The organism is Deinococcus aquaedulcis, assembly GCF_019693445.1.
Classification (GTDB): domain Bacteria; phylum Deinococcota; class Deinococci; order Deinococcales; family Deinococcaceae; genus Deinococcus; species Deinococcus aquaedulcis.
Genome location: NZ_JAHRBL010000017.1, coordinates 1 through 57,671 on the forward strand (window position 1 = coordinate 1; position 57,671 = coordinate 57,671).

Genomic DNA, 57,671 nt, shown 5'->3' on the forward strand with positions numbered 1-57,671 from the left:
GGTGGCCGTGTCGAGAAACAGAGCGAGCGCAGCCCCGAGGCTGCGCTGCTGGTAGCAGGTGGTGGGGATGGCCAGAAATGCATCTGCCAGAATGCGAACGCGCTCCCCCGGAATCTGTGACATAGACACTCCCAGAGTCTCCCGGCTGGGAGCGCTCTCCTGCTGTTATGCAGGTGCAACTCCTGAGCATCAGGCTCCACCAGGAATGGCGCCTGGGAGGTGTGTTGTAAGTCCGTTACCTCGGCAGGAAGCAGGTCAAATTCTTACGACAGTGGGCCGCTTTCCTGTTACCATAGGTCTCTAAATTATGCAGATTATAGATGTGGTTTTCTGGATGATGATCGTTGGTATTCCGGGTTTTCTTCTTTATGCCGGCATAGAAAAGCTTATCAAAAAATCTAATTCAAAGACAACAAACATCATATTTATCTCCCTTGCCTCATTCATACTTGTGGGCCTTGTTCTCAACTTTGCCGTTCTTGGTTGGCAAAGAAAGCAAACTCACAAGAGAGGAGAAGCAAGAGCGGCGTTGGCAGCGCCAAAAACATTCTCTCAAACTTTGGATGTAACAGATAGACAAAAAACATGGAAGGTCAAGCTTTCCGCCACAGCACTTGAGACTTACGTGGATTCTAATGAATCTGATGAGCTTAACATCATTGATTCAAATCGTGCAATAAAGGTTTCCTTGTCTGCTGAAGATTCTTCCACGCGCGGCACCACTTCTATTAGCGGACGACTGCTTGAAGAAGAACAGGAAGGAAACTGGCAAATTCAAACGTACGCTGGGGCGGGATATTACATTTGGGCGACCAATGAAATGGACACTACACCACCTGTCACGGTGGAATGCTTTGCCTCTGTTCCCTCGAAAAAGTCTCTGGACGAGGCCCGCAGCGTGTGCCTGAGCGCGCAGGCAGACATCATTTCTCCCGCCCAGTGACGTCGCTGCGGGTTGTTGTGGATCTCCCGCCCGTACGCCCCCTCAACTCGCTTGATCAGCTGACCGCTCCCGCAGAGGAGCACCCCCCATGCACAACAAACGCAGCAACGGTGACGGCAGCATCTGATCAGACGTAGCCGACTTTGGAAAGCACCGTTTGGTGCCTGTTCGAAGTGTCGTTCGCTGTTGAGCAGCCTAGCTTCGATGAAGAGCACATCAAGACTCAATTGACAGACTAAAGTTGACGCTCCAGTAGTGGCAAGTGGCCAGGGAGACTGTGGGCCGGGTGATGCCGCTTTGGGTGTGCATCTCAAAGGGTTTCTGGGCACGCGGTTGCCGCCCGAGGCGAATGCCCAGAGCATGAGTGGCTTCAAGCGCCACGCGACCCAAACCCTTGACCAAGGGCCAAAGTCAACCGATCTCACGGGTGGGGACGCGAAGGGTTTTCTCATCCCACTTCCCGCTTCAGTCAAGGTTGCCAGACGCGAAAAGAGACCTGCGCGGCCCAGGCGTGCCTAAACTACTCCCCAGTTATGCCCCTGACCCCTGCCGCAGCGCCCTTTGATGTGCTGGTCCTGATCGCCTGTGCCGGCCAGGCGGAAGCGGCCAGGCGCGTGCTGGCCGGGCTGACCCAGGCGCAGCCGGTCGCGGTCCTGATCGCGTGCCCGGCGGGGGCGGCCCAGGCCGGCGCAGCCCTGGAGGCGTGGCGCCCCCTGTCGCCGCTTCCCCTGCGCGTGGCTGAACACGGCACGGTGCTGGCGCCGGGGGCTGTCTATCTGGCGCCGCCGCACGACATTCTGGAAGTGCAGCCGGGACTGCGCTGCGCCCTGACCCCGCAGGAGGCCCAGGCGCCCCGGCGCCCGCTGGACCAGTTGCTGGGTTCGCTGGCCCTCAGTGCTGGGGCGCGTGCGCTGGTGGCCATCCTGAACGGCGCGGGGGACGACGGGGTGGCCGGGACGCGCGCCCTGCGGGGGGTGGGGGGAACGGTACTGGTGCAGCGGCTGGAAGGCGCGGCGCTGACCGATCAGCCGCTGGCCCAGGCGGCCACGCTGACGCTGTCGCCCAGCACGCTGGGACAGGTTGTGGCTGACCTGCTGGCCAGCGGCACCAGCACACCAGCCGAGGCGACAGCCGACGTGCGCGCCAGTGAAGAGAAGTACCGCGCGCTGTTCACCCAGATGGACGAGGCCTACGCGGTCGTGGAGGTTATGAAGGACGACACGGGGCGCTGGACCGATTTCCTGTTTCTGGAGGTGAACCCGGCGTTCATGCCACACACCGGGATGCCCTACCCGGTGGGGCGCACGGGGGCCCAGCTCCTGGGCACCCCCAACCCCCGCTGGGCCGAGTTGTACGGGCAGGTGGCCGAGACCGGGGTGGCCCTGCGCGTGGAGGAGGGCGAGCTGACACTGGGGCGGGTCTTTGACCTCAACATCTTCCGGCTGGGCGGGCAGGGCAGCCGTCAGGTGGCGGTGCTGTTTACAGACATCACCGAGCGCAAACGCCGCGAAGCCACCCGCGAGCTACTGGTCGAGCTGTCCAGAGACCTCAGTCAGCCCGCCAGCGAGGAGGCGCTGCTTCACACGGTGGGGGCCAAGCTCGTGGCCCACCTGGGGCTGACGTGTTACCACTACGTGGACGTGGACGAGGACCGCGCGGAGGTCACCATCCGCCACTTCTGGCACGCGCTGGCCGTGCCGCCGGTCCTGGGTACCTACCCCATCGCCGGCTTCATGGCGCCCGAGGGGCTGCGCCGCCTGCGGGCCGGGGCGTCGTCGGTGATTTCGGATGTCCAGAGCGAGCTGCCCGGGGACTCGGCGGCCACAGCGGCGCTGAAGGCCGGGGCCGACGCCCAGAGAATCGGCGCCTACGTGGCGGTGCCCTACAGCCAGGACGGGCGCTGGAAAGCCTATTTCACCGTGGCGCACAGCGAGGCGCGGCCGTGGACAGAGGGCGAGATTGACCTGATTCAGGAGGTGGCGGCGCGGCTGTTTCCGCGCATCGAGCGCGTGCGCGCCGAGGAAGCCCTGCGCGCCTCCGAGGCGCGTTACCGGAGCCTGGCCGAGACGGTGCCCGCCATCGTGTGGGAGAGCAGCGACGAGGCGGTGGACTACTTCAACCCGCGCTGGTTTACCTACACCGGGCTGGACCCGGCGGCCGGGCTGGGCGACGCGTGGCACCGCGTGGTTCACCCCGACGACGCGGCCGAAGCGGTGCGCCGCTCGGCAGAGGCCGCGAGCACGGGCGCGGTCTACGAGATGGACTACCGCCTGCGCCGCGCCGACGGCGAGTACCGGCGCCACCTCGCGCGCGCCGTGCGGGACCCCGCCACGGGCCGCTGGACTGGCACAGCGGTGGACATCCACGACCTGTCCGAAGCGCAGGCGGCGCTGCAGGCCAGCGAGACGCGCTTTCGCCAGTTCGCCGAGCACTCGGGCGACGTGCTGTGGGTGTGGAATGCCGCTGGCCAGCGGGTCGAGTATGTCAGCCCGGCGGTGGCCCTGGTGTGGGGCATGACACCAGAGCAGGTGATGGCCGATGTGGGCGTGCTGTACGCGGTGGTACACCCCGAAGACCGGGACTGGGCCACGGCGGCCATGCCCCGGGTGCTGGCCGGTGAGACGGTGGCGCAGGAATACCGCATCGTGCGGCCGGACACGGGCGAGGTGCGCTGGCTGCACGACACCGCCTTTCCCATCCGGGACGCCTCGGGCCACGTTCACCGCGTGGGCGGCATCGCCCAGGACGTGACCGAGCAGAAGGCGGCCGAGGCCGCCCTGCGCGAGTCCGAGGAGCGGCAGGCGTTTTTGCTGCGGCTCAGCGACGCGCTGCGGCCACTCACCGAGGCCGGGGCCATCGAGAACACCGCTGCCCGGGTGCTGGGCGAGCACCTTGGGGCCACCCGCGTCATGTACGCCGACATCGAGGGCGAACCCGGAGCAGAGGTGGGCACGCTGCGGGGGCAGTACCACGCCCCCGGGGCCCCCGCTGCGGCACCTTTTCCAGCGCGCTACCGCTACGACACCTACGGCGAGCGCGTGATGGCGCTTCGCCGCAGCGGCGAAACGATGGTGGTCACCGACGTGACCACCGACGCCCGTTTTGGCCCAGCCGAGCGGGCAGCGTGGGCCGGGGGCGGGGTACACGCCGCCGTGACGGTGCCGCTGGTGCGGGGCGGCCGTTTCGTGGCCGACTTCGGTGTGCAAAGTGACAAGCCCCGCGACTGGTCCGCGACTGAGGTTGCGCTGGTAGAAGCGACCGCCGAGCGCACCTGGGCCGCCGTGGAACGGGCCCGGGCCGAGCACGCCCTGCGCGTTTCTGAAGAGAAGTACCGCACGCTGTTTGACACGATGGCCGAGGGCTTTACCGTCTGCAAGGTGGAGCGTGACGCGGCGGGGCAGGTGGCCGACCTCCGGTATCTGGAAGTGAACCGGGGGCTGGAACGGCAGACCGGCCTGGACCGCCAAACCCTTCTTGGCCGGCGGCTGTCCGAGGTGCTCCCGGACGCCGACCTGCAGCGGTGGATGGCCGTCTACACCGCCGTGATTAACAGCGGTGAGCCAGCGACCTTCGAGGAATACACCGAGCTGCTGGACCGTTGGTTCGCGGTCAGTGTGTACCCGCGCCCCGGGGATGAGCTGATCGTGTTCTCCCACGACGTCACCGAGCGCCGACGGGCCGAGGACGCGCTCCGGGCCAACGAGGAGCGGCAGGCGTTCCTGCTGAGGCTGAGTGACACGCTGCGGCCACTTGCAGACCCCACCGAGATCATTGGCGTCGCCACGCGGCTACTGGGGGAAGGATTGAGGGCCAGCCGGGCCTACTACGCGGAATGGCCGCCCGGGACGGACCGTGTCGAGATCCGGCGCGACTACGCTGCGCCGGGCCTGCCGAGCCTCGTCGGTCACTACCCGATCGAGTTCTTTCGCTCCATCAATGAACGCTTCCGCGAGGGGCAGACCTGGATTGTCGAGGACGCGGCAGACGGGACGATTCCCGCAGCGGAGCGGGACTATTGCCTCGCGCACGGTGTGGCGGCCTGGGTGGACGTGCCGCTGCTCAAGGGCGGGGAGCTGCAGGCGGCACTGTTCCTTATCCAGGACACACCGCGACGCTGGAATGCGGCGGAGATCGCGCTGGTGGAGGAGACGGCCGAGCGCACCTGGGCAGCGGTCGAGCGCGCCCAGGCCGAGGAGGCCCGCCACGCCTCGGAAAGCCGCTTCCGCGCTGTGGCCAACCTCGTGCCTGACCTGCTGTGGGAGAGCCAGCCGGACGGGGCCACCACCTGGCACAACCAGCGCTGGCTGGACTACACCGGCCAGACCCTGGCCCAGGCCACCGGGTGGGGCTGGACAGAGGCCATTCACCCCGAGGACCGTGGCGGCTCCCTGGAGCGCTACCGGCAGGCGGCGCAATCGGGCCAGCCGCTGCGGCATGAGCACCGCATCCGCCGCCACGACGGCGCGTACCGCTGGTTCGTGGTCAACGCCTTTGCCCTGCGCGACGACCACGGGGCGGTGGTCCGGGTGTACGGCGCGGCCACCGATATCCACCACCTGCGGGTCAAGTCCGCTGTTCTGGAAGCCCGCGTGGAAGAGCGCACGCGCCAGCTGTCGGAACTGAACACGGAACTGGCCTCCCGCACCCGGGCACTGGAGGCGTTTGCCGATCTGACCCGGAGCCTGAGCGCGCACCTGGACCCCTACGCCCTGATTCAGCGGGGGCAGGAGGTGGCCCTGTCGCTGCTGCCGGGCGCCTCGGCCACCTACGCCGAGCCAGAAGGGCGCTGGTGGCGTCTACGCAGCCAGGTGGGCGACCTGCGCAACCCCGAGCTTCAGGCGGCGCTGCTTGCAGGCCTGGAACGGGGCCGTACCCCCAGTCTTGACCAGCCCTGGGACAGCGGCGAGCCGCTCTTTCAGGGCCAGGACATACTTGGCACCGACGGGCCCGGCGCCGTAGACCACGCCACGCCGGCCACCGCGACGCTGCCGCTGCTGGTGGGGGGCCGTCCGCTGGGGGTCTTTGCTGTGACGCTCCACCAGCAGCGGGCGTGGTCGGGGGCAGACCGGGCTGTACTGAAGACGGTGGTGCGCAACCTGGGGCTGGCCCTGGAACGCGCCGAGGCGGTGCGCGCCCTGGCCGAGGAACGCGACGCGCTGGGCACCTTCGCCCACTTTGCCGAGCAAGCAGCCGAGATTCAGGAGGTGCCGACCCTGGCCCAGCACGCCACCGAGGTGCTGCAGCAGGTCCTGGCCCCGGACTGCGCGGCGTACCTTGAGCGGGAAGGCGAGGTCTGGCGGCTGCACCACCCGTCCGGCCCGTTGACGCCCGAGCTGGAGGTGGCCCTGCGCCAGGGCGTGCCCGCTGATCTACCGGAGTACGCCGTTCCGGGCGAGCGCCAAGAGCCTGTCTTTTTCGAGCACGGGGACGCCGGTGAGCCGCCCTCTGGGCGCCCAGCAGCGATCGCCGCCTACCCCCTGTTTCCCCAGGATCACCCGGCCGGCATGCTCAGCATGGTTGCGCGCGACCGGCCCTCGTGGACGGTGCGCGAAAAAGCGGTGTTCCGCGCGGTGGGCGACAGCTTCCGTCTGGCCCTGGAACGCACGGCCCAGCTGCAGCAGATCAAGCGCCAGCGCGAACGTCTGGCGGACCTCAACGCCGAACTGGGCACCCTGATCACCCGCACGGCGCACAACCTGGAGGCCCCGGCCCAGAAACTCGGGCCTCTGCTGGGGCCTGGGCCATCGGCGGAGACGCCGCTTGACGGCCTGTCCCCCTACGACCCGGCGCTGCTGCGCGACGAGATCACGCGGCTCAAGGGGGTGGCCGAGGACCTGCGGCAACTGGCGCGCCTGGAGGTGCATCCCCTGGCCAGAGAGCTGCTGCCGCTGGGCGAACTGCTGGCGGCCGTGCGCGAAGGCCTCTCGCTGCCGCCTGGTCGGCAGGTGGACTGGCAGGTCGCGCCGCTGCCCATCGTGCGGGGGGACCGGGCGCTGCTGGGTCAGGCCCTGACCGTGCTGATGGACTTTACCTTGAGTGCCACGCGTGGGGCCCGCTACGTCACGGTCAGCAGCCACGAGGTTGAAGGCGAAGTCCATGTCACGGTGGAAGATGACGGCGTCGGCCTGACCGCAGAGGAAGCCGCCACCCTCTTTGATCTGGCGGTGCGCACCGATCAGAGCGTGCCCATTCTGGAGGGCAGCGGCCTGCTGCAGGTGCGGCGCATCATGGCCCGGCACGGCGGCTGGGCCTGGGCCGAAGTGCGCCGGGGCGGCGCCGTGGTGCTGGCGTTTCCCCGGGACGAGGCGGTTACGGCGCTGGAAACCCTCTTCCGGGATGAATGGCCCGGTGGGTGACACAGCGGCTGTGGGGCAGTGGCTGGCTGAAGGCGCGGCTCAGCGCAGGCCCCGGCCGGTGTGGTCTCTTTGCTCTGGACCCTTCTCGCATACCCTGCGGCCTCTCCCAGGGGCGGCGGGGCCCAGCAGAGGAACGAGAATAGTGTAGCCAGTTAGTTCACAGGATTCTTGGGCCCGGAACACCAGAAGGTCGCACCCTGCTTCCTCTTTCCATTTGCCCACGCTCACCCGCTGAAGCGTCCGCACAGGGGCTGGTCTACGGCAAACCCACACTGAAGAGAATGTCGTCCACAAGGCTGGCAAGGGCGTTTTTCCGCTCTCTCTCCTGCCGGGCTGCGCCGCAGCTTGGCCAGTCCGCTCGAATTGGGTTGCGTTTGCCCGCGCTTCCGTCAAAAAAAGGGAAGAGCCCTCTTCAGCAAGCCGTCCCCGCTGACCTGTTGGAACTGTTCGCCGCATTAATGGCTTCGTTCGCCCCTCAACGGCTCTGGGTACATCCTGGGTCGGCTTCGGGGCCCTTCATCAAACAGGCTCCTGTCCAGGTTCACCTTCGCCCGACGAAGCTGACCCCCCCGTGTCATCCAGCACCAGCCTGAAGTCTTTGACAACTTCAGGGACATACACGACCGTCCGTGGTCTGTGCCTCCCGCTCCTGGGCGGGTCGGAACGTTCGGCCCTCCTGGCGCAACTGCTGCCAGATCTCTTCCAGACTGGCGGGCGGTTCTGGCCACGGAGAAGCCGCCGGCACCAGCCGCTCAAGGCGCCAGCGCCAGAGTTCCGGCAACCGGGTCTGGCTCAGCAGGGCCCCGGCCAGCCGCTGGGCTTCCTCAGGGCGCGCGGCCGCTGCATTCGCCTGGGCACACCGCAGCAGCCCCAGCATCTGCAGGCGGGGGCTCATGCGGTCCACCGAACGGTCAACGCTGCGGGCCAGGTACGCCTGCACGCCCCGCTCCTCGCGCACCCGGGTGGCGCAGTACAGCAGGTGAATGGTGAGTTCCGGGCTGCCGCTGCCTTCTGGAACCCGGTCGCGCATCAGCGCCACAAAGCTGCGACAGGCGGCCTCGGCGCTGTGGGGTTCCCCCCTGGCCTCGGCCACCTGGGCCTGACAGCGCAGCAGCATGCCCAGCAAGCGGGGATCACTGTGCTCGTTCAGCAGGCGGCGCATCTCGGCCAGATCCTCCTCGGCGGCTGGCACCTGCAGATCATCCAGGGCGTAGCCCAGCCGCAGCATCAGACTGTTGACCGCTCCGTGGTGGTGGTCAATGGCCCGGTACACGCGCGCCGCTTCCTGAAGCAGGCCATCGCGGGAAGGATTGCGCCGCCGCCGCGCCTGATACTCCTGCTGCATCAGGCAACCGGCATAGAGATCCAGCACGCCGGCCGCCCTGGCCTGCGGCGTTACGGTGTCCAGCAGGTCTGATCCCCCCTCACCCTGACGCCGCGCCCACAGGTAGGCCCATTCCACCGGCAGGCGCACGGCCCAGGCCGCCTGCTCGCGCGCGTCCTCAGGGCCCAGCAGGGTCACGGCCTCGTCCAGCGCCGCGCGCAGGGGGCCGGGTTCCGGCGCTGTTCGCTGGCGCTGCCACGCCAGGGCCAGGCCGCTGTGCAGCAGGCCAACGCCGTCCCCCCAGGTCATGAACGCCGTCATCAGGGCCGACAGGCGCGCGGCCCCGTCACGGGTCAGACCGTGGGCCAGCTCATCCTGCACCTGCAGCAACTCCAGGTACGCCAGCACCTGCGCCTGCACGGGCGTGGGGTCGCGCCAGCACCCCAGCAGCGCCGTGCGGGCCGAGGCCAGGGTGTCGGTCCACACAGGCGGCAGAATCTCGCGCAGCTTGCGCACCGTGACCAGGGTGCGCAGCAGCTCCAGCAGCACTTCACCCCTGGCGCGGCGTACGCCCCACGCCCACGCCGCGCCCAGGTTGTCGGCCTCGGCGTCCAGGGTGGCCAGCCCCTCGCGCTGCGCGCCGGCCACGAGACCCGGGCGAACAGCGCGCGCCAGCGCACCATAAAATGCGGCATGCCGCGCCTGTAAGGCCTCGGCCTCTTCCGGGCCCGTGCGCTGCGTGGCCGCAAACTGGCACACCAGTGGGTGCAGGTGAAAGCGTCCCTGTGCATCCCGCCGCACCAGCGCGCGCCCCTGCAGGCCCACCAGCGTGGCAAAGGTGGCCCCCGCCACCGCCTGGGCCGCGTCACTGCAAAACGACCCGGTCAAAACGGACAGGCGGCACAACACCTCGCGCTCCTCTGCAGGCACATGGCGCCAGATGTGCTGCAACACGGCCTGCAGGCTGACGTGATGGGCGGCGCGGCCCGGCAGCAGCGGCACATCCGCGCCCTCTCGGGCCAGTTTCACCACCTCGGCCAGGGGCACGAAGCGCAGGCTGGCGGCCAGCAGTTCCAGGGCCAGCGGCAGGCCCTCGGTCAACTGGCCCACCGTGACCAGCAGCGCCCGGTCTTCAGGTGCCGGCCGCCACTGCGGGTTGGCCTGCTGCGCGCGCGCGACAAACAGGGCCAGCGCTGGCACACGCAGCAGCGCGTCCAGGGGCAGGCTGGCGTCTGTGGGCCAGGGCAGACCGTGCAGGGGCGAGATCCACTCGGCCGCGTGCCCCAGCGCTTCTTGCGAGGTGAGCAGCAGTTTCAGCCCCGGCGCCTCCAGCAGGGCGGTGACGTGCGCCAGCATGGCTGGCCGCCGCTCGCCCAGCAGAGGTTCCAGACTGTCGAGGACCACCAGCATTTGCCGGGTGCTCAGAAAGCGGCGCACCTGCGGCCAGAGGGGCTCGTCTGGCGTCACGCGCAGCCCCAGGGCCCGGGCCAGATGGCCGGGAAGTTGCTCCGGCTCTTCCAGCAGGCCCAGATCCAGTTGGACGGTGCCGTCTGCAAAGTCGGCCCGGAGCGCCGCGCTGGCCCGCTCCGCCAGCCAGGTTTTGCCACTTCCGCCCAGGCCCACCACTGTCAGCAGCCGGCACTCGGGACGGCGCAGGGCGTCCGTCACCGCCTGCAGGTCTACGGTGCGCTCCAGCCCCGGGGTGCCGGTGGCGGGCGGGGCAGCCGGCCCCGCACGGCGCGCGCCGCCCAGCTGCCGGAACAGGTCGTCGGTGCGGTCCAGGGGCTGACCGCCGACCTCGCGGGCCAGGGCCCCCGCAAAACGCTGGTAGGCCTGCACGGCAACCTGCGCGGCACCGGGCCAGCGCACCCCCAGCCGGAGAAGGTCCTGCAGGGCGTCCTCGTCGTCGGGCGCCAGGGCCAGCATGTTCTCCAGCAGGGTCAAGGCTTCCTCGGGTCGCCCCGCCGCCTCCAGCGTTCCCAGGTGCCGCCTCGCCGCACTCTTCCAGGCGTCCTCAAGCTGCGTGCGCTGGGCGTGCAGCCACGCTTCAAAATCCGGGGCGCCACTGGGCTGCAGTCCCTGCACAAAAGGCCCCTGGTAAGCGCGCAGTACCCCGGGCCAGTCGCCCGCGCGGTAGGCCCGGCGCAGCTGCTGCACGTCGCTCTGCAGGGGAAGGTGCAGGGCGCCCCCCTGCGCACTGATCGCCTGACCCCAGGGCGCCTGCCGCAGGCGGTGCAGCAGCACCCGCAGGTTGTTGCGGGCGTCGCGCTCGCTCTTGTCGGGCCAGAACACACCCAGCACTTCATCGCGCGTGGCGTGACCACCTTGCGCCGTCAGGTACGCCAGCAGCCACAGGCGCTGATCGTAGGGCAGCCGCCAGCGGTGAACGCGGGGCGGCCCCAGCAGCAGCACTTCAGGATGGGTCACGCGGGGCCAGCCTCCTTCCGAAGGCTGGATCTGCCCCAGGCAGCGGGTGCGGCCACCAGGGTTCGTCTGTCCTTCAGGGGAAGGGCCAGCATAGCAGGCGCCGGCGCGCTCCGCGTTACCCGGCCTGCTCCCGCCCGAAAAGGCGCTGCCTCCTGCAGCCCAGGGCGGCCGCCCCCAGCGCGCTTCTCTGCCCCTTGAAGACTGGGCAGACCTTCCCCGTTGGTCCGGCTGGGCCACTCTGCGCCCTGCGTGGACCCGTGCCGCAGAGGAATGCAGCAGAGGCACGAGGGGAAAAGTCCCCCCATGCCCCCGTGCCTGCGCTCCTCCAGCTCAGCGCGAGCCCAGCCCGCAGCTGTTTTACGACCCGCTCAGGCAGGAAAACGTATTGATGCGGCAAAAATCCACGCCGTCGAGTTCATTGTCAGAGCCGTCCGAGACCACAAGGTAAACGCTCAGGGTCTTGCCGCTACTAATGGTGGATTCGCCTTCCTGTGGCACCACGATATAGGTCTCTTCGAGGTCCTCGGCGGCCGCTTCGTTCAGCACCCGCGTCAGGAAACCGCCGTTCTGAACCCCGATAGGTGGCAGTCGCAGGGGCCGGTCGGCGCCGCCCAGACTCACCCGCAGGGCCCACGACGACGCGTCCAGGCCGCTGCTGTTGGTGATGGCAAACCGCACCAGACGCTCACCGCTCTGCACCCCAGCCTGCCGCTTGAGGCTGCTGTCCGTCACCTCGGTCATCCGAACGGTAAAGGGCGTGTCGCTGGTGCGCTCGTACTGAAGCCGCAGGGCGTACTTGTCCAGGTAGCTCAGCTCGCTGCCGGCCCCCACATAGCGGTGAACGGTCTGCGAATCGGTGGCCGGATCGGACGAGAGGTTGTGGTAACGCCGGGCCTGCTTCTGAAACAGCTGCTGCACCCTGGGGTCGTCGCGCAGCGTAAAGCGGAAATCCGACGCGTCGTCGTAGTGCATGATGGACATAAAATCGTAGTGCCCGGTCGGGTTGCGGCTGCTGTCCACCGCCTTTTCCGATTGATCGGTATCGAACGTCACCCTCAGGAACGTGTCGCGGTCGGCGCGGGTCTGCTCGTGTTTAAAGCCCAGGCTGTGCATCATCTCGTGCCGGATGGTGCGTGCGCTGGCCTGGCTGCCCAGCGCAATCCTGGCCGAGATCAAGCTGGAGCCGCGCGAACTCCAGCCCGTGCTGCCGCAGCGGCAGTCGCTGCCGTTGGACACGAAGCGGACCATGCTGTCGCTTTCGGAACTGGTCCGGCTCCATCTGACCGCCGTTTCTGCGTTGTAGTACGAGACGGCGTCCTGAATGCGCGTGCGGACCTCGCTGGGCAAAGACGGGCTGAGAAAGTAGGTGATGGGCCGCGACTTCCAGGTGTCCCCGGTGGTGACCGCTTGCCCGGTCAGTGTCGGCGCTGCTGGAAAGTCGCTGGACCGCCCAAGAATCATGCCCCCGTAAACCAGGTAGCCCTGATGCTCCTGGGCCTGCACCAGCTGCGCTTCCCGGTCTAGGGGAAACCGCACGGCAATCTGGCGCACAGGAGCCCCGGCCGGCACATCATGCGCGTCAAACGGCGCAGAGGGGCCCGACCCGCTGTTCACTGCGGCACCCGACTGGGCCGCGCCCACTCCAGGGGCCTGCTGGCCACAACCCGCCAGGGCCAGGGTCAGGCCCACCGACAACATGAACGCCACAGATTTGTCCATAACCTGCCTCCTTGAAACATCAGCGGCGCGGGCTGACGTGACTGGCCTCTGGGGTCAGTCGTCCCGTCAGCCGCCCTTGGCCGCTGCGCCGCAGGCCCCTACCGGGAACCGTTCAGCGATGCGACACCGTAGACCAGGGGGCATTAGCCGAGCATTATTCAGCCGAGCCTCACCATGTCGTCACGCCTGCCAGCGAGGTTCAAGCCCTCTGCGGGCTGCACTGAAGCGTGTGGCCACCGAAGGCATGATGGGGCGCCCTGGGTTTCGCGGTGCGCTGAACGAGGACGGCCTGCACGGCGCCGCCGCCCTTCACCACGCGACCTCACCGGTGCCCGGGACCGCCCACATCGGCGCGCCTTTTATCGCAGTCGCCCGGGGAAGTCGAGATGCGCCAGATTCCTGACCGCTCACCACCGCATTCCCTCACAGACCGCTGGCCTCTCACAGCGGTCTTCCGTTCCGCCAAGGGGAGGACGGGACCCCCTGAACTCCATTCCAACCGCTGTCTGTTGTGGTCACTCGCTCTGCTTCGCAGCTTGGCAAGTCCACTCGCCCTACAAGACCTGAAGGTGAAGCCTTCAGGTCTTATGGTTACCGCTCTCAGATCAGCGACTGCAGCGCCCGCACCAGCACCGCATTCTGCGCCGGGGTGCGGGTGCTCACGCGCAGGTGGCCCGGCAGGCCGTAACTGCTGCAGTCGCGCACCCGCAGGCCCTGGGCCAGCAGCGCCGCCGCCACGGCCGGGGCCTCCTCCACCGCCAGCGTCAGGTACGGCGTGCCGTGGTGCGCCACAGGCCCCAGCTCACCCAGGGCGCGGGCCAGGGCCTGGGCTTCGGCCTGCACCCGGGGCAGGGTGGCGGCCAGGAACCCCTGGGCGGGCGGCAGCGCGGCCAGCAGGGCGGCGGTGCCAGCGGGGAGGTGCCACGCCGGGGCGAGGTTATCCAGGCGCGCCACCACCTCTGGGGCGGCCAGCGCGTAGGCGGGGCGGGCCCCCACCAGCCCGTGGGCCTTGCCCGGCGAGAGCAGCCGGACAGTGGCGGGATGACGGGGCCCAGTTCCGTCCCCCGCCGGAGCGCCAGGGGCCAGAAACGGGGCATACGCTTCATCCACGATCAGCAGGGCCCCGGCCTGCGCGCAGGTCTGGGCCAGAGCCTGCTGATCCAGAGGGCTCAGCGTGTGGCCGGTGGGGTTGTGGGGCTGGCCCACATAAACCAGCGCGGTGCCCGGCGGCACCCGGTCCGGCCGCTCGGACACAATCAGCACCTCGGCGCGCGCCAGGGCCGCCGCGCGGGCCAATTCGCCAAACGGGGCGTGCAGGCTCAGCAGTGTGCCGCCCGGGGGCACAAAGGCGCGCGCCAGCCGGTGCAGCAGGTCCGAAGCCCCCACCGAGAGCGCCACCTCGTCTGGGGTCACGCCGTGCCAGTGCGCCAGCGCCTCGCGCACCCAGCGGTACGAGGGATCGGGGTAGTCCGCATGGTCGGCGTCCCGCACCGCCCGCAGCAGCGCGGGATTGGGCCCGTAAGGGTTGGTGTTCACGCTGAAATCCAGCCCGGTAAAGGCCGTGGCCGTGGGGCCCCCATGCGGCGCCCGGGGCACCAGGGGCGGAAGGTCGCTATGGAGGGCTTCAGGCATGCCCGCTGTGTCAGGCACGGCGCCTCCGGGGCGGCCACAGCAGGGCCAGCACGGCCAGCCCCAGGGTCCGCCGGGCCAGGGCCAGGGCGGGCGGCAGGTCGTCCGGGGTGGGGGGCCGGCCCCCGGCGCCCAGCACGTACACCCCGCGTTTGTCCAGGCGCAGGCCCAGCACCCCGGCGAAGGCGCTCATGGGGTGTCCGGCGTTGGGGCTGGGGGTGGCGCGGCGGTCCCGGAGCCACACCGGCCAGCTGGCCCGCCGCCCGCCGGCCAGCAGCGCGCACAGCGCCGTCAGCCGGGCCGGAGCCAGATTCAGCAGGTCGTCGGCGTGGGCGGCCACTTTGCCGGGCCATTCCAGGGCCGGGGTGCGGTAGCCCCACAGGGCGTCGGCGGTGTTTGTCAGGCGGTAGGTGGCCGCCAGTCCCAGGCCCCCCACCCGGAAGGCCAGCAGCGGCGCCACCACGCTGTCCGACAGGTTTTCCGCCAGACTCTCGATGGCCGCCCCCGCCACCTCCGAGGCGCTGAGGTCCGAGGTGTCCCGGCTGACCAGATGCCACGCGAGCAACCGCCGGGCTTCGGGGAGGTCCCCGCGCTGCAGGGCCGCGTGAACCTCGCCCACGGCGGCAAAGAGGGCGCGCCGGGCCAACAGGGGCTTGAGCACTGCCGCCTGAACTGGCCACGGCCAGCGCCCGGCGAGGTGGCCCCCAGCCGCCGCCAGCCCCGCCCCCAGGGCCCAGCTGGCCGCGCCCTGGACCAGTTGGCCGGCCGGTGGGGCGGGCCGCCAGCGGCGCCGGGCGAAGCCCAGGTACGTGCCCATCCAGACCACCGGGTGCCAGCGGGTGGGTGGCTCGCCCAGCGTGTCCAGGGCGAGCGCCAGCAGCAGCGTGCGCCGCCTCACCGGCAGGCCGCCACCAGCCGCCGGGCCAGTGCGGGCTCGGCCGCCAGATGCAGGTGCAGGTAACTGGCCAGCACGTTCCCGGCCGCGTAGCCCTCGGTCACGGGCTGCCCATCCCCGCCCGTCCAGCGGTAGGCCGGCTGGGTGGGGGCGTGGGTCAGCACCGAGTGGTGGAATTCGTGGCCCCGCAGCACGGTCCCCGCCGGGGCCAGCACGGACGGCGCCAGGGCGGTGGCCTCGCGGTAGCCCAGGGTGAGACCCGGGGTCATACGGGTGTGGTAGGGCACCACGCCGCACATCTCGAACTGGGTGCCGGCCTCGTCTTCCAGGGTTTCGCCCAGGTACATCAGGCCGCCGCATTCGCCCAGCACCGGGCGGCCAGAGGCGGCAAACGCCCGCACCGCCCCGCGCATGGAGCGGTTGGCGCTAAGCGCCGCCGCGTGCACTTCGGGGTAGCCGCCGCCCAGCAGCAGGCCGCTCACCCCGGGCGGCAGCCCCGCGTCGCGCAGAGGGCTGAACGGCACAAGATCGGCCCCGGCCAGGCGCAGTTCGTCCAGCGCATCGGGGTAGTAGAAGTGAAAGGCCTCGTCGTGGGCGTAGGCCAGCCGCACCCGGGGACCGTTCACCCCGGGCGCTGCTGGCTGGGGCAGGGCGGGCGCCTGCGCGGCAGCCAGCAGCGCGTCCAGCCGCAGATGCCCGGCCGCCGCCAGCACCGCCGCCTCGTCCCAGGCGGTCAGTTCCGCGCTCAGCAGGCCCAGGTGCCGCGAGGGCAAGGCCAGCGCCTCGGTGCGGGCCACGAAACCCAGAACCGGCAACCCCACGCCTTCCAGCGCGGCCTCGCACAGCGCCGCGTGGCCGGGGCCACCCACGCGGTTCAGAATCACGCCCGCCACGCGCAGATCGGGGCGAAAGTCGCGCAGGCCCGCCGCCACGGCCGCCACCGTGCGGGCCATGCCGCCCGCGTCAATCACCAGCACCACTGGCGCGCCCAGCAGCGCGGCCAGTTCGGCGGTGGAATGCTCGTCGCTGGTGGGGTCGCGGCCGTCGTACAGGCCCATGACCCCTTCCAGAATGCTGAGGTCGGCCCCTGCCGCCGCGCGGGCGAACAGGTCGCGGGTGCGCGCCGGGCCCAGCAGAAACGAATCGAGGTTGCGGGTGGCCTGCGCGGCAGCGCGGGTCAGGTGCGTGGGGTCCAGGTAGTCGGGCCCCAGTTTGAAGGGCTGCACCCGCAGCCCGCGCGCCCGCAGCGCGAGGCACAGCAGGGCCGCCACCGTCGTCTTGCCGCTGCCGGAATGCGGCGCCGCGATCACCAGCCGGTTCATGGACCAGGGCTCCTCACGCTCAGTACTCAATGCCCTGCTGGCCGCCAATCCCGGCCTCGTAGGCGTGCTTGACAGGCTGAATCTCGCTGACCGTGTCGGCCAGGGCGATCAGCTCGGGCAGGGCGTCGCGGCCGGTGATCACCACATGCAGGTTCGGATCGCGGGCCCGCAGCACCGCTTCGACCTCGGGCCACGCCACCCAGCCGTACTTGAGGGGATAGGTGAATTCGTCGAGCACGATCAGGTCGTGTTCACCCGCCTCAATCGCCGCCCGCGCCAGCGTCCAGCCGTGGGCAGCCAGTTCGGCGGAATTCTCCAGATCGCGGGAACGCCACGTCCAGCCGTCGCCCAGCCCCTGGCAGGGAATGCCCAGCTTGTCCAGCGTGCGGTGCTCGCCAAACTTGGCGGTGTCGTGCTTGAGAAATTGAAACAGCTTCGTGGTCAGCCCCCGGCCGTGGGCGCGCATCATCAGGCCCAGGGCGGCGGTGGTTTTGCCCTTGCCCTTGCCGGTGTTCACGATGATCAGGCCGCGCCGCCCCTTGCTGATGCCTTCGCGTTTCTTGTATTTGTCGCGCTGCTCGGTCAGTTCCTGCATCGCCTGGGCGCGGCGCTGTTCGGTGGTGGGCTGTTCAGTGGTGAGCGGATCGGCGGGCTGGTGGGCGGGGTCGGTCATTTCAGGGCCTCCGGGTGCAGCAGGCGGATCAGGGTGCGCAGGGCCAGCGGCAGGCGGGGCCCCGGGCGCGACAGGGCGTCGAGTTCTTCCCTGGTGGGCTGGTACACCCGGCCGCTCTGCACAGCCGTCAGGCCCGGCCAGCCCGGCCGCAGGCGCGCGTCGTTCAGGCTGGGGCCAATGATCACCTGGGGGTTACTTTTCACAATCAGTTCCGGGTCCAGCCGGGGAAAATCGCCCAGCGCGGCAGGCACGATGGTGCGCCCGCCCGCCTTGGTGATCAGCGTGCCGATAAACGAGTTCGGCCCCACCGAGTACGGCGAGGGGTCAATCTCGTAGTAGGTGCTGACCCTGGGGCGCCCCGCCACGGTCTGCTGCAGGACGGCCAGCTCGGCACGCATGGTGGTGATCAGCCGGGTTGCGCCCTGCTCACGGTTGGTGAGCTTGCCCAGCACCGCAATCTTCTCGAAGACCTCGTTGTAGGTCTGCGCGCTGCCGCCGTACACCGTCAGGCCCGCCTGCGCCAGTTTCTCGGTCAGCCGGGAACCCGATGATTCATCGGCCAGCACCAGATCGGGCTTCAGGGCCAGGATGGCTTCGATGTTCGGCTGGTAGGCGCTGCCCAGCTTTGGCAGGGCGGCCACCACGTTGGCCGGGTAGGTGCTGAAGCGGTCCACCCCCACCAGCCGGTCGCCCGCGCCAATGGCGATCAGGGTCTCGGTGTGCGAGGGCAGCATGGCAATCACCCGCCGGGGCTCGGCCTTCAGGGTGACCGCGCGGCCCAGATCGTCGGTCATGGTCAGCGGGTACCGGGTGGCGGCGGCCGTGGCCCCCAGCAGCAACAGGGCGGGCACCAGCAATTTCAAACGGCTCATCACAACTCCAGCAGGCAGGAACGACGATCAGCCGGGGTGGACCAGCCAGCAAGAGCCCACCCTGGCCGGGGCCGGAGTGGGCCGTTCACGCGCGGCGGCTGCGCGCAGATACAGGCAACTCGGAGCTGGCCCTCTGATGGCGAGAGGTGTTCGCCGCGTGGGCGAACGTCCCTGAGAGGCATTCGGGCTGACAGGGTGGCGGGCGCCACCAGACTGATTACCGCTGCGCAACAGCGCCGGACTGGGCCGCGTGGGGCCTTCACCGGACTTCCCCTGGCTCAGGTGCGCCCAGGGTAGCAAATGCGGTTCGTCATGCAGCGCCCCCGCAGGCGCCGGGCGAGCGTGCACCCCCTCTGACCGCGCTGCCTAGCCTCCCATAGGCCGACAGGCCAGCGTGCTGGCCGGGAGGCGTGGCCCGGGGGCTGACCCTGCCCGGCTGGTCAAAGCGCTGCTGCCGCGATTCAGGGTCTGAACCCAGCCCTCGGCAGGGCGCTGCTTGACTTCGAGCGCACTCGAAGGCGTACGGTGCCCCCATGGCCCAGCCCCCGCTGCCCCTCAGCATTCAGGACGCCGCCGCGCACCTGGGCGTCAGTGCCCACACCCTGCGCTACTACGACCGCGAAGGGCTGCTGGCGGTGCCGCGCGGCGGTGGGAGCAAACGCCAGTACACCAGCGCGGAACTGGGCCTGCTGCGCATGCTCATTCGCCTGCGCCGCACCGGCATGGGCATGGCCGGCCTGCGCGAATTCAGCCGCCTGATCCGGCTGGGCGAGGCCGGCGTGCCCGCGCGCCGGGCGCTGCTGGTGGCCCATGAACAGGCGGTGGTCGCGCAACTGGGGGCCATGCAGGGCGACCTGCAGGCCATCCGCGACAAGATCGCGCTGTATGACCACCTGCACCCAGAGGTGGCCCCGGCCCCCTCCCCCGCCCCGCTGGCCGAGCCCGTGACGTCCTGACGCTTACCCCCCTTCGCCCCACCCCGCCCCAAGGAGGCCCCGCATGACCAGTCCCGCCACCCCCCTGCCCACCCGCCGCCTGCGTGACCTCACCGTGTCTGCCCTGGGTCTGGGCTGCATGGGCATGAGCGCCTTTTACGGCCCCCGCGACCAGGACGAGAACCGCCGCACCCTGGACCGCGCCCTGGACCTGGGCGTGACCTTCTACGACACCGCCGACATGTACGGCCCGCACACCAACGAAGAACTGTTAGGCGACTGGCTGCGCGGCAAGCGCGACCAGGTGGTGCTGGCGACCAAGTTCGGCATTGTGGCCGACCCCAGCGTGCCGGGCGGACGGCGCGTCAACGGCCGCCCCGAGTACGTTCGCCAGGCCGCTGAAGCCAGCCTGAAGCGCCTGCAAACGGATCACATCGACCTGTACTACCTGCACCGCGTGGACGCCGACACCCCCATTGAGGACACGGTGGGGGCGATGGCCGAACTGGTGCAGGCCGGCCTGGTGCGTGCTCTTGGCCTCAGCGAGGTCAACCCCGACACCCTGCGCCGGGCCCACGCTGTGCATCCCATCACGGCCCTGCAAAGCGAATACTCGCTCTGGACGCGCGACCCCGAACAGGGCGTGCTGGCGACCTGCCGTGAACTGGGGGTAGGGTTTGTGCCCTACAGCCCGCTGGGGCGCGGCTTCCTGACCGGCGAGATCCGGCGCCCGGAAGACCTGGCCGAGGATGACTTCCGCCGCCACAACCCCCGCTTCCAGGGCGAGGCCTTTGGGCATAATCTGGCGCTGGTGGCCACCGTGCAGCGTCTGGCCGCCGAGAAGGGCTGTACGCCCTCGCAACTGGCGCTGGCCTGGGTGCTGGCCCAGGGCGAGGATCTGGTGCCCATTCCCGGCACCAAGCGGGTGAAGTACCTGGAAGACAATCTGGGCGCCCTGAACGTTCACCTGTCGCCCGACGAGCTGGCCACTCTGGACGCTGCCTTCCCGCTCGGTGCCGCACAGGGTGACCGCTACCCCGACATGCGCACCGTGAATCGCTAACACGCACACCACAGCATCCAGCCCACTCCGGTCAAAGGGAGTGGGCTGGGTTGTTTCGCTGCAGTGGGGTGCCTTAGCCTGGCCGTTTCAGGCTCAGGCGGGCGCGCAGGTCACGCACTACAGTGGCCTTCTGCCCGCTGCTGATGCCCTTGATGGCCCAGGCTTTGATTTCCAGCGGGTCTTCCAGGCCCTCGTCCAGCGCCAGACGCAGGGTATCAAGTTCCTGCAGCTTCAGATCATTGCGCAGCAGAAAGGTCAGAGTGCGCATCACTTCTTCCACCTGTTTCTCGCGCGGCTGGGCCCGCAGGCGGACATCTTCATCCACTTCCTCCTCAGAAGCTCCAGAAGGGGCCTCAAAGAGGGTGGGCTGAGGATTTCCCCGTGTGCCCTTCCGCTGGGCCTTGGCGGCCGGTTTCTGAGCCGGCACGGGCTCTTCAGGAACCAGGTACTTGCCTGGGTTCTTCAGGACATCCACGAAGAAGGCGGGTTTCGAGCGGGGTTTGTAGCCGGTGCCCAGGATGATCTTGCAGCGGTCCACGGCGTCCTCCACCGCGCCCTCGCCGTGTTCGCGCACCAGTTGCAGGGCGCGGGTCTGTGTCACGCCCAGTTCGGCCAGTTCCTGCAGCAGTGCCGGGTCGGGTGGAATGAAGGCCTCGCCAAAGGTGTACTGCAGCATTTTTTTCTTGCCGCGCCCCAGGTACTCCACGCTTTTCAGGAAGCCTTTTTCCAGCAGTTCTTCGTGCGCCGCGTCCAGGGTGCGCTGGGCCATGCTGGGACGGTCAGTCACGATCTTGCAGGCTTCGGCCCATTCCATCAGACCCACCTGATAGGCCATCGCCACAGCGTCCGGGTTTTCGGGGTCGCGGCGCTGGGCGTCCAGCAGGCGGTACAGCGCGCGGGTGGGGGGTCGGCGCAGCGTCTGCATGAACGACAGGTCCAGCGACTTCAGGTAGCCCGCGCGCACACTGCGGGCGATTTCCTGCGGCAGCGTGATTTGCAGCACGCTGGTGGCGTCCAGTTTGTCGGCCTGCCCCGAGGTGAAGGCGATGCGGTCAATGTACCGGAAGTTCACGTTCGTCCAGCGGCCACGTGGGTGGTCGCGCCAGCCCTCAGAGATGAAGTAGGTCGTGGTGGTCAGGCGCTTGAGACTCTCGTCCAGGGCACTGTAGTACCGGCCGCTGGTGTCCAGGCCCGCCATCTGCAGCAGCTGGTAGGGCGTGCAGGTCACCACGCCGTCAGGGGGCGAGCCCTGGTCAATGTACAGGTTGACCAGGGCGGCGCTGATATCGGTGTCAATACCGTGTGGCACGCCATATTCGGGCAGGGCCTGGCAGGTCACCCGGTAACGGCGGTCGCCGTCTTCGAGTTCCACACTCCAGTCGCGGTAGTCGGCGGGGATGCGTTCTTGCACGCTAATCAAGCTCAACCGGGCGATGTTGAGTTCGTCGAAGCGTTTGATTCCCTTGTCTGCCACTGCCCCCCCTGTTGTTGTTTTTCTTTTAGATCTTTTTATCTGTTTAAAAGATATATGTTGACAACAACAAGCGGCCGGGGCGATCCTGCGCCAGGACGGCATTCTCAGGGCAAAACGGCGCAAGTTGTCCGATAGTTTGGCGCAAGTTGTCCGATAGTTTTGACCCCTTTTCGGCGCAAGTTGTCCGATAGTGCCAGGGCAAACGGCGCAAGTTGTCCGATAGTTTTGGCGCAAGTTGTCCGATAGGTAGATCTTGGAAACGGCGCAAGTTGTCCGATACTTCTGAAGCAAAACGGCGCAAGTTGTCCGATAGTTGAGGGCGAAACGGCGCAAGTTGTCCGATAGGTTGAGTAACACGCGGCCTGCTGAGATTGCGGCCGTGCTGGACAGCTCTACCATTCAAACGGCGCAAGTTGTCCGATAGTGGGCCTTCCAAAAATGGCGCAAGTTGTCCGATAGGTAGAATAAAGGTTAAAAACATACTTAAAATCATAAAATCTGTCTACGGCGAATAATATGATGCTGCCTGTCAGGTCATTCGCCTCGTCGTCTGTCAACTTCAGCACCTTCTGACTTAATTCCTACCCTTGCCTCCGAACTGACTTCTCGCCTCATTCGAAAATGGCGCAAGTTGTCCGATACTTCCCCGGTCTGCTCGTCACGTGACGAGCACCCCATACGGAGAAGAGGCAAAAACGCAGAAAACGCGCTAGGCTGGGGCTCAATGCGCACACTGACGCTTTTTAACCATGCCGGCGGGGTTATGAAATCCAGCCTGACCCGCGATGTGGGCCACACGTTGGCGGCGGCCGGGCAGCGGGTGCTCCTGATTGATCTGGACCCGCAGGCCAACCTGACCGACTGGCTGGGCGTCAGCGGGGTAACGCGCGATCAGACGGTATTTAACACCGCCACGCGGGGCGACGGGCTGCCCACGCCCATCCGCGTTCATGATCTGGACGTGCTGCCCAGCGATGTATCGCTGGCCCTCGCCGAGGGGCAGATGCTGGGCGTGGTGGGCGCACACCTGCACCTGCGGCAGGCCCTGGCCGAGTGGAAGGACCGCTACGACGTGGCGCTCATTGACAGCCCGCCCAGCCTGGGACAGCTGTCCATTCTGGGTGCACTGGCGGCAGATCATCTGATCGTGCCGGTGCCCACTCGCCAGAAAGGCATGAATGCCCTGGCTGGTCTGGGCGAGGCGATGGCCACCTACCGTAAGCTGCGCCCCGATCTCACCGTGGCGCTGTACGTGCCCACCCTGTACGACGCGCGGCGCTCGCATGACCGTGAGGCCTATGCCGCCCTGAAGGAGTTGCTGAGTCCACTGGCCAGCCCCATTGCTGACCGGGGCGCGGTGTGGAACGACAGTGCCAGCGCCGGGCAGCCAGTGGGCGTGTATGCGCCGGGCAGCCCGGTTCACCGCGACGTGCTGCGGGTAACGGCTGAAATTGCCAGGGCCACGGGCCTGAACGTGAACATTGAAGGGGCGCCGGCATGACCCGCAAAGCCCGGCCGGTCATCGGCGCGCGCCTCAGTGGTCTGGTGGCGGGGGTGGACGCCCTGGCCCAGCCAGCCGCCACCACACTGGCGGTGGGGCAGCTGCGCCCCGGGACCTTTCAGCCCCGGCTGCATTTCAGCGAACAGAGCCTCGCTGACCTGACCGCCAGCATTCAGGAGCAGGGGGTGCTGCAGCCGCTGCTGGTGCGTCCGGTGGGCGGCGGCTATGAAATTGTGGCTGGGGAACGCCGCTGGCGCGCGGCGCAGCAGGCGGGCCTGGGCGAGGTGCCAGTGCTGATTCGCACGCTGGATGACCGGGAAGCCCGGCTGGCGGCGGCGGTGGAGAACCTGCAGCGCGAGGACCTGAACGTGATGGAAGAGGTGCGCGCCAAACTGCAGGTGGCCGCCGTGACCCTGGGCGTGACCGAGGACGCCGCCGTGGCCCGCATGTTCGCCCTGGACCGTGCCCCCGATGCCGAGCCGGAACTGGTCTCTGCTCTGGACACGGCCTTCAGCGCCCTGGGCCGCGAATCCTGGCGCAGTTTTATTCGCAACCGCGCCGCGCTGCTGAACCTGCCCGAAGATGTGCAGGCGGCGGTGCGGGCGGGGCTGGACTACCGCAAGGCGCTGGTGATCGGCCGCGCTGAAGTGAACGAGCGGCCTGGGCTGATTCGGGAAGCGCTGGCGGGCGCCACCGTGGCCCAGTTGCGTGACCGGGTGCGCGGCCAGAGCCCGCAGGCGGCGCCGGACCTATCGCAGGCGGTGGCCCGGCAACTCCGCGACCGCCGTGCCCTGGCCCGGCTGGACGACCGACGCCGCGCCAAGGTGCAGAAACTGCTGCAACAGCTGCAGGAACTGTTGGCGCTGGAATAGGCCACAGGTGTTGGGGGCTGACTGATTGGAGCAACTCCATCGGCCAGCCCCCAGATTGTTGTGCCCCTCTCCCCTACCGGCTCTGCGTATCGGCCGCGTCGCGCAGGGCGTCGCCCAGGAAGTTGAAGGCCAGCACCGACACCACGATCAGCGCCCCGGGCAGCAGCAGCCACGGGTAAAGATTCAGCGTCTCGAAATTCTGCGCGTCCTTGAGCAGCAGGCCCCAGCTGGTCATGGGCTCCTTGATGCCCAGGCCCAGAAAGCTCAGGGCGCTCTCGCCCAGGATGTAGCCAGGCAGGGCCAGGGTGGCGGTCACGATCAGAAAAGACGACAGGTTCGGCATGATGTGCCGCAGGATCACCCGCAGGTCGCTGCCGCCCAGGGCGCGGGCCGCCTGCACGTAATCCACGCCGCGCGCGCCCATCACCTGCCCGCGCACCACCCGCGCCAGCCCCGCCCAGCCGATCAGGGCCAGCACCGCCACAATGCCCAGGTACACCCAGGTGGACGGCCATTTGGCGGGAATCACGGTGGAGAGGGCCAGCAGGATGGGCAGGCGGGGGAACGAGAGCAGCACCTCCACCAGCCGCTGAATGACGTTGTCCACCCAGCCGCCAAAGTAGCCGCTGACGCCGCCCAGCACGATCCCAATGGCAAACGAGATCAGAATGCCCACCAGCCCCACGGTCAGCGACACCTGCGAGCCCACCAGCATGCGCGACAGCAGGTCGCGGCCGAATTTGTCGGTGCCCAGCAGGAAAATGGTGCCGCCCTGCACCCCGAACAGGTGCCACTGGCTGCGAAATACGCCCAGGAAGGTGTACCCAAATTCTGCCGGGTCCTCTCCACGCACGAAGAACAGAATGGGCAACGGGCGGCTGCGGTCCTCGCTGAAGGTGCTGGCGAAGGTGACGGGATCGCGGGCCTTTTTAAAGCCGTAGACAAAGGGGCGCATGAGCTGGCCGTTATGGACCACATGCACCGCCTGGGGCCGCTGGTACGGCGCTTCCTCGTGCTGCGCGGTGATGGAATACGGCGCCAGAAAGCCAGCCAGCAGCGCCACCAGATATAGCGCCCCCAGCACCCAGGCGCTGAGGACCCCGGCGCGGTTGCGGCGAAAGCGGCGCAGGGCCAGCGCCAGGGGGCTCTGGCGGCGGGCGCCCGTGGCCGGCGCCGGGACAGGGACTGCCGTCATCAGTCGAACCTCACGCGGGGGTCGGCCCAGGCCAGGGCCAGATCGGCCAGCAGGTTGCCCAGCAGCAGCAGCAGGGCGCTGAACATCAGCAGGGTCATGGCCACGAACTGGTCCTTGTTCAGCAGGGCGTCGTACAGAAAGGGGCCGATGGTGGGCAGGTTCAGCACGATGCTGGCGATGATGGTCCCCGAAATCAGCCCCGGCAGACTCAGGCCCGCAAGGCTGATGAGCGGATTGACCGCGTTTCTGGCCGCGTGCCCCCACAGCACCCGCCGCGCGGCCAGCCCCTTGGCATGGGCGGTGCGCACGTAGTCCTGGTGCAGCACGTCCAGCAGGGAGGCGCGCATCTGCCGCATCAGGCCCGCCACGCCCTCCAGGCCAATGGCGATCATCGGAATCCACAGATGTGACAGGAGGTCCAGCACCTTGGCCCCGCTCCAGGGCGCGTCAATAAACTGCGGGCTGAACAGGCCGCCCACGTTCGTGCCGCCCAGGTTCAGCACCAGCGCGATCAGGAGCAACGCCACCAGAAAATCCGGCGTGGCGAGACTGATGTAGCCCAGGAAATTCAGCACCGTGGCCCGCTTGCGGTGGTGGTGAATGGCGGTGTAGATCCCCAGCGGCACGGCAATCACCCACGACACCAACAGCGTGAGCACCGCCAGAAAGACGGTCCAGCCCAGCCGTTCCCAGATCAGGCTGCCCACCGGGCGCCCGTTGGCGAAGGAGTAGCCGAAATCGCCCTCGGTGACAATGCCGCGCACCCAGTTCAGGTACTGCGCCCACAGCGGTTGGTCCAGGCCCAGCTGGCGCGTCATGGCCTGCAGCGATTCGGGCGTGACGCGCGGGTCTTCGCGGAACTGGTCCAGAAAACTACCGGGCTGCAGCTGAATCACCGCAAAACACACCACGCTGATCAGCAGCAGCGTGGGCACCATGCCCAGCAGGCGGCGTAGGGCGTAGGTCAGCACGGCGGGGAAAGTGGGGAGTGGGGGGTGAGGAGTGGGAAAAATAGGGGGGGCAGGAGGCGGCGCGCGGGGCGCGGACAGGGCAGGGAAGTCAAGTCAGGCTCCTTGGGTATGAAATGGGGTGGGAAGCAGAGAGGGGTTCTCCACTTCCCACTCCCCACCCACCACTTACTTCTGGTAGATCAGCGGCACCGGGTTGTAGCCCGGAATCACGCCCAGGTTGTACACGTAGTTGCCGTACTTGTTGCTCACGGCGCCGATGTTTTCGGGTTTGGCGATGGGGGTCACGGGGAGGTTTTGGGCGAACAGTAACTGCCAGCGGGTGTACAGGGCCTTGCGGGCGCTGGCGCTGGGCTCTACGGCCGCCTTGTTGAAGATCTCGTAGATTTCCTTTTCCCAGGGGGCCATCTTGGCGGTGTTGGCAGGGTCGCCGTCCTTGGCGGGCTGGGGGGCGCGGTGCCAGTAGTACAGGCTGCCGCCGGGCTGCCAGATGGGGCGGCGCAGTTCGGGGTCGGGCTGGTCGCCAAAGGCGTGCAGGATCATTTCCCAGTCGCCGCTCTGGCCGGTGGCCAGCAGGCGGCTGGAGAGAATGCCCTTCAGGTTCACCTTCACCCCCACCTTGGCGAAGTCGCTTTGCAGGATGGTGGCAATGGGCGGGTACACGGCCGAATCGGTGCCGTACGTCAGGTCAATTTCGAGGGGTTGACCGTTCGGCAGCAGGCGAATGCCGGCCGCGTTCTTGCGGCTCAGGCCCATTGCGTCCAGCGCCCGCCCGGCCGCTGCTAGATCGAATTCGCCCAGCTGGCGGGTGGTGTTCACGTAAAAGGCCTTGTTGGCCGGCGCCACGCCGTGCCCGGGCAGGCTGGCCAGCCCGTTGTACACGCTGTCAATGATGCGCTCGCGGTTGACGGCCATCTGCATGGCGCGGCGGAAGCGCACGTCGCTGAACACCTTGGCCAGCGCCGGGCTCTTGGCATCAAAGTTATAGGCCACGAAGGGCGGGCTACCAAACAGAGCGGTGGAGCGCATCACCTTGAAGGGCGCGCCCGCCACTTCCTTCTGCTTCAGGTCGGGAAACTGCGCGCCGCTAATGTTCAGCTGGTCCAGGTTGCCCGCCAGGAACTGCGCCACCTGGGCCTGGGGGTCACGGATGATCAGGAATTCCAGCCGGTCCAGGTAGGGCAGCTTGGTGCCGGCTGCGTCCACCTTCCAGTAGTTGGGGTTGCGGGTGAGGGTCACTTTTTGCCCGGCGGTGTAGTTCGCCAGTTTGAAGGGCCCGGTGCCCACCACCTCGCCCTCCGCCACGTTGGTGGGCCACGCCCCATTGATGTCGGCGGGCTTGGCGCCGCTTTCCTGGCCGTACTTGGCCAGCTTGTGCTGCGGCATGATGAAGTAGCGCTGCTGCAGCAAGAAGGCGGGCGCTGGGCGCGGCAGGGTGAAGCGCACTGTCATGGCATCCACCTTGGCAATGGTCACCGCCTCGCCGCCCAGTTTGAAGTTGCCCGGGTCGCCCGCGCGGGCCTCAGGGTTCATGATCATGTTCTTGTAGGTAAAGATCACGTCGTCGGCGTTGAAGGCCTGGCCGTCACTCCACTTCACGCCCTGCCGCAGCTTGAAGGTGTACACCTTGCCGCCATCGCTGATCGTCCAGCTTTCGGCCAGCGCGGGCTCGATCTTGTAGGTGGCGAGGTTGAATTCCACCAGTCCGTCGAACATCTGCTGCGAGATCAGGCCCAGGTTGTTGTCAATCACCCCGTAATAAAAGAGGCTCTGGGGGCTGTCGCCCAGCGGCAGGGTGTACGTGCCGCCACTCTTGCCGGCGGTCACCCCCAGGGCGCCCAGGCCGGTCATTTTCTTGGGTGCAGCGTGGGCAGCGCCCAGCAGGCTGAGCGACACCAGGGTCAGGAAACGGGCAGCGCGGCTTACATGCATGGCAAACCTCCGAAGCACTTGAACGGCAGCAGGGCAAGCGGCGGCAAAGGCGCGCCGCCCACCTACTTGTCAGACACCCCAGCCTAAGACCAATCGCAGTCCACTTGCAACCTCTGGGCAAAGTGGTTCAGGAGTGGTACGGTCTGGGGCGATGCTCCTGTCCTCCCTGTCCCTGGATTCAGCGAGCGCCACCCCGGTCTATGTCCAGGTGGCGCAGGGGCTTGCGCAGCGCATCGAAAGCGGGCAGCTGCGCGCTGGCAGCGCCCTGCCCGCCGAACGGGAACTGGCCGCTGCGCTGGGGGTGTCGCGGGTCACGGTCCGTCAGGCCCTGGCGCTGCTCTCGCAGCAGGGCCTGCTGACCCGGCGCCACGGGAGCGGCACCTTTGTCACGCCGCCGCCCCGGCCGGGCGAGCTCCCCAGCCGCACCCTGGGGCTGCTGTCCTCCTTTTCCGAGGACGTGCGCTCGCGTGGGCAGGTGCCCGGAGCACGGGTGCTGGGCTTCGAGCGCACGCGGCCCAGCGCCCAGGAAGCCATGAGCCTCGCCCTGTCGCCGGGCGAACTGGTCTACCGCCTGCGTCGGCTGCGCACCGCTGACGGCGAGCCCCTGGCAATTGAAGACTCCACCCTGCCGGCCGCCCTGGTGGGCGAGCTGCGCCCCGAAGAGGTGCAGGACGCCAGCCTGTACGCGCTGCTCTCGGCGCGGGCGCTAAGTCCGGCGCGCGCCATTCGCCACCTGCGGGCGGTGAACGCCGACCTCACCCTGGCGCCGCTGCTGGGGGTGCCGGTGGGCGCCGCCCTGCTCGCCACCGACCGGGTGTCGTGGCTCTCCGGTGGGCGGCCTATCGAGTACGCCCGCGCCCATTACCGGGGGGACCGCTACGACTTCGTGATGGAGTTGCAGGGCGGGGCATGAGCAGGCTCCAGGTGCAGGGAACGGGCGCTGGGCCCTTGTCCGGGTTCAGGGGCACGGCATGACCTCCCGCCCTGCCCGCGTGCTGGGCTTAATGAGCGGCACCAGCGCCGACGGCATTGACGCGGCGCTCCTGGAACTGCCGGGCTGGCCCGCGCTGGGGGCGGGCGGGGCAGCGGCATGGCGCGGGTGGCCGCCGCTAACAGGCCCAGTGCCGCGCGGCCGGGTGCTGGCCCATACCTTCACGCCCTATCCGGCCGAGTTGCGCGCCGCTGTGCTGCGCGCCGCGCGCAACGAGGGCACCCCCGCCGAACTGACCCAGCTGCATTGGGCGCTGGGCGAGGCGCTGGCCCAGGCCGCTGCCCCGCTGGCCCCGGACGCCGACCTGATTGCCAGCCACGGCCAGACGGTGCAGCACCACCCCCGGCCCGATCCCGCTCGCGGCTGGGCGCGGCCCGCCACCCTGCAACTGGGTGAAGCGGCGGTGATTGCCGCCCGCACCGGCCGGCCCGTGGTGGCCGATTTCCGCCCCGCCGATCTGGCCGCCGGGGGCGTGGGGGCGCCGCTGGTTCCCCTGGCCGACTGGGCGCTGTTCGCTCAGAGCGGGGTGTGCCGGGCGCTGCACAACCTGGGCGGCATCAGCAACCTCACGTACCTGCCCGGGGTGGACCCGGCGGGGGTGCTGGCCTTTGACACCGGGCCGGCCAACTGCCTGCTGGATGAGGTGGCGGGCCGGGCCGGGCTTACGCACGACGAGGGCGGCGCACTGGCCCGCGCGGGCGCGGTGCATGGGCCCACCCTGGCCGCGTGGCTGGCCCACCCCGAGCTGAACATGCCGCCGCCCAAGGCCACCGGGCGCGAGGTCTGGACCCTGGCGCGGCTCCCGCAGCCTGCCGACCTGAGCCTGCCCGATCTGGCGGCCACCGCCACCGCGTTCACCGCGCGCACGGTGGCCCAGGCCTACCGCCGCTGGGTGCTGCCCCGGGGCCTGGACGAGGTGGTGGCCCTGGGCGGCGGCGCGCGCAACCCCGTCCTGATGGCCGCCCTGCGCGCCGAGCTGCCGGTGCCCCTGCGCACCGCCGCCGAACTGGGCTGGACCGAACACGGCTTCACCGACGCCTCCCGTGAAGCGGCGGCCTTTGCCTTCCTGGGCTATGCCCGCGCGCAGGGCTGGCCGGGCACGCTGCCGCACACCACCGGCGCGGCCCACGCCGTGGCCGCCGGCAAATGGATTCCCGCCTCGCCCACCGGAGCCTCCCCATGACCGAGCCTGCCCAGCCCCTGCGCCCCGACGCCCGCCGCACCGAAGGGGTGCACCCCGCGCACACCAATCTGGACACCCTGAGCACCCTGGAACTGGCCCAGACCCTCGCCAGCGACCACGAGGTCGCGGTGCAGGCCGCCCGGCAGGCCGCGCCCCAGCTGGCCCGCGCCGCCGACGCCGCCCTGCCCCGCCTGGAACGCGGCGGGCGGCTGCTGTACGCTGGGGCCGGCACCAGTGGGCGCCTGGGGGTGCTGGACGCCTCTGAATTACCGCCCACCTTCTCCTGGCCGCCCGAACGCGCCCTGGCCGTGATCGCCGGGGGCGAGCGGGCCATTCGCCACGCGGCCGAAGGCGCCGAGGACGATGAGGCGGCGGGCGCCCAGGCCCTGATCGCCCTGGCGCCCACCCCGGACGACGTGTTGATTGCCGTGGCGGCCAGCGGCACCACGCCCTGGGTGCTGGGCGCAGTGCGTGAGGCGCAGCGCCTGGGCGCCCTGACGGTCGGCCTGAGCAACAACCCGGACACGCCCCTGCTGGCCCTCACCGATTGCCCGGTGCTACTGGACACCGGTCCGGAACTGATCAGCGGCTCCACCCGTCTGAAAGCCGGCACCGCCCAGAAGATTGCGCTGAACACCCTGTCCAGCACACTGATGGTGCGCTTGGGCAAGGTGTACGGCAACCTGATGGTGGACCTGCGCGCGGGCAACGCCAAGCTCGAAGGCCGCGCGCTGCGCCTCGTGATGCACGCCACCGGGGCCAATGAGAAGGTCGCCCGCGCCGCCCTGCAAGCGGCAGGCGGGCAGGTGAAACTGGCCGTGGTCTGCCTGCGCTTGGAGGTGGGTGTCCCTGAGGCCCAGCGCCGCCTGGAGGCCGCTGGGGGCCACGCCCGCGCAGCCCTGGGAGAAGCCTGAATGGAGCCTCTGATTCCGGCACGCACCCACGCTCTGCTGGCGGCGGCGGTGCAGGCGCCCGGGGGCCCGTCGGGCGCGGCGCTGGGCGTGGTGGACCGGGCCGGGCAGCGCCAGACAGCCGTACTGGGGCTGGCCCAGCGTGAGCCGCAGCCCGAGCCCCTGCCGGACGACAGCTGGTGGGACCTTGCCAGCCTGACCAAGCCGCTGCTGACCGCCCGTGAGGTGCTGCGCGCCGCCGAAGAGGGTCTGCTGGACCTAGACGACCCCCTGGGCCGTCACCTGCCGGACCTCGCCTGGATGCAGGACACGCCGCTGCGCACCCGCACGCTGCGCCAGCTGCTGACGCATACGGCGGGCCTGGGCCCCTGGGCCAAGCTGTACACCTGGGGCGACGCGGCGACCATCCGCGCCCGCTTTCTGCAGGAGCCCTGGCCGGTGGGCGAGGCGGGGCCCGTGCTGTACTCGGACCTGGGCTACGTGCTGCTGGGCCGCGTGCTGGAGCGGCTGCGGGGCCATCCCCTGCGCGAGTTTGTGCTGGACCCTGGCCTTGCCTTCACGCCGGACCCCGCCCGCACCGTGGCCACCGAGCAGTGCCTGTGGCGAGAGCGGCTGCTGCGCGGCGAAACCCACGACGAGAACGCGGCGGCCCTGGGCGGCGTGGCCGGGCACGCGGGGCTGTTCGGCACGCTGGGTGGCGTGCTGGGGCAGGCCGAAGGGCTGCTGCGCGGCGGCTGGCTGGGCCGCGCGGCGCAGGCCCTGGCCCTGCAGCCCCAGGTCCCCGAGCGCACCCTGGCCTTTGTGCACGCCTGCCCCGGCTGGAGCGGTGGCAGCCTATGCAGCCCGCAGGCGGTGGGCCACACTGGCTTTACCGGCACTGGGCTGTGGGTGGACCCCGGCCACGGCCTCGCCTGGGTGCTGCTCACCAACCGTGTGCACCCCACACGCCACAGCGGCTTCGATATTCAGGGGCTGCGGCGGGCGGTGGGGAACACGTTGTTGTCGGGGCGGTAGGGTTTGGGGAAGGCATCAGGGAAGGGGCGAGAGATCAAGGGATCCAGAAGTTGAGTGGGCCCTTTCTCGACTTCTCAGCGCCTCCACTCCCCTCCCGGTCTAACTTCCCCGGTACGTGCTGTAGGCCCACGGCGACACCAGCAGCGGCACGTGGTAGTGCGCGCCCGCGTCGGCCACGGTAAAGCGCAGCGTCACCACGTCCAGAAAAGGCGGCGCGTCCCCCGTCAGGTCGGCGAAATAGGGGGCCACGGTGAAGACCAGTTCGTAGGTGCCGACCTTCAAGGCGCCGCGCGCGATCAGGGGCTCGTCGGTGCGGCCATCGGCGTTGGTCACGGCCTCGCGCAGCAATTCATGGTCCTGGCCTACGCGAAACAGCTGCACCCCAATGCCCGCTGCCGGGCGGCCCCGGGCGGTGTCCAGCACGTGGGTGCTGAGCCCAGCGCCGCTCACGCGCGCTCCACCCAGCCCTCAATCACGCCGTAGGGCTCGGCGTCGGCGTGAAAGACGGTGCCGGGGTTGTCCAGGCCGTAGCGTTCCAGCGGATACAGGATGTGGTGGCGGTTGGGAAAGGAAAAGTGGATGCGCTCAATCTCGGGGCAGCGGGTCAGCACTGCCTCGCCAATCCGGTACAGGGTGTGCTGCATGCTGGGCGAGTAGTGGTCGGGAAAGGTGTCCAGCAGCGCCGTGTACACGGCCGCCCACACGGCGTCGTAGTCGCAGTCGGCCACGGCGTAGGTCCAGCGGGCGCTCACCACTGTGGCCAGAATGCGGTCGTCGGTATTGGGCAGCGTGGTGTAGGCGTCGCGGTGAAAGCCGGCCCAGCCGCTCTGGGTGGTTTTCAGGATGTACAGCTCTTCCAGGCCGCTTTCCACCGTGAAGGTCTGCCCGTCGCCCCAGACCGTGGCCGTGTGCTTGGGCATCTGGCGCACGAAGGCGTGGTCATGGGGCTGCCCGCCGCTGACCATGCGCGCCCAGGTGAGCTGGGTAAAGGTCACGCGCGCGCCCTGCACCCGGGGCCCCTGGGTCACAAAATGTGTGATCAGATGCTTGCCAAAGGCCTCAATGCTGCCCGTCAGGCCGTCGCGTGCCAAGGCGTAAACGGTATTGCGCATGGTGTCGGTGGCGACCAGCCCGGTGTTGTCGCCATCGGTGTGGGCGGCGTCAAAGTCGCCCTTGACTGCCACACGCACCTGCATATCCTTGATGTCGTGGCGCGGCCCGTCCCGGAACACCTTGAACAGCCGCACGTCGGCCTTGCCGTAGTTGTTCTCGCCCAGTTTTACTTTCACCATGCCGGGTTCCTCCTGTGAGGTCAGGGAAAGCGCGCCTGTGGGCTGAATCAAGTCCAGCACCCGCAGGCGAGCAATGCGGCCAATCTCGTGCAGGGCCGCCGCCCGTTCCTGTTCGGGGGTGTGGGTCAGGCGGCGCCGGGCCCCCTCGAAAATGCTGGCCTTGGTGTGTTCGCGCACGCATACCACGTAGGGCATGGCAAAGCGCGCGTGGTACGCGCTGTTCAGGGACTGGAACTCGGCGTATTCGTCCGGGCTCAGGCGGTCCAGGCCGGCACTCGCCTGCTCGCGGGTGCTTTCGGGGGTCAGTTCGCCGGCCAGCACGGCCTTGCCCGCCAGATCGGGGTGCGCGCGGATCAGGGCCAGTTGGTCCTCTGGAGAACCGGCCTGGGCCGCCTGGGCAAAGGCCTGAGCCACGGCTTCGGCACTGCGGTAGGGGCGCCTCGCCGCCACCCGCGCGGCGTAGTGCGGCGAGTGTTCCAGCACGCCTGCAAAGTGGGCGGCGAAGTCTTCTGTGCTCAGGGCATTCAGAAGTGTCAGGGGCAACGCGTGGGGGGCCAGGGCAAACGCTCCAGTCGTCCGCAGGACGGGGGCAGGGAGGGGCGGGAGAAACGGGCGCCTGAGGGCACAGCGCGGCGCCCCAGGCAGCGGTCAGTGGTGGCTGGCCCGAGCATAGCGGATGCCCCCGTGACCCGGCCGCCACGGGACGCCTTGGTGTGCCTCTAGAGGGCCGCAAGCTTGACGCCCACCGTTCGGGGGGCCCCACCGCTGCCCCCAGCCAGTGCGTATAGTGCGGCAATGACTGCTGCCCTCCCCTGCCCTGGCCCCCGCCGGGCTTGCCCCGTCCCGCGTGCCCGGCAGCGATGAACCGTCCTTTTCACGTGCTGCTGGTGGACGACAACCCGGCCGACCTGCTGCTGGCCCAGGAAGTCTTTGCCGAGCACAGCAGCGAGTTGCAGATGGACACCTGCCGCAGTGGCCCCGAGGCCCTGGCCACCCTGCGGGCGCAGACTGACCTGCCTGATGTGGTCATGCTGGACGTGAACATGCCCGGCATGTCGGGCTTTGAGGTTCTGGAAGCCCTGAAAGCCGATGAGCGGCTGCGCTGTATTCCGGTGGTGATGCTCTCTACCTCGTCGCAGCCCGGCGATATTCAGCGGGCCTACACGCTGCACGCCAGTTCGTACATGGTGAAATCCGGCAGCTTTCAGGCGTTTCTGGAGCAGGTGGACGCCTTCGTGGGCTTCTGGCGCCAGAGCCGCACCCCCAACTGGCCCAAGCGCCTGAACCGTTAGGCCGGCCCGGCGTTAGCTGAGTTCCACCGCCAAGACCTGGTCGGAAGGCGTCCTGGGCGTCAGCGTTACGGGGCGGCCCTGCACCTTCAGGCAGGTTTTGCCGCCCAGGGTCCGTACGGTGAGGGCCACCGCCCGTCCTGGGGGCAGGCAGCGCTCGTCGCTGCTCAGCACCTCTCCGGTGAGCGCGGCGGCAGAATCACGGCGAATAGCGATCATGGGTCACCTCCGACTTGGGGGAGTTCGGGCGGGTGCTCTGGCTCTCCAGCCCCGCTGAGTCCACGGTGCATCGCCCGCGTGACAGCGCCATGCCCGCGCCATGAACAGGGCCCAGAGACCGCGCTCATGGGCAGGTCAGCTGGGCCAAAAAAACGCGCCCGGGTGGGCGCGCTCCCTGAAGGGGGAAGTTTACAGGTTGCCCTTGAGGGTGCTGGCGACCTTGAAGGCCACCTTCTTGCCGGCCGGGATCTGGATCTTCTCGCTGGTGCCGGGGCGCACGCCGGTGCGGGCGGCGGTGGCCTTGACGCTCAGGGTGCCCAGGCCGGGCAGGCCCACGCTCTGGCCGCCCTTGATGGCGCCCACGACCACGTCCAGCATGGCGCTGACGGCTTCCTCGCTCTGCTTCTTGGTCAGACCGGTGCGGTCAGCAACCATTTCCACGAGCTGGGTCTTGGCGACCTTGTTGCTCTCGCCAGCGGCGCGCTTGGGGGCGGCGGCTTTCGCGGCGGGAGCGGCCTTGGCCGCAGTCTTCTTGGCGGGGGCTTTTGCAGACTTTTTCGTCATGGTGAGCAGCATGACATATGACGCGCCGCTTGGGAAGGGGGGAGAGGGCCAGGAATGCCCACCAGCACGCCCTTTTTAAAGGAAGCATTGGGAAAAACCCCGTTCTGAAGGGCCTTTTGAGTGCTTGCTAAGGAATGCCGTGCAGCACGGAAGAACTGCGCCCTGCCCCTGTCGGGGGCCCGGTGGGCGCGCCGGCGGGGCACGTGACGCGGCGCTGACAATCGCCCGGCACACTGCGCGCCATGAAGAAGATGTTTGCTCTGGCTGCTGCCCTCGCCGTGACCACGGCCGCCGCCCAGTCCACCCTGACCGGCGCAGGCGCGAGCTTTCCTTTCCCCCTGTACAGCAAGATGTTCGCCGAATACAAGAAGGACAAGGGCGTCACCGTGAACTACCAGTCGGTGGGGAGCGGCGCGGGCCAGAAGCAGATTCTGGAGCGCACCGTGGACTTCGCCGGCAGCGACAACCCCATGAGCGACGACGCCATGAAAGACGCCCCCGGCAAGCTGCTGCACGTGCCCACCGCCATCGGCGCCGTGGTGCCCGCCTATAACCTGCCCGGCGTTACGGCCCCGCTGAAGTTCACCGGCAAGGTGCTGGCCGATATCTACCTGGGCAAGATCAAGACCTGGAACGACAAGGCGATTGCCGCCCTGAACCCCGGCGTGACCATTCCCCCGCTGCCCATCACCGTGGCCCGCCGTAGCGACGGTTCGGGCACCACCTACGTGTTCTCCGACTACCTGAGCAAGGTCAGCGGCGAGTGGAAGAGCAAGGTGGGCGTGGGCAACTCCCTGCAGTGGCCCGTGGGTACCGGCGCGCGCGGCAATGACGGCGTGGCAGGCATCGTGAAGAGCACCCCCGGCGCCATTGGCTACGTGGAACTGGTGTACGCCAAGCAGAACAAGCTGCCCTACGGCAGCCTGCAAAACCGCGCGGGCAAGTTCGTGCTGGCCGACAACGGCCCCGCCGCCGCCGCCGCGCTGGGCGTGGTGATTCCCGCCGACACCCGCGTCAGCCTGACCAACAGCGCCAACCCCGAGGCCTACCCGATGGCCAGCTTCACCTACGTGATCTTCTACCAGGAGCAGAAGTACGGCAACCGCACCCAGGCCCAGGCCAAGGCCCTCAAGGACCTGCTGCTGTGGATGATCAGCACCGGCCAGGGCTACAACGAGGGGCTGGACTACGCCAAGCTGCCCACGAACGCCGCCAACAAGGCCAAGAGCATCATCGGCAAGATGACCTTCGACGGCAAGAAACTCTAAGCGGACCATCCACGTTGGCGGCGCTGCGCAGGCTTCTGTGCAGCGCCGCTGCTGTTGTGGCCGTGCTGGGTGCCCCGAGCGCCGCCCGGCCCGGCCCCTGCCTTTCTGGTCCTCTCCCCCAGAGAGGGGGGCTGACGCTGCACTGACAAACGCCCTGTGAACTGGGCGCTACGGCCCCGGAGGGGTCATGAACTCATGAGCGAACCCACCCAGACCCGTTCCCCACGTCCCGCTGCCCTGAGCAGCGCGTCGGACCGCCTGTTCCAGGGCCTGATTCTGCTGCTGGCCAGCGTGATCGTGCTGGTGTTCGTCCTCAGCATCTACCAGCTGGGGCGCGAATCGTGGCCGGCCCTGTCGCGCTTTGGCCTGAGCTTCTTTACCGAACGCACCTGGAACCCGGTGGAAGGAACCTTCGGTGCCGTGGCGATGATCACTGGCACCCTGGTCACCAGCCTGGTGGCCCTGGCGATCAGCGTGCCGCTGGCGGTGGCCTCGGCGCTGTTCGTGGCTGAATACGCGCCGAAGTGGCTGGCCAACCCGGTGGGGTATTTGATCGAGCTGCTGGCCGCCGTGCCCAGCGTGGTGTACGGCCTCTGGGCCCTGTTCGTGATTGCGCCGGTGCTGGGCCAGTGGCAGCTGACCTTCTTCAACCCCCAGACCCACCCGGAGCGCGTGGAGCTGTACACCAAGTGCGCCGCGCTGTGGGCCGAGAACAAGACCACGCTGCAGTGCTTCTTTGTGCCCAGCGCGGGCGGCGGGCGCGGGCTGGCGCTGGCCATCATCATCCTGACGGTCATGATCCTGCCCTACACCGCCTCGGTGGCGCGCGACGTGATCCGGCTGGTGCCCCAAGACCAGCGCGAGGCGATGTACGCCCTGGGGGCCACCAAGTGGGAAGTGATTTCCCGCGCCATTCTGCCCTACGCCCGCGCGGGCATTCTGGGCGGCGTGATTCTGGCGCTGGGGCGCGCGCTGGGTGAAACCCTGGCCGTGGCGATGGTGATTGGCGACAGCCAGGACCTCCTGAAAAGCCTGTGGGGCGGCGCCAGCACCATGGCCTCGGTGATTGCCAACCAGTTCGGGGACGCGCAGGAAGCCCTGCACCGCTCCAGCGTGGTGACCCTGGGCCTGACCCTGTTCGTGCTCAGCGTGGCTGTGAACTTTGTGGCCCGGTTGATCATCGCGCGCCTGACCCCCAAGGGGATTCAATGATGAGCGCCGCCTCGTCCTCTCCGGCCCGCCGCCACGCCCTCAGCCCGGCCCGGCGCCTGCAGAACACCCTGATGGGCGGCCTGATTCTCCTGGCCACCCTGCTGGTGGTCGCGCCCCTGATCCTGATTTTCCTGTACCTGCTGCGCGAGGGCTTTGGGGCCATGTTCAACCTGGACTTTGCCCGCGCCCGCGAGGGGCTGGGGGCCGTGTTCAGCGGCGCCAACCTGGACTTCTTTACCAAGACCCCCGCCCCTGAGGGCGAAACCGGCGGCGGCCTGGCCAACGCCATTCTGGGCAGCATCGAGATGCTGGGGATGGCCAGCGTGATCGGCGTGCTGGTGGGCGTGGCCGGGGGCATCTTCCTGGCCGAATACCCGCGCCACCCCCTGATGCCCACCATCCGCATGGTCAGTGACGTGCTGGCCGGGATTCCCGCGATTGTGATGGGTCTGGTGGCCTACGGCCTGATCGTGCTGAAATTCGGCTTCTCGGGGTTGGCCGGCGCCGTGGCGCTGGGCTTCCTGATGATTCCCATCGTGGTGCGCACCACCGAGGAAGTGCTGAAACTGGTGCCGCAGACGGTGCGCGAGGCCGGGCTGGCGCTGGGGCTGCCCAAGTGGCTGGTCACGCTGCGCATTGTGCTGCCCGCCGCCGCCGGGGGCATCGTGACCGGCGTGATGCTGGCGCTGGCCCGCGTGGCGGGCGAGGCGGCCCCGCTGCTGTTCACGGCCTTTGGCAACAGCGCGATCAACCTAGACCCCACCAAGCCCATGAGCGCCCTGCCCCTGGAAATTTACCGGGGCGCCACCAGCGCCTACGACGAGAACCAGCGGCTGGCCAAGGCCGGCGCCCTGCTGCTTATCACCCTGATCTTTGTCACCAGTCTGCTGGCCCGGCGCGCCAGCCGCCGCAAATAAAAGGAGCTCTATCCGTGTCCCCCATTCTCAGTGCCCAGAACGTCAATATCTACTACGGCGATAAGCAGGCCGTGCGCGGCGTGAACCTAAACGTGCAGCGCGGCACCGTCAACGCCCTGATCGGCCCGTCGGGCTGCGGCAAGACCACTTTCCTGCGGGCCATTAACCGCATGCACGACCTGACCCCCGGCGCGCGGGTGGAAGGCACCATTCTGCTGGACGGTGAGAACGTGTACGGCGCGGGTGTGGACCCGGTGGTCATGCGCCGCCGCGTGGGCATGGTGTTCCAGAAGCCCAACCCCTTTCCCACCATGAGCGTCTTTGACAACGTGGTTTCTGGCCTGAAGCTGGCCGGCATCCGCGACAGCCGGCGCCTGATGGAAATCGCCGAACGCTCCCTGCGCGGCGCGGCGCTGTGGGAAGAGGTCAAGGACCGCCTGAAGACCCCCGCCACGGGGCTCTCGGGCGGGCAGCAGCAGCGCCTGTGCATTGCCCGCGCGCTGGCCGTGGAGCCGGAAATCCTGCTGATGGACGAGCCCACCAGCGCCCTGGACCCCGCCAGCACCGCCAAGATCGAGGAACTGATGACCGGCCTGAAGCAGGTCACCACCATCATCATCGTGACCCACAACATGCACCAGGCCGCGCGTGTGTCGGACACCACCTCGTTCTTCCTGAACGGCGACCTCGTAGAGCACGGCGTGACCGACCAGATTTTCACCGCCCCACGCGACGAGCGCACCGAAGCCTACGTGACGGGCCGCTTCGGCTGATCCGGCACAGCAACCCAGGGGCGTGGCGGGACACCTGCCACGCCTCAGTCGTTATCCTGCCTCCGTGACCAGGGCAGCGGGCGGGCGATCAGCGGGGGCGCAGCAACGGTGGCTGCTGGCCGCGCTGTGCCTGCTGGCCTCGTTCGCTTTTCTGGGCCGCACGACCTCGCCGGGTCTGGGTGGGCCGTCGCTGTTTCAGGTGGCGCAGGCCAAAGGGGCCTCGGCAGACCCCCAGGCCCCACAGCCAGCCCAGACCCAGACCGCGCCCGCCCCGGCCCACGCCGGCCACCCGCCGGCCCACCAGGAGATGGCGCCTCCTCGTTCCACGCGCCCGGAGCTGACCCAGGCTGCGCCCAACGCGCCCCCGCACGGTCCGGCCCACGCGGCGGACCACAGTGCCCACTGCCCCTTTTGCTTCACAGCGGCCTTTGCCCTGGAAGCCGAAGGGGCGTTGTCGTTGGCCGGGCCAGCGGCGGTGGCCCGCACGCGACCGGCCCGGCTGCATGGGCCCTGGCTGGCCCCGGTGCGCCACGCCGAAGCGCGCGCGCCACCCAGCCCCGGTTGAACTGAAGTCCCGCGCCGCTCAGCCCTGCGCGGCGTGCGGTCCACCCTTCTCCACGCTGGGTGAGGCAAGGCCCAGCCATCAACCGAGGTGCTCCATGTTCAACGCCCATCTGCTGGCCCTGGCCAGCGCCCTGCTCCTGTCTTTGGCTGCCGCCCACGCCACCGTCCGCACCGAAAGCGGCCTGACCGAAAGCAAGGCCGGCGCCAGCGAAACCTACCGCCTGAACGTGCCCACCGAGAAAGACATCAGCACGACGGAAATCCGCCTGGTGGTGCCAGCCGGCGTGACCATCACCCGCTTTCAGGTCACGCCCGGCTTCCAGCGCACGGTCAAGAAGAACGAGGCCGGCCTGGTCACCGAAGTGGTCTGGAAAGGCCGCGTGGCGCCCATGGAGTACGTCCGCTTCTTCTTCCAGGCGCGCAATCCCGCCGCGCCCGGTGAACTGAGCTGGAAGGTGTACCAGACCTACAGTGACGGCTCGGTGGTGGCCTGGGACGACACCGATCCCGCCCAGGGCCCGGCCAGCAAAACCACGGTGAAATAAAGCCATTCAAGCGTCACTTGGGCAGGGGCGGGGCCACGTTGCGCCCCCCCTGTGCCCCCCGAGGGAGAAGCCATGAAACGACTGTTGATGCTGGCCCTGCTGGTCCTGCCGGGCGCGGCCCTGGCCCACACCGCCGTCACGTCGGTGGTGCCTGCCCGGGGCGCGGTGGTTCCGGCGCCCGCTGCGGTCACGCTGAACTTCAGTGAGCCGGTAGAGCTGCGCTTCAGCACTGTGCGGGTGATGGCGGTGGCCGCCGGACAGACCCCCGAGGCCGCCGCCAAGCTGGCCCTGGCCGCGCGCCCGGAGACCCCCACGCTGGTCAGCCGGCCCCCGACCACGGCGGGCCTCGCCGCCCGGCTGAGCGTGCCGCTGAAAACGGGACTGAAACCTGGGCTGTATGTGATCGCTTGGCGGCTGCTGTCCGAAGACGGGCACCCCGTCAGCGGTCTGAGCACCTTCCGGGTGCGCTAGGCCGTGCTGGCGCTGCTGACCGGCCTCACTCACCTGGGGCTGGTGGCGCTGCTGGGGGGGTGCTGGCCCGGCGCCTGTGGACCCCCGGCTGGCCCCGCCTGTGGGTGCCCGCGCTGGGCGCCGGGCTGCTGCTGCTGGGCTGGGGCGGCCAACTGGCGCTGACCCTGGCTGCGCTGGGCTTCACCGCCCCGGCGGACGTGCTGGCCTATCTGACGGGCACCGGCCCTGGCCGGGGCATGCTGCTGGCCCTGCTGGGCGCCGCGCTGCTGCTGGCCGCCGAGACCGGGCGCTGGCCCTGGCCGGCCCTGCCCCTGGCGGCGGCCGTGGTGGTCTGGGGCGCGGCGGGGGTGGGCCACGGCGCCGGGCACGGCGTGGGGGTGCGGGCGCTGCATGCCGCCCACGCCGCCGCCATGTGCGTCTGGCTGGGCGGCGTGCTGACCCTGCTGCGCCGGGGCTCGCCCGAACTGGCCCGGCGCTTTTCCCCGGTGGCGGCGGCCTGCGTGGTCACCCTGGCGCTGACTGGTCTGGCGATGATAGGGCAACATCTGCGCCTGCCCGCCTCCTGGGCCGGCACCCCTTACGGCCAGACCCTGCTGCTGAAGCTGGGAGCGGTGGCTGTGACGCTGGGGCTGGCCCTGGGGGTCCGCCGGGCCCTGGCGCGGGGGCGCGCCCTACGCCCACCCCTGCGGCGCGAAACTCTAGGTCTGCTGGCGGTCCTGGCCCTCACCGCCCTGCTGGTCACGCAACCCCCACCGGCGGGGCATGCCGCGCACGCGGCGGCCCGCTTAGAATTGCCTTAATGGCCCCTCCTTTTCGTCTTCCCGGGCAGCTGGCCCATGCCTGAGCGCGAGGCCCAGCTGTTCACGGCCATGTTCCGGCGCTCGCCCATTGGTATGGCGCTGGTGTCGCTGCAGGGGCAGTTCATGACCGTGAACGAGGCCCTGTGCCGCATGCTGGGCTATACGCAGGCCGAGCTGCTGGCACTGACCTTTCAGGACATCACCCACCCCGAGGACCTGGACAGCGACCTGGGTCTGCTGCGGCGCGTGCTGGCGCGCGAGATGGACCAGTACGAGCTGCGCAAGCGCTACTGGCGCAAGGACGGCCAGCTGATCTGGATTGAGCTGCATGTCTCGCTGATTCTGGACGAGGCGGGCGCACCTGCTTTTTTCGTCTCGCAGATTCAGGACATCACCGCGCAGGTCGAGACCGAGGCCCAGCTGCAGGAGGTCAATGAGCGGCTGCGGCTGGCCCTGGAAGCCACCCAGGACGGTCTCTGGGACTGGCGGCTGCCGGGGCGCGAGCTGTTCGTTTCGGACGCGTTTCGCTCGCAACTGGGCTTTGATCGCCACGAGCCGGTGAGCCTGGATGCGTGGCTGGCGCGGGTGCACCCGGATGACCTGCCTGCTCTGCAGGACAGCTACCGCGCCCACCTCGCGGGCCACCGCGCCCTTCACGTGCAGTACCGGGCCCAGCACGGCAGCGGGGAGTGGCGCTTCTTTCAGGTGCGCGGGCAGATCACCGCCCAGGATGATCAGGGCCAGCCGCTGCGCGTGACCGGCACCCAGACCGACGTCACCGAGCAGGTGCGCACCACCCAGGACCTGCAACTGCTGCTGGACAACCTGCCCGCGCTGATCGGCTACTGGGACACCACGCTGCACAACCGCTTTGGCAATCCCACCTATCTGGCGTGGTTTGGCCAGACGCCCGCCCAGGTGCGCGGCCAGCACATCCGCGACGTGATTGGCGAGGAACTGTATGCCCAGAACCGCCCGATGATCGAGCGGGTGCTGGCCGGCGAAACGCGGCGCTTTGAGCGGCAAATCACCGATGCCAGTGGCCAGCCGCGCGCCATTGAGCTGGTGTACGTGCCCGACATGCAGGGCGGCGAGGTGCGCGGCTTTTTCTCGCTGGGCACCGATATCACCGCCCGCAAGGTCGCCGAGCGCGCCCTGACCGAGCAGCGTGAACTGGCGCGCGTGACCCTGTCCTCCATTGGCGACGGCGTGGTGACCACCGATCCGCAGGGCCGGGTGACTTTCCTGAACCCCACCGCTGAGCGCATGACCGGCTGGACCCTGGCCGAGGCAGCCGGCCAGCCTATTGAAGCGGTGATGGCCCTGCTGGAAGAGGGCACGCGCACCGAACTGGCCAACCCGCTGCGCCGCGCCCTGCAGGAGCGCGTGACCCTGGGGCTGGCGGCCAACACCCTGTTGCGCAGCCGCGCCGGACACCACCACAGCATTGAGGACTCGGCCGCGCCCATTCTGAACGAGCAGGGCGAGCTGCTGGGCGCCGTGCTGGTGTTCCACGATGTCTCGGAGGCCCGGGCGATGGCCGTGCGCATGAGCCACCTGGCGCAGCACGACGCCCTGACCGATCTGCCCAACCGGGTGCTGCTGCGCGACCGGGTGTCGCAGGCCATCAGCCGCGCCCGGCGCCAGGGTACGCGCTTTGCGGTGCTGTTTTTAGACCTGGACCACTTCAAGAACGTCAACGATTCGCTGGGCCACCATGTGGGCGACGAACTGCTCAAGGCTATCTCTGCCCGCCTGCGCGGGGTGCTGCGCGCCTCGGACACGGTCAGCCGACAGGGCGGCGACGAATTTATCGTGCTGCTGCCAGATATGCGCGAGGCCGATCACGTGGAGCATGTGATCGCCAAGCTCACCGAAGCGGTCACGGCGCCCTATCAGGTGGCGGGGCACCACCTGGAGGTGGGGTTCAGCGTGGGCGTGGCCCTGTACCCCGACGACGGCGAGAGCACCGACGTGCTGCTGCAACACGCCGACGCCGCCATGTACCGCGCCAAGGCCGAGGGCCGGGGGCGCCACCGCTTCTTTTCCCGCGCGCTGCACCAGGCCATCCTGGCGCGTCAGAGCCTGCAGGCCGAACTGCGCCAGGCCTTTGAACGCCGGGAATTCTCGCTGGTGTACCAGCCCAAGGTGAACCTCTGGACCCGCGAGGTGCTGGGCGCCGAGGCCCTGCTGCGCTGGGTGCGCCCCGACGGCCGGGCGGTGTCGCCGCTGGACTTCATTCCCCTGGCCGAGGAAAGCGGCCTGATCGTGCCACTGGGCGCCTGGGTGCTGGAAACCGCCTGCCAGCAGAGCCGCGCCTGGACCCAGGCCTGCGGGCACAACGTGCCGGTGTCGGTGAACATCTCGCCGCTGCAATTTGCCGATCCCGGCTTTCTGGAGACGGTGCAGCGCTACCTGCAGGGGACCGGGCTCACGCCGGGCCTGCTGGAACTCGAACTCACCGAGAGCATGCTGATGGCCGACATTGAGCGGGTCCAGCAGACCCTGGGCGCGCTGCGCCACCTGGGCGTGTGCGTGTCCATTGACGACTTTGGCACCGGCTATTCCAGCCTCAGCTACCTGCGGGCCTTTCCGGTGAACACCCTGAAGATTGACCGCTCGTTTCTGAAAACGGTGCCGGACGATCCGCAGGCGGTGGCGGTGGTGGAGGCGGTGGTGGCGCTGGGCCGCAGCCTGAACCTGGGTGTGATTGCCGAGGGGGTCGAGACGCCCGAACAGGCGCGCAGCCTGCTGAACCTGGACTGCGCGGCCATGCAGGGCTACCTGTTTGGCCGCCCCATGCCGCCTGGCGAACTGCTGACGTGGCTGCGCGACTGGCACGCCCAGGGCGCCGAGGACCCGGAGCCCAGCCCCCTCAGGGAGTAGGGGCCAGCAGCGCCTCCTGGGCCAGCGCCCGGTAGGCCTGCACCTGCGCGGCCTGCCACGCGCCGTCATGGCCCAGTTCTTCGGCCAGCAGTTCGGCCACGCGGGGGGCGGCCTCCAGGCTGGCGCGGGCGTCCAGCAGCAGGGCGCGCAGGCGGCGCGAGAGCACATCCTCCACCGTGCGGGCCTGTTCCATGCGCGCGGCCCAGCGCACCTGGGCTTCCACGTAGGGCAGGGCCGGGTGCAGTTTCACAGCGGCGCCGGGCAGGGCCTGCACCCGCGCGGCGTCGGTGCCGTACACGCGCCAGGGCCCCGGCAGAGGCTCCGGCGTGGCGCCGTGCAGCTGCAGGCCCCGGGTCAGGCTCAGGCGCGCGGGTAGGCGTGCCAGTGCGGCGGCGCGGCTGACCGTGTCTTCGGCCATGTGGCGGTAGGTGGTCCACTTGCCGCCGGTCAGGGTCAGCAGTCCGCCCTCGCTGAGCTGCAGGGTGTGATCCCGCGAGAGGCTTTTGGTCTCGCCGCCGCCGGCCTTCACCAGCGGGCGCAGGCCCGCGAACACGCTCAGCACGTCGGCACGCGTAGGAGCCGGCGAGAGGTAGCGCGCGGCGGTCTCCAGGATGAACTCAATCTCTTCGGGCAGGGCGCGCGGTTCGGGGCTCACGCCGGGCACGGGCGTGTCGGTGGTGCCGATCACCACGCGGTCATGCCAGGGCACCGCAAACAGCACCCGGCCGTCGTCGGTGCGCGGCACCATCAGGGCGTGTTCGCCGGGCAGGAAGCGCCGGGGCACCACCACATGCACCCCCTGGCTGGGCGAGAGCAGCGCCGGGGCATCCGGGCGCTCCAGGCGCCGCACCTCGTCCACAAAGACCCCGGTGGCGTTCACCACCACCCGGGCGCGCACCTCGTGGGTCCCTCCGGTTTCCTCGTCACGAAAACGTGCGCCCACGACCTTGCCGCCCTCCTGCACCAGCCCCACCACGGGCGCGTGGTTCAGGGCCACGCCGCCAAAGTTCTCCAGGGTGCGCAGCAGGGTCACGGCCAGCCGGGCGTCGTCAAACTGGCCGTCGAAATACAGCACGCCGCCTTTCAGGTGGTTCTGGCGCAGGGTGGGAATGCCGCGCAGGGCCTCGCCCGTGCCCACCGGGCGGCTGGCGCGCAGGTTCAGACGCCCGGCCAGCAGGTCGTACAGCTTGAGGCCTATGCCATAAAACGGCGTGGCCCACCACTGGTAGGCGGCAATCAGAAAGCCCAGGTCGTGCACCAGATGGGGCGCGTTGCGCTTCAGCAGGCCGCGCTCGTATAGGGCTTCGCGCACCAGGGCCACGTTGCCCTGGGCCAGATACCGCACCCCGCCGTGAACCAGCTTGGTGGAGCGGCTGCTGGTGCCCTGGGCGTAGTCGCGCGCTTCGAGCAGCAGCACCCGGTAACCGCGCGTGGCGGCGTCCAGCGCGGTTCCCAGCCCCGAGGCGCCCCCGCCGATCACCAGCAGGTCCCACACGTGTTCGTTCAGGGCCGCGTGGAGGCTCGCGCGGCGGGCATCGTTGCCCGGCGTCATGCGCCCTCCTCCTCGGCCCAGGCGCGGCTGCGTTCCACGGCGCGGCGCCACTGCCTCAGGCGGCGCTCGCGCTCATCGGCGGCCAGGGTGGGCTCGAAGGAGCGGTCCACCTGCCACAGCGTTTCCAGCTCGGCTTCACTCTGCCAGTACCCCACCGCCAGCCCGGCCAGAAAGGCGGCGCCCAGCGCGGTGGTTTCGGTGACTTTCGGGCGGGTGACGGTCACGCCCAGCAGGTCGGCCTGCGCCTGCATCAGCAGGTTGTTGCGGCTGGCCCCGCCGTCCACCCGCAGCTCTGAAAGGGTCACGCCGCTGTCGCGCTCCATGGCGCCCAGCAGGTCGGCGGCCTGGAACGCCACGCTGTCCAGCGCCGCGCGGGCGAGGTGCGCGCGGGTGGCCCCGCGTGTGAGGCCCACCACGGTGCCCCGCGCGTAAGGGTCCCAGTACGGCGCGCCCAGGCCCACGAACGCGGGCACCAGATACACCCCGCCGCTGTCGGGCACGGCGGTTGCCAGGGCCTCAATCTCGGCGGCGTCGCGGATCAGGCCCAAGCCGTCGCGCAGCCACTGCACCACCGCGCCCGCCACGAACACCGAGCCCTCCAGCGCGTAGGTGCGCCCGTGCCCCCGGTCCCAGGCCACGGTGGTCAGCAGGCGGCTGGGGCTGTGCACCGCTTCAGGCCCGGTGTTCATCAGCATGAAACAACCGGTGCCATAGGTGTTCTTGGCCATGCCGGGCCGCAGGCACACTTGCCCGAAGGTGGCGGCCTGCTGGTCGCCGGCCATACCCGCAATCTTGACCCGCGCGCCCAGCAGGCCCGGCGCTGTTTCGCCGTACACCTCACTGCTGGGCCGCACCCCGGGCAGCAGGGCGCGCGGCACGCGCAGCAGCGCCAGCAACTCGTCGTCCCACTCGCCCGTGTGAATGTTCAGCAGCAGGGTGCGGCTGGCGTTCGAGACGTCTGTCAGGTGCGCCTCGCCGCCGGTCAGGCGGTAGAGCAGCCAGCTGTCCACCGTGCCGCAGGCCAGTTCGCCGCGTTCGGCCCGCGCGCGGGCGCCGGGCACATGGTCCAGCAGCCACGCCAGCTTGGTGCCGCTGAAGTAGGGGTCCAGCAGCAGGCCGGTTTTTTCGCGAATCAGGGCTTCGTGCCCGGCGGCGCGCAGGGCCTCGCACTCGGCGGCGGTGCGGCGGTCCTGCCACACGATGGCCGGGGCCAGGGGCTCGCCGCTGGCGCGGTCCCAGATCATCACCGTTTCACGCTGGTTGGTGATGCCAATGGCCGCCAGATCACCCGCGCGCAGCCCGGCGCCGGCCAGGGCTTCTTGCACCACGCCAATCTGGGTGCTCCAGATTTCGCGCGGGTCGTGTTCTACCCAGCCGGGGCGCGGAAAGTGCTGGGTGAATTCCTTCTGGGCCGAGTGGCGAATCTGGCCCTGCCGGTCAAAGACGATGGCGCGGCTGCTGGTCGTGCCCTGATCCAGGGCAAGAACGAACTGGGTCATGCGGCTCCTGTGACAGTTCTGATACGGCTTCCGAAAAATTCCGTAACGCCTTACGGAATTTTTTCGACCGGAGGGAGAAGGAAAAAGGACGGATTTCCGGGAATTGGGCTGGAACAGCGCCGAAGGCGGGGAACATCCAGTTCTTTCCTGGATGTTACGGAAATGGACGGAATCCGTACGAAAGGCGGGGCGGACAGCACAGGGCCCGATCACACCACCCCCTGAACAGGATGTCAATGCGAGTGAACATCTGTTCACCCGGGGGCCCGCTGCCGTATGCTGGCGGGCATGAGCGACGCGCACGATGTTCAGGCGGTGCGGGTGGCGCGGCTGTACTACCACCAGGGCCTGACCACTGGGGCCATTGCCCAGGAACTGGGGCTGTCGCGGCCCAAGGTCAGCCGCCTGCTGTCGCACGCGCGGCGCCGTGGATTGGTGGAAATCCGCATTCACGACCCCCAGGGCGCCCCGCAGGCCCTGGAGGCGCAACTGCGGGCCTACTACCCCTTTCTGAGCCCGCAGGTGGTGCCGGTGCCGCCCCAGAGCCCGGAGGCCGTGTGGCTGGAGCGGGTGGCGGTGGCCGCCGCGCGGGCGCTGAGCGATACCCTGCGCCCCGGGCAGGTGCTGGGGCTGGCCTGGGGCACCACCGTGAGCGCCGTGTCGCGCGCCCTGACCCCACGCCCCGTGCCAGAGCTGCAGATCGTGCAGCTGAACGGCAGTGCCAGCGCCCTGGATTTTCACGACGGCTTAGTGACCGACACCATGACCCGCTTTGCCCGCGCGTTCGGCGCGCGCACGTGGTTGTTTCCGGTGCCCACCTTTTTCGACGACCCCGCCACCCGGGCCGCCATGTGGCGTGAGCGCAGCGTGCGGCATGTGCTGGCGCTGCAGGAGCGTGCGGACGTGCTGCTGTACTCGGTGGGCTCGCCGGGCGCACAGGTGCCCAGCCATGTCTACGCCGCCGGCGCCCTGACCGACACTGACCGCCGCGAGATGCAGGCGCAGGAGGTGGCGGGCGACATCGCCACCGTCTTTTTCCGCGCGGATGGCACCTCGGCCGGGCTGCCCATCAACGCGCGCAGCAGTGGCCCGGACCTTGCCCTGATTCGCCGCGCGCCCCAGAGTCTGTGCGTGGTGAGCGGCCTGGGCAAGGTGGACGCCCTGCGCGCCGCCCTGGCCGGCGGGCTGCTGCGCACCCTGATCGTGGACGACCAGACCGCCCAGGCCCTGCTTCAGGAGTCAGGGGCGCGAATGAAGGAATTCTGACAGACGACTGAATCTACAGTGAAGCCCATGACGGGCCCTGCCGCAGACGATCACTTCACCCCGGCGGGCGAGCGCGCCGCCCAGGACATGCTGCGCCTGACCGAACTGGTGCTGGCCGCCCAGACCCTGGCGGCGGGCGTGACCCCCACCCTGGAAAAACTGGTGCGGGACACGGCGGCGCAGGGGTCGGCCTATTTTCAGCTGGAAAGCCGCGACCTGTCGTACCGGGTGCGCGCCGCCACGGGCGAGATGCCCGCCACGCCCGGGATGCAGGCCATTGCCGCCCACGGCCTGCCCGCCGAGACGCCTTTGTTGCAGGCTCTGGCCACCACCCGCCAGCCTCTGTTTTTCGACGACACCCGGAGCCGCCATGAGACGGCGGGCTTCCCCGAACTGGGGGTCGCCAGCGTGGCCGCTGCGCCCGTGCGGGCCAGCGACGGCCGCCTGCTGGGCGCTTTTCTGATGCACACCCTGGGCCCGCACTGCTGGCAGCCGGCCGAAGTGGCGCTGTTTACCCTGGTGTCCGGTACGGTGGCGGCGCTCTCCGGGCGGCTGGCGGCCGAGGAGGATGCCCGCCAGGCCCGCGAAGCCGCGCTGCGCGCCCTGGGCCTGATGCTGGAGGCGCGCGACGGCGAAACCCACGGCCACACCGACCGGGTGACCCGGCTGGCCCTGCGCGCCGGACAGGTGCTGGGCTGGGACCCGGACCACCTGGAGGCGCTGCGCTGGGGGGCCTATCTGCACGACATTGGCAAGATCGCCATTCCCGACGCAGTGCTGCTGAAGCCTGGCCGCCTGACCGAAGAGGAATGGATCACCATGCGCTCGCACGTGGAGGCCGGCGAACGCTTTGCCCGCGCCCTGGCCTTTCTGCCCCCGCTGGCCCTGAACGTGATTCAGGACCACCACGAGCACTGGAGCGGGCGCGGCTATCCTGCCGGCAAGCAGGCCGAGGGCATCAGCGTGGAGGGGCGCCTGTTTGCCCTGTGCGACGTGTACGACGCCCTGACCAGCGAGCGCCCGTACAAGCGCGCCTGGACCCACGAAGCCGCCGTGGCCGAGCTGCGTGCCCAGGCCGGGCAGCAATTCGATCCCCAGCTCGTGGAAGTGGTGATTCAGGCCGCCGAGGAGCGGGGCGATTCCCTGCTGGCATGAGGCTGGGGCGGGTTGAAGAAGCGCAGCACGAAGGGGCGCTGACGTGGCCTGCTGGTGGGGGTCGGATAAGGGCGCCCTTGAACGATCCTGGCGCCGTCAGCTCTGGCGGCCTCACAGCGGTCTTCCGTTCCGCCCAGGGGAGGAACGCGCTCCCTCAACGCCACGCCAACCGCTCTCTGTCGCGGTCACTCGCGCCGCTCGCCCCCTTTGACCTGAAGGTGAACCCTTCAGATCAGAGGGTTGCCGCCCTCACGCGTTAAAAGTGCTGAGGGTTCAGGCCTGGGGCGATTTTAGGTTCAGGTCGTGGCGCCCGACACATCCATTCCTGCCTGATGCCCGAGACCACCGCCGATCTCCATGCCTGCAGCGGATTTCGGCCTCTTCTCCCCTCAGCCCAGGTGCCGCTCAGCGTAGCGGGCTGCGGCCTGGGCGTGGTCTCGCTGCTGCACCGACACGCCGGGCAGCGCGCGCCCCAAGGCGGCGGTGAACAGCGGGGAGATGCGCAGCGCCCCCCCCGTGGCGGTGACGGGCAGCGGCGCCGTGCGGGCCTGCACCCGCCGCGCCAGTGCAGCCAGGGCCTGCGCCGCGTCCTGCAAGAGGGCCTGGGCCACGGGGTCCCCGGCGTCGGCGGCGCGGCCCACGGCAGGCGCCAGACGCGCCACTGCACCCGCCCCCGGCCCCGCGTAGGCAAAGGCCCGCAGCGTGTCCCAGTCCAGGCCGCCCGTCACCGCCGCGACTTCCCGGGCCAGCGGCGAATCGGGAACCTCGCCCGTGTCCAGCTGGTCCGTGAGGGCCCGCAGCGCCGCGCGCCCCAGGCTGAAGCCGGCGCCGTCGTCGCCAATCAGAAAGCCCCGGCCCCCCGCGCGCACAATCTGGCCGTCCCGTGTGACGTGGTAGGCCACGCTGCCGGTGCCCGCGTACAGCAGCACCCCTGCCCCCGGCGCGAGGTGCGCGCGGTAGGCGAGGTCCAGGTCGCTCTCCACACTTAGGGCGTGGCGCCCCACCCCCAGGGCCTGCGCCAGCGTATCGGCCACGGCTTCGGCGGCGGCGGTGCCCCGGCTTAAGCCAGGAAGCCCCGCGTGCACCGCGCTGGGCTGGCCGGGCAGGGCGCCCTGCAGGGCCTGCAGGCTGGCCGGGCCCTGGGGGGTGTGCAGCAAAGGCGCTGTCAGCGGCGGCGCCTGCCCGGCCGCCACGGGCACCCCCGCGCGGCACAGGGCCCATTTTGTGGCGCTGCCCCCAGCGTCCAGGCCCAGGGTCAGGGTCAAACGGGCCACCATCTGCCAGCAGTCATGCGCCCATTCTGACAGCGGCGGCGCCCGGAAGACGGGCAAGGGTCGGCACCACCCGGCTGAGAGGAGCGATGCGGCACGCTGACTCTCCTGGCCGGGGGAAGTGGTTGAAGGAAAAAAGGGGCGGTTATGGGTGTTGCGGGTGGGCAACCTGGGAGGTGGCCTGGGCTGCATCTGCCGCTGGGCAGGCCTGGAGGCAGAACCTCAAGCCCCTTCAATGCCATTGGGACGGATGAGGTGGGTGTCCGGCACGGACAGCGGCGCTGGCGGCATTGAAGGGCTCTCGTTCGGCCCCTGGGTCGAACGGGCCGCCCTGAGGCCAACAGTCTGCGCACAAGTCGGCGGGCTGGGGGGCCTGAAGGGGTTGCCTCTGGGCCGCAAGGTGGACTGCACGGCCTGATCACGGCCTGATCACGGCGCCTGTGGATGCTGTGAGGTGCATCCACAGAGGCACCCCACCGACAGGCCGCTGCCCCAGATCCGCAGCGCGCGCTGTCCGCCGATGCCCCCGGGTGTGGCCGAAGTCCGCTTTCTGTCCTCTTGCGGCTCTTTTCCCTGGTTCCGGCGTCCGTGTCGCCCTGCTCTGCGCCGCTTCTGGCGGCCCGTTCCCCTTTCCACCGGAGGTATTGAGATGTCCCTGCGCCGCTCCCTTTTCTCCCACACTGGTGCCCGCGTGGCCTGCCTGGGTGCCGCCCTGTTGCTGGGCCAGGATGCCGCCGCCGACGCGGTGGAATCCGCCACGCTGGCCGCTTACTTGGGCCAGCCGGTGCCCTCTCTGGGCGGCCTGCTGGAGCCCATTCCCACCTGGGGTTGTGGGGGCCCCACCCCACCGCTGAGCATCCTGTCCATTCATTTCAACTGGCACTGCACCTTCGACGCCACCATCAACCCTGGCCTGGGCAGCTTTCCCAACGATGGGAACCGCTTTTTTGGCTTTCACCGGCAGTTCCTGTACGCCTACAACATGTACCGGCAGTCGCAGGGGCGCCCCTTCATTCAAACCTGGATGCCGTCGGCCGGGGCCAGCATGCCGCTGGGTCACGCGGCGCGCCCGGATCTGGCTGCCTGCACCAACTGCACCCCGTTGCCCGCCAACTTCCGGCTGCCGGCAGCGGGCGGCACCCTGAATCCGGCCACCACCACGCTGGAGGACTACGGCAGTTCGCTGGTGCCGTGGCACAACAACACGCACGTGGCGATGGCGCAGGCGGGGGGAAACCCGGGCAACACCTGCTTCGACTCCACCAGTCCGCTGCACTTCCGCGACATCATGTGCGTTACCACCGCGCCGCGCGACCCCATGTTCTTCCGCTTTCACAACTTCGTGAACGACCTGCAGGACGAACTGCTGACTTTTCAGGACACTGACGTGATGATCGTGTTCGACAAGTCGGGCAGCATGACCCTGCCCAACGGCACGGGCAGCGACAACCGCCTGAACAGCGCCAAGAACGCCGCCCGCCTGTTTGCCGACCTGCTGCGCGACAGTTCCAACCACCGCGTGGGCCTGGTCAGTTTTTCCAGCGCCGCTGCCGCCAGCCCGGAACTGCCCCTGACCATCGCCAGCAGCGCCCCGGCCGCCATGAACACAGCCCTGACCAGCGTGAATGCGGGCGGCGCCACCAGCATCGGCGGCGGCCTGCGCGCGGGCGTGACGGCCCTGAACGCCAGCAGCAACCCGAATAAGGCCATCTTGCTGCTGACCGACGGCGTGGAAAACACCGCCCCCATGATTGCGGAGGTGCAGGGCCGGGCCCCAAATCAGCTGCGCGACACGCACCTGTGCGCCGTGGGGTTTGGCACCCCCGGCAGCCTGGACGGCCCGAAACTGCGCGACCTCGCCGAGCGGCAGGGCGGCGCTTACAGGGCCGACGCCGATCCGCTGACCCTAAACAAGTATTTCGTGGAGTGCTTCGCGGATATCTTCGACACCTTCGTGGGTAAGGACCCCATTGGGGTGCTGCGGGCCGGTGCCCACGCCAGCGCGCCCACCGTGCATGTGGCCAGCAGCGACACCGAAGTGGTGTTCGTGCTGTCCTGGGAACAAAACCTGCCCAAGGGGACATTGCGCTTGGCTGTGACCACGCCTACAGGTGCGCCGCTGAACCTGAATGACGCCAACGTGGAAAGCCGCTTTGGGGCCACCTACCACATCGTGCGCGTGAAACTGCCTTACGGCACGCAGCGCGATGGCCGCTGGACCGCCCGCGCGGTGCGGCCTTTGCGCTCGTTCCTGAATGGCTTTGCGCCCGGGGCCTTCAAAACCCCGGCCATTGGCACGGCCATCGTGGGACAGCAACTCGCACAGCTGTGTGAACCCGGCGCCTGCAACCGCGTGCTGTACTACGAGGATTTCACCTTTAGCCCCATGCACGGTGCCAACGACGGTGCATATTACCAGGCTCTGCTGGCCGCAAAACTGGGGCGGCACCTGGGCACGGTCGAGCGTGTCTCGGACCCCAAACGCTTTGCGGCGGCCCTGGCCGAAGGGCGCTACGACCTGATCGTGAGCAGCACCAGCACCGCCGAGGGGCGCCAGCCGTACGACGATGTGCTTGCCAAGCTGGCCTGCGCTGAGCGGGGCCCCAAGCTGATCGTGACCGACCTGCGCAAGGAGGGCAATGAAAGCCTGCTGCGCTGCCTGGGCGCCCAGGCCACCGGCGAGCGCGACTTTGACGTGATCAGGGGCGACGGTCAGGTGCTCACCGGCAGCGCGGGCCTGAGCATGCCGGGCCACGCCGGCATGGGGGGCGCTCACCACCACGGCGCCTTCAGTGCGGCGTATAAGCCCACTGGCGCCGCTGGGACCAGTGTGGCCGCCCGGTCCCCGGGAAGTGGCGCGGCCATTCTGGCGCGGACGGTCACCTCACCCAATGTCCCCGTCACCGACCAGCGCTTCTTTATCGAGTCGCTCGCCAGCGGCAGCGCCCGCGTGCGGCCCCACACCTATATCAGCCCCAATTACACCGGAGAGCGGCTGCACCCCACCTTCCACATCCCCGAGATCTACATTCCAGTGGGCGGCTTCGATAAGGTCACGGCCAGGGTGGAGGTCACGCGGCCCCTGCAGAGCCAGAGCGCGGTGCTGGCCCGCACCGGCAACCAGGAGGTCAGCAAACGCGAGGGCGACACCCTGAACGTGCGCCAGACGGCCGACCTGCGCGCCAACCCCAAACAGAGCAGCGGCTTTCTGAAGACCGAAACCCTGACCTTCCCCCTGAATGACGACGGCAAGGACGGCGACACCAGCGCGGGCGACCGTTACTGGGAGGTGGCCCTGCCGCCCGAAGTCAGCCGGTTTGACGGCGAATACACCCTGCATGCCTACTTCACCATCTGCCAGGGCACGCTGTGCTTCGAGCGCGAGGCCCAGCACACCGTGGTCGTGGACGCCAAGCCCGATCCCAGGGCCAGCAAGGTGGAGCGGGTGCAAACGCCCAACACGGCGCCCGGCCTCGCCACGGTGCGCTACACCCCGCTGAATGCCGAGGGGCTTCCCCTGGGCCCGGACCGCCAGTCCCTGCTGCGCTTTGAAGGCAGCAAGGGTGTAACGGTGCAGCGCGTGACCAGTCTGAACGCCCAGGGCACCTACGAGATCACCGCCCGCTACGACCCGAACAACACCAACCCGTCGCTGGTGGTGACGCCCTTTGGCCGCCCCCAGGAGAGGCTGGAAATCCCCTTGAGGTGAGCCCGTTTCTGAGGAGGTCCGTGACTGGGTGCGGACTTCTCAAAAGGACCACCCTGGCTGTGGAGAGGGTTCCTTTTGAGGGCGGTGGGTGCCGCTGGAGAGAACTTTCCGGCTCTGCTCTGAATGTTCGGGAAATGCACGGCGCCCGGAGAGAACAAGGGGCGAACACTTTTCAAATCTGTCGGGGAGGGGCAGGTGCGAAAACGTCGTTTGGGCCGCCGAGCCTGTTTATCCCCCTGGGCGGCGCCGCTCTGCGAGTCCTTGGCAAAGGGGGCGTGGTCAAAATGCCGTGTTGCTCCTTGCGCGGGCCGCTGAAAGGGTCCGCACCGTTGATAGAAGGAGTCCGCACGAGTGGGCCGCGAGGTCAGGCCAGCATTCTTCCGACCCTCTCCCCTTGCGAGACGCAAAGAATGGTGTCGCCCAGAGGGCCTCGCGCAGCGAGGGATGAGGAGTCTCTCCAGCCTAGTCGCTGACCTGAAAGGCGCGGCTGGTGCCAGAGAATGGCCTAATCCAGCCCACCAGCGGGGCCTTCCAGTCGCCGTGGTGAACGATGCGGTACGTGCCGCCCGGCGTGCCAGCGGGAATGGTCCAGCGAATCACCGCCCTGGACTGGTCAAACACCAGGCGCTCCCAGCGGTAGGTGGTGGCCCAGTCGCCGTCATCGGCCACGGTGGTCCAGGTGCCGGGCGCCGTCTGCCGCTGCACCTCCAGAAAGGTCTGCTCGCTGCGCAGATTGTTCTTGGGGTGGCCGGTGTAGAACTCCACCTGCACGGTCTCGCCTGGGCGGTACGCGGCGCTCGCGTCGCGCAGCACGTCCCCGAACCGCCGGCCCAGGGGCACGCCGTCTTGCACCACGCCCGTCTGAAAATTCAGCTGTTCGCCCCGCAGATCGCGGGGCCGCACGGTGCGCCCGGCGGGTTCGCCGCGCCGCAGCAAGTCGGCCATGCGCGCCGTTTCCTGCTGAAAAGCGGGCAGCGTCCAGCGGCCAAAGTGGGTGCTGGCGCCCTCGTAGGCCTGCTCGTCGTATTCCTCGGGGGTGGTGACATAGCCGGCGTAGGCGTTAGCGTAGCCCACGGCCAGGACGTCGTCCAGGGGCACGCCCAGGCGCGCGGCCACCGTGCGGCGCAGGCGCAGGCCGCTGTTCACCGTCAGTTCGGCGGGCAGGGCGATCAGGTGCAGCTGGCCCACCTTCACCAGTTGCACCGGCAGCACCTCGGGCGACCACGGGTAGGGCCGCGTGGTGCCGTTGGCAATGAGGATCTCCTTGGGGGCCTGGCAGGCGCGCAGTTCCGGCGACACCTGAAACAGGGTGCTGCCCAGCGCGGCGAACAGCGGGTTGCGTTCGCCCTCCTGAATCCAGCTGATGCCGGGGCCGTCCTCGGTGCTGCCGGCGGCAAAGCTGGTGCCCAGCGCGGCTGGACAGGTGGTGCGCGCCGGCCCGCCCGTGAATTCCGGGGTGACTGTCAGGCGGCTGAAATCCACGTATTCCAGCCGGGCGTCTATCCGGCCGCGCAGCGGCGTGTCCAGCGGGGCGCGCAGGGCGGCGTCCAGTTGCCGCTGCCCGATCTGGCGCACGTTTTCCAGCGGGTCCTCGGTGGGGCCGCTGCCGGGGCGCAGGTTGAGGTTCGGCGACATGTCGCCCGCATTGGTCTGGGCAAAGGCGGCCACGAAGCCGCGCCCAGAGCGGTAATTGACCCCCTCGCGCAGCCGCTCCCAGGCATAGGCGGCGTAGCCCTTGTTGTCGCCGCTGATCAGGGTATTGGCATTGGTGAGGCTGGTGCCGTGCGTGGCAAAAAAGGTCAGGGCCGCGAAGTCCTGGCCCCCCCGCCCAAAGCGCAGGGTGGTCACGGCCGGGTCAATCGCCCCCGGAAAGGCCGCGCGGTCGGCGGCGGGGTTACGCAGAAACGCGCTCAGGCTGCGGTTCACGCTGGCGTTTTGCAGGGTGGTGCGGCCCAGCCGCACCTCGGCCGGGGCGGCGCTGGCATGCGCGCGTTCGGCCGCCCGCACGATCCCTGCCACGGTGGCCTCGAAGGTGCGCGCCTGGAACCCCAGAATCGTGATGTTGTACAGCGCGTAGTGCGAGAAGCCGCCCGGTCCCGAATGGGTGTGCGTGGCCGTGAGCAGCACGTTGTCTTCGGTGTAGATGTTGCCGTAGCGGGCGCGCAGTTCTTCCAGCACCCGGGTATGCACCGCCTGCGTGATGATGCCCAGGTCCGCCAC

43 protein-coding genes and 1 pseudogene (1 of these 44 running past the window's edge) are annotated in these 57,671 nt (G+C 69.0%); 23 read left to right on the forward strand and 21 right to left on the reverse strand.

Features of this window, described 5'->3' with window-relative positions:
- Positions 1-129, reverse strand: a pseudogene (locus tag KMW22_RS15545) (IS701 family transposase); the annotation flags it as partial.
- A 178-nt stretch (positions 130-307) separates the two neighbouring features.
- Between KMW22_RS15545 and KMW22_RS15550 the strand changes: the two are divergent.
- Both KMW22_RS15550 and KMW22_RS15555 read left to right on the forward strand, forming a co-directional pair.
- Entirely contained in the window at positions 308-943 is a 636-nt protein-coding gene (locus KMW22_RS15550; RefSeq protein WP_221090941.1) for a hypothetical protein, read from the forward strand.
- Positions 944-1,476: 533 nt separating this feature from the next.
- Positions 1,477-7,299, forward strand: coding sequence for a PAS domain S-box protein (locus KMW22_RS15555; protein ID WP_221090942.1), 5,823 nt, complete (start codon positions 1,477-1,479; stop codon positions 7,297-7,299).
- Positions 7,300-7,906: 607 nt separating this feature from the next.
- On the opposite strand, the gene KMW22_RS15560 is transcribed toward KMW22_RS15555, so the two are convergent.
- From KMW22_RS15560 to KMW22_RS15590, 7 genes are all read right to left on the reverse strand, one after another.
- Positions 7,907-11,050, reverse strand: a complete 3,144-nt coding sequence (locus KMW22_RS15560) for an ATP-binding protein (RefSeq protein ID WP_221090943.1) — start codon at positions 11,048-11,050, stop codon at positions 7,907-7,909.
- A gap of 357 nt (positions 11,051-11,407) precedes the next feature.
- Positions 11,408-12,769: a M12 family metallopeptidase gene (locus tag KMW22_RS15565; RefSeq protein ID WP_221090944.1), complete on the reverse strand. Its 1,362-nt coding sequence runs from the start codon at positions 12,767-12,769 to the stop codon at positions 11,408-11,410.
- Positions 12,770-13,369: 600 nt separating this feature from the next.
- Positions 13,370-14,401, reverse strand: a complete 1,032-nt coding sequence (locus tag KMW22_RS15570) for an aminotransferase class I/II-fold pyridoxal phosphate-dependent enzyme (protein ID WP_221090945.1) — start codon at positions 14,399-14,401, stop codon at positions 13,370-13,372.
- A gap of 10 nt (positions 14,402-14,411) precedes the next feature.
- Positions 14,412-15,296: a CobD/CbiB family cobalamin biosynthesis protein gene (locus KMW22_RS15575; RefSeq protein WP_221090946.1), complete on the reverse strand. Its 885-nt coding sequence runs from the start codon at positions 15,294-15,296 to the stop codon at positions 14,412-14,414.
- On the reverse strand, positions 15,293-16,615 hold the full coding sequence (locus KMW22_RS15580) for a cobyrinate a,c-diamide synthase (protein ID WP_221090947.1): 1,323 nt from the start codon (positions 16,613-16,615) through the stop codon (positions 15,293-15,295). Before KMW22_RS15580 ends, KMW22_RS15575 begins: the two co-directional genes overlap by 4 nt.
- Positions 16,616-16,634: 19 nt before the next feature.
- Positions 16,635-17,288 (reverse strand): cob(I)yrinic acid a,c-diamide adenosyltransferase, encoded by a 654-nt coding sequence (gene cobO / locus KMW22_RS15585; protein WP_221090948.1) that lies wholly within the window; start codon positions 17,286-17,288, stop codon positions 16,635-16,637.
- Complete coding sequence (locus KMW22_RS15590) at positions 17,285-18,160, reverse strand: ABC transporter substrate-binding protein (protein WP_221090949.1); 876 nt, start codon at positions 18,158-18,160, stop codon at positions 17,285-17,287. The genes cobO and KMW22_RS15590 overlap by 4 nt, the downstream gene beginning before the upstream one ends.
- Positions 18,161-18,693: 533 nt before the next feature.
- Here KMW22_RS15590 and KMW22_RS15595 point away from each other — a divergent pair.
- Both KMW22_RS15595 and KMW22_RS15600 read left to right on the forward strand, forming a co-directional pair.
- Complete coding sequence (locus KMW22_RS15595; RefSeq protein WP_221090950.1) at positions 18,694-19,116, forward strand: MerR family transcriptional regulator; 423 nt, start codon at positions 18,694-18,696, stop codon at positions 19,114-19,116.
- A gap of 43 nt (positions 19,117-19,159) precedes the next feature.
- The gene (locus KMW22_RS15600) at positions 19,160-20,158 is read left to right on the forward strand and encodes an aldo/keto reductase (RefSeq protein ID WP_221090951.1); all 999 of its coding nucleotides are present in this window, start codon (positions 19,160-19,162) and stop codon (positions 20,156-20,158) included.
- 73 nt (positions 20,159-20,231) lie between these two features.
- Here the strand turns inward: KMW22_RS15600 and KMW22_RS15605 are convergent, their stop codons facing one another.
- Positions 20,232-21,632: a replication initiator protein A gene (locus KMW22_RS15605; RefSeq protein WP_221090952.1), complete on the reverse strand. Its 1,401-nt coding sequence runs from the start codon at positions 21,630-21,632 to the stop codon at positions 20,232-20,234.
- Between the two features lie 43 nt (positions 21,633-21,675).
- The gene (locus KMW22_RS15610; RefSeq protein ID WP_221090953.1) at positions 21,676-22,113 is read right to left on the reverse strand and encodes a hypothetical protein; all 438 of its coding nucleotides are present in this window, start codon (positions 22,111-22,113) and stop codon (positions 21,676-21,678) included.
- A 243-nt stretch (positions 22,114-22,356) separates the two neighbouring features.
- Here KMW22_RS15610 and KMW22_RS15615 point away from each other — a divergent pair, with 243 nt between their 5' ends.
- Entirely contained in the window at positions 22,357-23,133 is a 777-nt protein-coding gene (locus KMW22_RS15615) for a ParA family protein (RefSeq protein WP_221090954.1), read from the forward strand.
- The gene (locus KMW22_RS15620; RefSeq protein WP_221090955.1) at positions 23,130-24,005 is read left to right on the forward strand and encodes a ParB/RepB/Spo0J family partition protein; all 876 of its coding nucleotides are present in this window, start codon (positions 23,130-23,132) and stop codon (positions 24,003-24,005) included. The genes KMW22_RS15615 and KMW22_RS15620 overlap by 4 nt, the downstream gene beginning before the upstream one ends.
- A 73-nt stretch (positions 24,006-24,078) precedes the next feature.
- On the opposite strand, the gene KMW22_RS15625 is transcribed toward KMW22_RS15620, so the two are convergent.
- The 3 genes from KMW22_RS15625 to KMW22_RS15635 all read right to left on the reverse strand — a co-directional run bounded on the left by KMW22_RS15625 (position 24,079) and on the right by KMW22_RS15635 (position 28,100).
- Positions 24,079-25,200, reverse strand: coding sequence for an ABC transporter permease (locus tag KMW22_RS15625; protein WP_221090956.1), 1,122 nt, complete (start codon positions 25,198-25,200; stop codon positions 24,079-24,081).
- Positions 25,200-26,171, reverse strand: a complete 972-nt coding sequence (locus KMW22_RS15630) for an ABC transporter permease (protein ID WP_221090957.1) — start codon at positions 26,169-26,171, stop codon at positions 25,200-25,202. Before KMW22_RS15630 ends, KMW22_RS15625 begins: the two co-directional genes overlap by 1 nt.
- Before the next feature lie 165 nt (positions 26,172-26,336).
- Positions 26,337-28,100: an ABC transporter substrate-binding protein gene (locus KMW22_RS15635; protein ID WP_221090958.1), complete on the reverse strand. Its 1,764-nt coding sequence runs from the start codon at positions 28,098-28,100 to the stop codon at positions 26,337-26,339.
- A gap of 151 nt (positions 28,101-28,251) precedes the next feature.
- Between KMW22_RS15635 and KMW22_RS15640 the strand changes: the two genes are divergently transcribed.
- The 4 genes from KMW22_RS15640 to KMW22_RS15655 are packed head-to-tail and all read left to right on the forward strand — an operon-like array spanning position 28,252 to position 32,199.
- On the forward strand, positions 28,252-29,013 hold the full coding sequence (locus KMW22_RS15640) for a GntR family transcriptional regulator (protein ID WP_221090959.1): 762 nt from the start codon (positions 28,252-28,254) through the stop codon (positions 29,011-29,013).
- A 58-nt stretch (positions 29,014-29,071) separates the two neighbouring features.
- Positions 29,072-30,274 (forward strand): anhydro-N-acetylmuramic acid kinase, encoded by a 1,203-nt coding sequence (locus KMW22_RS15645; protein ID WP_221090960.1) that lies wholly within the window; start codon positions 29,072-29,074, stop codon positions 30,272-30,274.
- Entirely contained in the window at positions 30,271-31,188 is a 918-nt protein-coding gene (gene murQ, locus KMW22_RS15650) for an N-acetylmuramic acid 6-phosphate etherase (protein WP_221090961.1), read from the forward strand. The genes KMW22_RS15645 and murQ overlap by 4 nt, the downstream gene beginning before the upstream one ends.
- On the forward strand, positions 31,189-32,199 hold the full coding sequence (locus tag KMW22_RS15655; RefSeq protein WP_221090962.1) for a serine hydrolase domain-containing protein: 1,011 nt from the start codon (positions 31,189-31,191) through the stop codon (positions 32,197-32,199).
- Positions 32,200-32,298: 99 nt separating this feature from the next.
- Here KMW22_RS15655 and uraH read toward each other — a convergent pair whose 3' ends face one another.
- Positions 32,299-32,649: a hydroxyisourate hydrolase gene (gene uraH, locus KMW22_RS15660; RefSeq protein WP_221090963.1), complete on the reverse strand. Its 351-nt coding sequence runs from the start codon at positions 32,647-32,649 to the stop codon at positions 32,299-32,301.
- Positions 32,646-34,034: a factor-independent urate hydroxylase gene (gene pucL, locus KMW22_RS15665; RefSeq protein ID WP_235693039.1), complete on the reverse strand. Its 1,389-nt coding sequence runs from the start codon at positions 34,032-34,034 to the stop codon at positions 32,646-32,648. Before pucL ends, uraH begins: the two co-directional genes overlap by 4 nt.
- 317 nt (positions 34,035-34,351) lie before the next feature.
- On the opposite strand from pucL, the gene KMW22_RS15670 reads away from it, so the two are divergent.
- On the forward strand, positions 34,352-34,783 hold the full coding sequence (locus KMW22_RS15670; RefSeq protein WP_221090964.1) for a response regulator: 432 nt from the start codon (positions 34,352-34,354) through the stop codon (positions 34,781-34,783).
- A 12-nt stretch (positions 34,784-34,795) separates the two neighbouring features.
- Here the strand turns inward: KMW22_RS15670 and KMW22_RS15675 are convergent, their stop codons facing one another.
- Entirely contained in the window at positions 34,796-34,999 is a 204-nt protein-coding gene (locus tag KMW22_RS15675; RefSeq protein WP_221090965.1) for a hypothetical protein, read from the reverse strand.
- Between the two features lie 189 nt (positions 35,000-35,188).
- Positions 35,189-35,575: an HU family DNA-binding protein gene (locus KMW22_RS15680; RefSeq protein ID WP_107137353.1), complete on the reverse strand. Its 387-nt coding sequence runs from the start codon at positions 35,573-35,575 to the stop codon at positions 35,189-35,191.
- Between the two features lie 230 nt (positions 35,576-35,805).
- On the opposite strand from KMW22_RS15680, the gene pstS reads away from it, so the two are divergent.
- From pstS to KMW22_RS15725, 9 genes are all read left to right on the forward strand, one after another.
- Positions 35,806-36,831 (forward strand): phosphate ABC transporter substrate-binding protein PstS, encoded by a 1,026-nt coding sequence (pstS, locus tag KMW22_RS15685; RefSeq protein ID WP_221090966.1) that lies wholly within the window; start codon positions 35,806-35,808, stop codon positions 36,829-36,831.
- A gap of 195 nt (positions 36,832-37,026) precedes the next feature.
- Entirely contained in the window at positions 37,027-38,043 is a 1,017-nt protein-coding gene (gene pstC, locus KMW22_RS15690; protein WP_221090967.1) for a phosphate ABC transporter permease subunit PstC, read from the forward strand.
- Complete coding sequence (gene pstA, locus KMW22_RS15695; protein ID WP_221090968.1) at positions 38,040-38,960, forward strand: phosphate ABC transporter permease PstA; 921 nt, start codon at positions 38,040-38,042, stop codon at positions 38,958-38,960. Before pstC ends, pstA begins: the two co-directional genes overlap by 4 nt.
- A gap of 14 nt (positions 38,961-38,974) precedes the next feature.
- Positions 38,975-39,733, forward strand: coding sequence for a phosphate ABC transporter ATP-binding protein PstB (gene pstB / locus KMW22_RS15700; RefSeq protein ID WP_221090969.1), 759 nt, complete (start codon positions 38,975-38,977; stop codon positions 39,731-39,733).
- A 64-nt stretch (positions 39,734-39,797) separates the two neighbouring features.
- Positions 39,798-40,298: a hypothetical protein gene (locus KMW22_RS15705; protein ID WP_221090970.1), complete on the forward strand. Its 501-nt coding sequence runs from the start codon at positions 39,798-39,800 to the stop codon at positions 40,296-40,298.
- Between the two features lie 94 nt (positions 40,299-40,392).
- A complete protein-coding gene (locus KMW22_RS15710) occupies positions 40,393-40,842 on the forward strand; it encodes a DUF1775 domain-containing protein (RefSeq protein ID WP_221090971.1) in 450 nt (149 codons plus the stop codon).
- A 72-nt stretch (positions 40,843-40,914) separates the two neighbouring features.
- Entirely contained in the window at positions 40,915-41,313 is a 399-nt protein-coding gene (locus tag KMW22_RS15715; protein WP_221090972.1) for a copper resistance CopC family protein, read from the forward strand.
- 59 nt (positions 41,314-41,372) lie between these two features.
- Complete coding sequence (locus KMW22_RS15720) at positions 41,373-42,113, forward strand: CopD family protein (RefSeq protein WP_221090973.1); 741 nt, start codon at positions 41,373-41,375, stop codon at positions 42,111-42,113.
- A gap of 36 nt (positions 42,114-42,149) precedes the next feature.
- On the forward strand, positions 42,150-44,999 hold the full coding sequence (locus KMW22_RS15725; RefSeq protein ID WP_221090974.1) for a sensor domain-containing protein: 2,850 nt from the start codon (positions 42,150-42,152) through the stop codon (positions 44,997-44,999).
- Here KMW22_RS15725 and KMW22_RS15730 read toward each other — a convergent pair.
- Positions 44,989-46,551 (reverse strand): glycerol-3-phosphate dehydrogenase/oxidase, encoded by a 1,563-nt coding sequence (locus tag KMW22_RS15730; protein ID WP_221090975.1) that lies wholly within the window; start codon positions 46,549-46,551, stop codon positions 44,989-44,991. The two genes, KMW22_RS15725 and KMW22_RS15730, sit on opposite strands and share 11 nt — an antisense overlap.
- Positions 46,548-48,050 (reverse strand): glycerol kinase GlpK, encoded by a 1,503-nt coding sequence (gene glpK / locus KMW22_RS15735; RefSeq protein WP_221090976.1) that lies wholly within the window; start codon positions 48,048-48,050, stop codon positions 46,548-46,550. The genes KMW22_RS15730 and glpK overlap by 4 nt, the downstream gene beginning before the upstream one ends.
- A gap of 288 nt (positions 48,051-48,338) precedes the next feature.
- Here glpK and KMW22_RS15740 point away from each other — a divergent pair, with 288 nt between their 5' ends.
- On the forward strand, positions 48,339-49,316 hold the full coding sequence (locus KMW22_RS15740; RefSeq protein WP_221090977.1) for a sugar-binding transcriptional regulator: 978 nt from the start codon (positions 48,339-48,341) through the stop codon (positions 49,314-49,316).
- A gap of 27 nt (positions 49,317-49,343) precedes the next feature.
- Positions 49,344-50,471 (forward strand): HD domain-containing phosphohydrolase, encoded by a 1,128-nt coding sequence (locus KMW22_RS15745; RefSeq protein ID WP_221090978.1) that lies wholly within the window; start codon positions 49,344-49,346, stop codon positions 50,469-50,471.
- Between the two features lie 389 nt (positions 50,472-50,860).
- Here the strand turns inward: KMW22_RS15745 and KMW22_RS15750 are convergent, their stop codons facing one another.
- Positions 50,861-51,745, reverse strand: coding sequence for an N-acetylglucosamine kinase (locus KMW22_RS15750; protein ID WP_328774726.1), 885 nt, complete (start codon positions 51,743-51,745; stop codon positions 50,861-50,863).
- Between the two features lie 688 nt (positions 51,746-52,433).
- On the opposite strand from KMW22_RS15750, the gene KMW22_RS15755 reads away from it, so the two are divergent.
- The gene (locus tag KMW22_RS15755; protein ID WP_221090980.1) at positions 52,434-55,451 is read left to right on the forward strand and encodes a vWA domain-containing protein; all 3,018 of its coding nucleotides are present in this window, start codon (positions 52,434-52,436) and stop codon (positions 55,449-55,451) included.
- Positions 55,452-55,913: 462 nt separating this feature from the next.
- On the opposite strand, the gene KMW22_RS15760 is transcribed toward KMW22_RS15755, so the two are convergent.
- On the reverse strand, positions 55,914-57,671 hold the 3' portion of the coding sequence (locus KMW22_RS15760) for a neutral/alkaline ceramidase (protein ID WP_221090981.1). It continues 297 nt past the right edge of the window; only the last 1,758 of its 2,055 coding nucleotides appear in the window; its start codon lies off the right edge, out of view; its stop codon occupies positions 55,914-55,916.

What these genes read in the sequence shown, in the direction of transcription:
- KMW22_RS15550 (WP_221090941.1), top strand. Translation starts at nt 308, where the DNA reads ATGCAGATTATAGATGTGGTTTTCTGGATGATGATCGTTGGTATTCCG.
- KMW22_RS15555 (WP_221090942.1), top strand. Translation starts at nt 1,477, where the DNA reads ATGCCCCTGACCCCTGCCGCAGCGCCCTTTGATGTGCTGGTCCTGATC.
- KMW22_RS15565 (WP_221090944.1), bottom strand. Translation starts at nt 12,769, where the DNA reads ATGGACAAATCTGTGGCGTTCATGTTGTCGGTGGGCCTGACCCTGGCC.
- KMW22_RS15570 (WP_221090945.1), bottom strand. Translation starts at nt 14,401, where the DNA reads ATGCCTGAAGCCCTCCATAGCGACCTTCCGCCCCTGGTGCCCCGGGCG.
- KMW22_RS15580 (WP_221090947.1), bottom strand. Translation starts at nt 16,615, where the DNA reads ATGAACCGGCTGGTGATCGCGGCGCCGCATTCCGGCAGCGGCAAGACG.
- cobO (WP_221090948.1), bottom strand. Translation starts at nt 17,288, where the DNA reads ATGACCGACCCCGCCCACCAGCCCGCCGATCCGCTCACCACTGAACAG.
- KMW22_RS15590 (WP_221090949.1), bottom strand. Translation starts at nt 18,160, where the DNA reads ATGAGCCGTTTGAAATTGCTGGTGCCCGCCCTGTTGCTGCTGGGGGCC.
- KMW22_RS15595 (WP_221090950.1), top strand. Translation starts at nt 18,694, where the DNA reads ATGGCCCAGCCCCCGCTGCCCCTCAGCATTCAGGACGCCGCCGCGCAC.
- KMW22_RS15600 (WP_221090951.1), top strand. Translation starts at nt 19,160, where the DNA reads ATGACCAGTCCCGCCACCCCCCTGCCCACCCGCCGCCTGCGTGACCTC.
- KMW22_RS15610 (WP_221090953.1), bottom strand. Translation starts at nt 22,113, where the DNA reads ATGTTTTTAACCTTTATTCTACCTATCGGACAACTTGCGCCATTTTTG.
- KMW22_RS15615 (WP_221090954.1), top strand. Translation starts at nt 22,357, where the DNA reads ATGCGCACACTGACGCTTTTTAACCATGCCGGCGGGGTTATGAAATCC.
- KMW22_RS15620 (WP_221090955.1), top strand. Translation starts at nt 23,130, where the DNA reads ATGACCCGCAAAGCCCGGCCGGTCATCGGCGCGCGCCTCAGTGGTCTG.
- KMW22_RS15625 (WP_221090956.1), bottom strand. Translation starts at nt 25,200, where the DNA reads ATGACGGCAGTCCCTGTCCCGGCGCCGGCCACGGGCGCCCGCCGCCAG.
- KMW22_RS15635 (WP_221090958.1), bottom strand. Translation starts at nt 28,100, where the DNA reads ATGCATGTAAGCCGCGCTGCCCGTTTCCTGACCCTGGTGTCGCTCAGC.
- KMW22_RS15640 (WP_221090959.1), top strand. Translation starts at nt 28,252, where the DNA reads ATGCTCCTGTCCTCCCTGTCCCTGGATTCAGCGAGCGCCACCCCGGTC.
- KMW22_RS15645 (WP_221090960.1), top strand. Translation starts at nt 29,072, where the DNA reads ATGACCTCCCGCCCTGCCCGCGTGCTGGGCTTAATGAGCGGCACCAGC.
- murQ (WP_221090961.1), top strand. Translation starts at nt 30,271, where the DNA reads ATGACCGAGCCTGCCCAGCCCCTGCGCCCCGACGCCCGCCGCACCGAA.
- KMW22_RS15655 (WP_221090962.1), top strand. Translation starts at nt 31,189, where the DNA reads ATGGAGCCTCTGATTCCGGCACGCACCCACGCTCTGCTGGCGGCGGCG.
- KMW22_RS15670 (WP_221090964.1), top strand. Translation starts at nt 34,352, where the DNA reads ATGAACCGTCCTTTTCACGTGCTGCTGGTGGACGACAACCCGGCCGAC.
- KMW22_RS15675 (WP_221090965.1), bottom strand. Translation starts at nt 34,999, where the DNA reads ATGATCGCTATTCGCCGTGATTCTGCCGCCGCGCTCACCGGAGAGGTG.
- KMW22_RS15680 (WP_107137353.1), bottom strand. Translation starts at nt 35,575, where the DNA reads ATGCTGCTCACCATGACGAAAAAGTCTGCAAAAGCCCCCGCCAAGAAG.
- pstS (WP_221090966.1), top strand. Translation starts at nt 35,806, where the DNA reads ATGAAGAAGATGTTTGCTCTGGCTGCTGCCCTCGCCGTGACCACGGCC.
- pstC (WP_221090967.1), top strand. Translation starts at nt 37,027, where the DNA reads ATGAGCGAACCCACCCAGACCCGTTCCCCACGTCCCGCTGCCCTGAGC.
- pstA (WP_221090968.1), top strand. Translation starts at nt 38,040, where the DNA reads ATGATGAGCGCCGCCTCGTCCTCTCCGGCCCGCCGCCACGCCCTCAGC.
- KMW22_RS15710 (WP_221090971.1), top strand. Translation starts at nt 40,393, where the DNA reads ATGTTCAACGCCCATCTGCTGGCCCTGGCCAGCGCCCTGCTCCTGTCT.
- KMW22_RS15715 (WP_221090972.1), top strand. Translation starts at nt 40,915, where the DNA reads ATGAAACGACTGTTGATGCTGGCCCTGCTGGTCCTGCCGGGCGCGGCC.
- KMW22_RS15725 (WP_221090974.1), top strand. Translation starts at nt 42,150, where the DNA reads ATGCCTGAGCGCGAGGCCCAGCTGTTCACGGCCATGTTCCGGCGCTCG.
- KMW22_RS15730 (WP_221090975.1), bottom strand. Translation starts at nt 46,551, where the DNA reads ATGACGCCGGGCAACGATGCCCGCCGCGCGAGCCTCCACGCGGCCCTG.
- glpK (WP_221090976.1), bottom strand. Translation starts at nt 48,050, where the DNA reads ATGACCCAGTTCGTTCTTGCCCTGGATCAGGGCACGACCAGCAGCCGC.
- KMW22_RS15740 (WP_221090977.1), top strand. Translation starts at nt 48,339, where the DNA reads ATGAGCGACGCGCACGATGTTCAGGCGGTGCGGGTGGCGCGGCTGTAC.
- KMW22_RS15745 (WP_221090978.1), top strand. Translation starts at nt 49,344, where the DNA reads ATGACGGGCCCTGCCGCAGACGATCACTTCACCCCGGCGGGCGAGCGC.